We start from the raw sequence: 44,511 nt of genomic DNA, 5'->3' as shown, positions 1-44,511 counted from the left end.
ATGCGGGGGTAGGGGACGGAGGTGGGTCCGATTCACTCGCCCGGTACACGCCCGTTCGCGTGGCCTCCACCGCGACACCGGAGGACGGAGGCGGCGGAGGCACAGGCTCCGGCGCGCGGCGCGAAGGCTCCGCCGCAGCGGAGGACTCCGACGCGCGGTAGCCGTCCCGCCGGCCCGAGGGCTTCTCATCCCCGAACGGGTCCTCCTCGCGGCTGTTGCGCTTGCGCGTGGGCTGCGCATCCCCGTCGCCGAACGGGTCCTCCTCGCGAGTCAGCTTCTTTCCCTTCCGCCGCTTCGGCGGATCCGCCACCACCCCGGCGGGCAGCCCCTTCAGCGACGAGTGCCGGTCCGCACACAGGCCCACGTTCTCCTGACACTCGGCCAGACAGTGGGTGAGCTGCTTGATGGTGCGCCCGCTGCCTCCGTATTGGATGGAGCAGTCCTCCTTGCAGGTCGCGTAGTCCTCCTGGCAGCCAGAAGGGACGGCGGCCGCGGCGGGGCCGGCGGCGAGGGTCAGGCCAAGAATCAGAAGGGCTCGCATGGCGATTACGAAAACTACCAGTCTTCTGGGGTTCCGGCGCGAGGGGGGCGCGTTATGGTCCCCTGGCGCGATGGTCGCGCCACGAGGAGGCACATGGCTGTCAGGGTGGGCATCATCGGGAGCCCCGGGTTGGCCCAGGCACTGGGCATCCCCGGCAAGGGCGAGTCCCACATCTTGGAGACGCCCTTCGGTCCTCACGCGGGCCCCATCGTCACCACCGAGCTCGACGGCGTCTCCGTCGCCTACGTCGCCCGCCACGGCACCGGCCACGTCTACAACGCCACCCGCGCGCCCTACCGCGCCAACATGTACGCGCTGAAGGTCCTGGGCGTCACCCACGTCCTCGCCACCGGCACCGTGGGCAGCCTGCGTGAGCACATCCATCCGCTCCACCTCGCCCTGCCGGACCAGGTCATCGACCGCACCTACCGCCGTCCCTGCACCTTCTACGACGACGTCGCCGTCCACGTGGACCTGGGCAACCCCTTCTGCGGCACCCTGCGTCAGGTGCTGGAGCACGCCAGGGACCCGCTGGGGCCGACCGTGCACGCCGAGGCCACCTACGTCTGCATCGAAGGCCCGTCCCTCAGCACCCGCGCGGAGAGCATGCTCTACCGCACCTGGGGCGGGGACCTGGTGGGAATGACGGGCATGCCCGAGGCCCGGCTCGCCCGGGAGGCGGAGCTCCACTACGCGATGGTGGCCCTGCCCACCGACTACGATTCGTGGCAGCCGCGCGCGCCGGGGCAGGAGCATGACGACCTGCTGGCGCAGGTCTCCCACAACCGGAAGGCCGTCACCGCCAGCGGCGCCGCGCTCATCCGCCGCGCGCTGCCTCGCATCGGTGAAGCCCGCGCCATCTGCCGCTGCGACACCGCGCTGGCCCTGGCCATCGGCACCGAGCGCAGCCGCATCCCCGACGAGGTGCGCGGCCGCCTCCGTCCACTGCTGGGCAGATACCTCCCGCCCAACGTCGCCTGACGACACCGCACCAGGTCATTCGACCGGGCCACACGCCGTGCGCCCGCCTGGCCGTCTGCTGCCAAAGCGCGCTTCCGTTTTCACCTTCTGAGCCCCGGTACGACTCGGAGCGAGGAGGCGAGCATGCGGTTGCCCAGACTCAAGCACCTGTCCTGGCGCGAGTTCAGCCGGCGCTTCGTGAGGGAGTTCCAGGAGGACAGCGTCACCGACATCGCGGCGCAACTGTCGTACTACCTGCTGTTCTCGCTGTTCCCCTTCCTCTTCTTCCTCGTCACGCTGGTGGCGTACCTGCCGTTCGCCCCGGGCGCGGTGGACGCGATGTTGGACCGCATCCGTCCACTGGTGCCGGGGGACGCGATGGGCCTCATCACCGGCCACCTGCAGTCCCTGGTCAACCAGCCCCAGCCCAAGCTGCTGACGGCCGGTCTGGTCATCACGCTGTGGTCCGCGTCGCGCGGCGTGAATGCGCTGCGCACCGCGCTCAACCTGGCCTACGACGTCTCTGAATCCCGGCCCCTCTGGAAGACGCAGGGCCTGGCGATGCTGGTGACGCTGCTGGGCTCGCTGCTCATCCCGCTGTCCTTCGCCGCGTTCCTGCTCGGTGGGCGGCTGGGGCTGTGGCTGGCGGGCAAGCTGCAACTCGTGGACGCCTTCCACCTCGTGTGGTCCTGGTTGCGCTGGCCCTTCACCGCGTCACTGGTGATGCTGGTGCTGGCGCTCTGCTACTACCTGCTGCCCGACGTGAAGCAGCGCTTCAAGTACATCACCCCCGGCTCCGTCCTGGGCACGGGCCTGTGGCTGACGAGCACCTGGGGCTTCACGCAGTACGTGGAGCACTTCGGCAAGTACAACGTCACCTACGGCTCCATCGGTGGCGTGATGGTGCTGCTGCTGTGGCTCTACCTCTCCGGGCTCATCTTCATCGTCGGAGGTGAAGTCAACGCCATCCTCGAGCACGCCTCGGTGGAGGGGAAGTCGAAGGGCGCCCGCGGCTTCGGGGAGCCCGCGCCGCTGGAGCCGCCCCTGAAGACGCCTGGCGCGGCCAAGAGCGCCAGCAGTGCCATGCGGTCGAAGCTGGCGCGCTTCCGATGGCGGCGCCGTGTGGCCCGGGGGCAGGAGCCCGAGCCGACCGTGGAGGAGCAGGACCCTCGCTCCTCCACGCTGCACTGAGGGCTGGGGCGCTACTTGCCGCCCAGGGCCTGCTTGATGGCGGGAAGCCCACCCGGGCCGTTGTTGCTGCCCCGCAGGTTCTTCTGCGAGATGATCTTCTGGATGTTCACGATGCGATCCCTGTTGGTGGGGTGCGTGCTCAGCCACTTCATCAGCGCGGGCGTGTCGCCCTGCTCCTTCTGGAGCTTCTCGAAGAAGGTGATGAGGCCCCGCGGGTCATAGCCCGCCCCGGAGGCGTAGCGGGCGCCGTACTCGTCGGCTTCAATCTCCTCGCCGCGGCCGTGCGCCAGCAGCGTGCCGCCGCTCACCAGCGACGCGGCGATCTGCGCCACCGTGCCCGGGTTTTGCCCCAGCGCCGCCTGGGTGATGGCCTGCAGGCCCATCTGGTTGACCATGGCGCGCGCGGAGTGACGGCCCACGACGTGGCCCGCCTCGTGCGCCATGACGCCGGCCAGCTCCGCCTCCGTGTCCGCGGCCAGGATGAGGCCCGTGTAGACGTACAGGTAGCCGCCGGGCGTGGCGAACGCGTTGACCGTCTTCGGGTCGTCGATGACGTTGATCTTCCACTTCACCCCGGGCCGGTCCTTGGAGGCCTGGTTCAGGATGCTGGTGGAGATGCCGCGCACATAGTCGACGACGGCCGCGTTCTGCACGTATTTGATCTTCTCCTTCGTCTCCAGCTCCGCCTTGACCTGCTTGCCGAGCTGCTCCTCCTGCTCGTCGGAGATGAGGGTGCGGGCCACGGCCTTCTCGGCGGAGATGCGCTGCTTGGTGCAGCCCGTCGACAGGCCCAATGCCAGGGTGACTCCCAGTACCGCCACGAGGATGCGCTGCATGACGAGTGCTGCCTTTCTTTCCAGAGGTCTACGCCGCGTCGCTCCGCGGGAGGCGCGACGCTGGCCCACATCGGCACCTGCCTTCAAGGGCTACGTGGTGCAAGCATCCGGGCATCCGGCTTTCGCGCCGCCACCACCCCCGTGTTCACTGCCCGGCAGGTAGGCGGTGCGTGGGGACGCCCGCCGGTGTATGTGCCCCGCAGGATGCCAGAGCTACCCGAAGTCGAAATCGCGCGGCGCAACCTGGTGCGCTGGTTCAGCGACCGGCGCATCGTGCGCGCCGAGTCGGAGAACACCCGCATCTTCCGAGGCGCCGAGCGCCAGCAGTTCGACGCACTCACGGGCCGGTTGGAGTCGCTGGTCCGCCGGGGCAAGTACCTGCTCTTCGCTTTCGAGGGCGGTAAGGGGCTGATGGGGCACCTGGGGATGACGGGCAAGTTCGTCCGCCGCACCGAGGGGCAGGTGGCGCCCTACAGCCGCGCCCGGTTCCATCTGGACGACGGCCATGTCATCCACTTCTCCGATCCACGAATGTTCGGCCGCCTGGAGCCGGCGCCCGCCGCGCGCCTGCGGGAGCTGGACGCGGTGCGAATCCTGGGGAGGGATCCGCTGGCGGATGGCCTCACCGCGGGGCAGCTCCAGCAGGCCGTGGGCTCCTCCCGGAAGGAGCTGAAGGTGGCGCTGATGGACCAGGAGCGCATCTCTGGCCTGGGCAACATCCACGCCGCCGAGGCGCTCTTCCGCGCGGGCCTTCACCCCTCGCGCCAGCCCGGCTCCCTGACGCCGGACGAGTGGAAACGCCTGGTCCAGGCCATCCGCGCCACCATCGACTTCGGCCTCAAGGAGCAGGAGGGGGAGGAGCCGGTGTACCTGGAGGAGGGGCGCTCGGAGAATCCATTCCAGGTGTACGGCCGCGCGGGGAGCCCATGCTCCCAGTGTGGCACCCGGGTCGAGTCCTTCACCCAGGGAGGCCGTACCACCCACTTCTGTCCCCGGTGCCAGCCGGAGGACGGACGCCGAAGTGAGGCGGGGGCGCCGGCCGTTGACGGCGCGAAGGCCCGCCCTGGTAAGCGTTGACACCCCTTGGTCCCGTCGCTTGAATCGCCCGCCTTTCAGACCCGGCCGCCCCAGGTGGCCCTGGAGATCGTTGCCCATGTCTCACGCCCTGCTGGCGGCGCTACTCGTCGCTTCGTCCACGGCCACCGCTCAGACGCCGGTGCCGGAGGGTAGCCCGCCCGCGCCCGCGCCCGCGGAAGCCGCCCCCGCGGAGTCTGTTCCCGCGGAGACCGCGCCTGTGTCCTCCACTCGTGAGGGCGTCAGCCGTGACGACCTGGAAGCGCTGAAGGAGGAGCTTCGCGAGGAGATTCGCGCCGAGGCCGCCAAGCAGTCCATTGGCGCCACGGACGAGTGGGCCGAGGAGTTCCCGGAGGAGAAGCGCAAGCTCGAGGTCTTCACGCTCGACGGCTACTTCCGCGTCCGCCCCACGCTCTTCTACAAGTTCGACCTGGGCAAGGCGCCCGGCCGGGAGCTCTTCCCGCGCTCGCCTCGCAGCGCGCAGGAGAACACCCAGTCCTTCGCCACCATGCGCGTGCGCCTGGCGCCCACCTTCAACATCTCCGAGCAGGTGGCGTTGAAGATGGAGGTCCTCGGCCTGGACAACTTCATCATGGGCGCCATGCCGGACACGCTGCTGCCCGGCAACACGCGCAACATCTTCGGCATCTTCTCCGAGAGCCAGGACCCGCTGGCGGACGCGCTCCAGGACTCCATCAAGCTGCGCCGCGCCTACGGTGAGGTGAAGACGCCGGTGGGCATCCTGCGCTTCGGCCGCATGGGCAGCCAGTGGGGCCTGGGCATGCTGCGCAACGACGGCACCTGCTTCGACTGCGACTTCGGCGACACCGTGGACCGCGTCCAGTTCGTCACCAACCCCTTCGAGGGCTGGTACGTGACGCCGATGCTGGACTTCAACTCGGAGGGCGTCACCGACACGCGTGGCACCGTGGGCGAGCCCATCGACCTGACCCAGTCCGATGACGCGCACAGTTGGGTGATTGCCATCGCGCGCCGGGACACCGACCAGGTCATCCGCTCCAAGCTGGACAACAACCAGGGCGTGCTCCAGTACGGCCTGCACTTCACCTACCGCACCCAGAAGTGGGAGTACGACGGCTCCACCACGAATGGCCAGAACACCGGCTTCATCCCGCGGGACGCGACGCTGTTCGTGCCGGACCTGTGGCTGAAGTACGAGGAGAAGAACTGGCGGCTGGAGTTCGAGGCCGCCGCCCAGTTGGGGCGCATCGGCAACCGCGCGCTGGACGTGGGCGCCATCAACGACCCCACGCTCAACCAGAGCCTCACCGTGGCCCAGTTCGGCGGCGTGGCGCAGGGTGAGTTGCGGCTGCTGGACCAGAAGCTGTCGCTGAACATGGAGCTGGGCTTCGCCTCCGGCGACAAGGCGTATGGCTTCGGCAACCAGCCGGGCCGCCCGGGTTCGGGCGCCAACGGCCAGACGGCGCCGGGTGACTTCGAGGGCCCGCAGTACGACTGCGGCACGGGCGGCTGCAGGGACAACGCCATCCGCAACTTCCGCTTCAACCGCGACTACCGCATCGACCTCATCCTGTGGCGCGAGCTGCTGGTCGGGGTGACGGACGCGTTCTATGTCCGCCCCTCGGCGAAGTACACCATCACCGAGGGCTTCGACATCTACGGCCGCGTCATCTACTCGCAGGCCATGTACGCGCAGTCCACGCCGTCCACCACGCGCAAGGCGCTGGGCCTGGAGGTCAACGTGGGCGCGGACTACAAGACGGAGGACGGGTTCATCGCCGGCATCGCGTACGGCATCCTGTTCCCGATGAGCGGCTTGCAGGAGTTCGACGCGACGCTGCGCAACGACCTGGACACGCCGCAGACCATCCGCGCGTGGCTGGGGATGCAGTTCTAGTCATGTGCAAGGTCCTCGCGCGGCTGTGCGTGGCCGCCAGCGTGTCACTGATGCTGGCGGCGTGTGGCATCAAGGGGCCCCCGCGGCCACCCGGGCCTCCACCAGCGCCCGCGACGCAGACGCAGTCGCCGCCCCCTGAGTCGGAGCGAGGGCCCCTGGAGCCGTCGGGGCCCACCCTGTCTCCCACGCCGGAGACCGGGGTGGAGACGCCGCTGTCACCGACGGAGTCCGAGGACGCGGGAGTCCCGTGAATCACTTCGCTTACCACAAGGGCGTGCTCCACGCGGAGGATGTGCCGCTGGCGGCCATCGCCGAGTCCGTGGGCACGCCCACCTACGTGTACTCCACCGCCACGCTCACCCGGCACATCCGGGTGGTGACGGAGGCCTTCGGAGACCGGCCGCACCTCATCTGTTACTCGGTGAAGGCCAACTCGAACCTGGCCATCCTCCGGCTCATCGCCGAGCGGGGCGGCGGGTTCGACATCGTCTCCGGCGGCGAGCTGGCCCGGGTGCGGCATGTGGGCGGGGACGCCGGGAAGACGGTGTTCGCTGGCGTGGGAAAGACGCAGGAGGAGATGGAGGCGGCGCTGGCCGCGGGCATCCTCCTCTTCAACGTGGAGAGCGCCGAGGAGCTGGAGGCGCTGGACGCCGTGGGCCGCCGCCTGGGGCGCCGCGCGCCATTCGCCCTGCGCGTGAATCCGGACGTGGATGCGCGCACGCACCGTTACATCTCCACCGGCCTGAAGACGTCGAAGTTCGGAGTGCCGTTCGAGGAGGCGGTGGCCCTCTACGCGCGCGCGAAGAAGATGAAGGGCCTGCTGGCCGCCGGGTTGGATTGCCACATCGGCTCGCAGCTCACCCAGACGGCGCCCATTCGCGCGGCCTTGTCCAAGGTGGCGGGCCTGTATTCCGCGCTCAAGGAAAAGGGCCATCCGCTGGCGTACCTGGACGTGGGCGGCGGGCTGGGCATCACCTATCTGGACGAGACGCCGCCGTCTCCGGAGGAGTACGCCCGCACCGTGCTGGCCGCGGCGGGTGCCACCGGGGCCACGCTCATCCTGGAGCCGGGCCGGGCGCTGGTGGGCAACGCGGGCGTGTTGCTCACGCGCGTGCTGTACCGGAAGAAGACGCCAGCGCGGCACTTCGTGGTGGTGGACGCGGGCATGAATGACTTGCTGCGCCCCGCGCTCTACGAGGCGCACCACGGCCTTCAGCCCCTGGTGAAGCGGCGGGGCAAGGCGGTGGAGGTAGACGTGGTGGGGCCGGTGTGTGAATCCACCGACGTGCTGGCGAAGGCACGGCCCCTGGTGCTTCCGCAAGCAGGCGAGTTGTTCGCTTTCATGAGCGCGGGCGCGTACGGCATGAGTATGTCGTCCACTTATAACTCCCGGCCACGCCCGGCCGAGGTGCTGGTGGACGGTGCGGCGTGGCGCGTGGTCCGGGAGCGGGAGCGCGTCGAGGATCTCTGGCGCGGTGAGCGGGCCTGAACGTATAAGCGCCGGCATGAAGACCTTCGAAGGCTCCATGACGGCGCTGGCCACTCCGTTTCGCAACGGAGCGCTCGATGAGCCCGCATACCGGGCGCTGGTCCGCCAGCAGATTGAAGGGGGCACCAGCGTGCTGGTCCCCATGGGCACCACCGGCGAGGCCGTGACGATGACGGCCGACGAGCGGGCCCGTGCGGTGAAGGTGGTGGTGGAGGAGGCGAAGGGCCGCGTGACGGTGGTGGGCGGCGCCGGCTCCAACAGCACCGCGGAGACCATCGACGGCGTGCGCCGCGTGCGCGACGCGGGCGCGGACGGCACGCTCATCGTCACGCCCTACTACAACAAGCCCACGCAGGAGGGCTTGCTGGAGCACTACCGCGCGGTGGCCAAGGCGCACCCGGGCTTCCCCATCATCGCCTACAACGTGCCGGGCCGGACGGGCGTGGACCTGCTGCCCGACACCGTGCTGCGGCTGTGTGACATCCCCGAGGTGGTGGCGCTCAAGGAGGCCACTGGCAGCATGCCTCGGGCCATCGACATCCTGGAGAAGTGCGGCGACCGGATGACGCTCTTGTCCGGTGACGACTTCACCGTGCTGCCCTTCATCGCTTGCGGCGGCAAGGGCGTCATCTCCGTGTCGTCCAACGTGGCGCCGCGGATGATGGCGGACCTGGTGGCGGCGGCGCGCGCGGGGAATATCGCGGTGGCGCGCGACCTCCAGGTGCGGATGAACGAGTTGCACCGCCTGCTCTTCATCGAATCCAACCCCACGCCCGTGAAGTGGGGATTGCACGTGATGGGATTGTTCGGGCCCGAAGTGCGGTTGCCCCTGGTGCAGATGACCGAGCCCAACGCCGCGAAGCTTCGCGACACCCTGCGCCAGCTGGGCCTGCTCACGGGCTGAGCGTTCCCTCATCCCGCCGTTACCTGGAGCGCGGCAGACATGATTCGCACCGTCATCACCGGCATCACCGGCCGCATGGGCAGCACGTTGCTTCGCCTGGCGCTCGACTCGGGAGACCTGCGGGTGGTGGGAGGCACGGCGCGGCCGGGCAGTGCCTCGGTGGGCCAGGACGCCGGGGTGGCGACGCGGCTGGGCCCGGTGGACGTGACGGTGGTGGACAGCCTGGAGCGCGCGCTGGACGCCGCGCAGGCGGACGTCGTCATCGACTTCACCAGCGCGGAGCTGAGCGTGGCGCACGCGAAGGTGTGTGCCGCGCGCGGCGTGGCCCTGGTGGTGGGCTCCACCGGCTTCACGCCGGAGGCGTCCGCGGCGCTGGCGGAGAGCGCGAAGGCGGTGCCCATCGTCGCCGCGCCGAACATGTCGGTGGGCGTCAACCTGGTCATCCGCATGGCGGCGGAGCTGGCGCGGGTGCTGGGGCCGGGCTTCGACGTGGAGGTGCTGGAGGCGCACCACCGCATGAAGAAGGACGCGCCCAGCGGCACCGCGCTGCGGCTGGCGGAAGTGCTGACGGAGGCCCTGGGGCGCACCCAGGAGGACCTCACCTTCGCGAGGCATGGGCAGATTGGCGCGCGGCCCGCGCGCGAGATTGGTGTGCAGACGCTGCGGGGCGGCGACGTGGTGGGCGAGCACACCGTGTACTTCCTGGGTGAGGGCGAGCGCATCGAGCTCACGCACCGCGCCACCAACCGAGACCAGTTCGCTGCTGGCGCGCTGAGGGCCGCGCGCTGGGTGGCGGGGCGCGCGCCTGGTCTCCATGACATGGCCGACGTGCTCGGCTTCCAGAGGACTTCATGACGACCGCGCGCTACTGCCGCTTCCTGCATGAGGGCCGTGCGCACCACGGCCGGGTGGAAGGCTCCGAGGTGGTGGTCCTCACCGCCGCGCCCTGGGCTGGCGCGAAGGAGACGGGCATCCACCGCTCGCTGTCCTCGCTGACGCTGCTGGTGCCGTCGGACGCGTCCAAGGTCGTGTGTATCGGCCAGAACTACCGCAAGCACGCGGAGGAGATGGGCAAGCCGGTGCCGCCCGAGCCGCTCATCTTCACCAAGCCCTCCACGGCGCTCAATGGCACGGGCTCGCCCATCCGCATCCCCAAGGCGAGCCAGGAAGTCCACTACGAGGCGGAGCTGGCGCTCGTCATCGGCGAGAAGCTGAAGAACGCCGACGAGTCCACCGCGGCGCGCGCCATCTGGGGCCTCACCTGCTTCAACGACGTGACGGCGCGCGACGTCCAGCGCCGCGAGATTCAGCACACCCGCGCCAAGGGCTACGACACCTTCGCGTGCGCGGGGCCGTGGGCGGTGACGGGCCTGTCTCCCGCCGACCTCCGCATTGTGTGCCGGGTGAACGGGCAGGTGCGCCAGGACAGCCGCACATCCGACATGATTTTCAGTCCCGCGCGCCTGGTGTCGTTCATCTCCCACATCATGACGCTGCTGCCTGGGGACATCGTCAGCACCGGGACGCCGTCGGGTGTGGGGAAGCTGTCGGCCGGGGACACGGTGGAGGTGGAGCTGGAGGGAATCGGAACCCTGGTGAACCCTGTTGAGATGGAGCCGTGAGCGACACCGTCTACGTCGGGTTGGGTTCCAACGAGGGCGAGCGCGAGAATCACCTCGTCGCCGCCCTGTCCGCGCTGTCCCGCATCGACGCGGTGGCGGTGCTCCACTGCTCCTCGCTTTTCGACAGCGCCCCCGTGGGGCCGCCGCAGCCGCGCTTCCTCAACGCGGTGGTGGCCCTGGAGTGTGGCCTGCCGCCGCAGCGGCTGCTCTGCATCCTTCAGCAGATTGAGAAGGACCTGGGCCGCACCCGGGAGGTGCGCTGGGGCCCGCGCACCATCGACCTGGACATCCTCTTCTGGGAGGGACAGGTGGTGGCCGACCCCACACTCCAGGTGCCCCACCTGGAGCTGCACAAGCGCCGCTTCGCCCTGGAGCCGCTCGTTGAACTGGCGCCCCACCTGCGTCATCCGGTACTGGGGATGTCGGTGAAGGAGCTCCTCGGGAAACTCGCCCCGCAGGATGTCCGCAGGAGCGAGGCCACGTGGTGGCCGGAAGCGAGCTACTCGAGCAACGACACATGAACCTGTCCCTTGCCCTGGCCACCGCGGCGCTGCTGACCGCCCAGCCCTCGACGCTGCCTCCCGGCCACCCGGTCATCCCTCCGGGGACCACGGCCTCTCCCGCCACCTCTGGCATGCCGGAGGGCCACCCGCCGACGGAGGGCGCGGCTCCCAGCATCAGCCCGGAGCAACTGCCCCCAGGCCACCCGCCCATGTCGGGCACGGGCCGGGCGCCGCCGTCCGCGGAGGAGCTGCTGCGCCAGCTCGACTCCACGGAGGGGCTGGCGGACCGTGAGAAGACCTTCGAAATCGCCGCGTCGCTGGGCCGCCTGTACTACGTGAATGGCCGCAACGCGGAGGCCAGCACCTACCTTCAGCAGGCCCTGGCGCGCGCCCAGCCCACGCGGGAGCTGTTCCTGGCGCAGCGCAAGAAGCTGGGCAAGGCCACGGTGCCCACCGCGGAGGCGGCGGGCTGCGGCTTCACCCCGAACATGCCGGTGGAGGACATGGGCGCCGCCGCGCAGGCGCGCGCGAAGAAGGGTGACACCGCGGGCGCGGCGGCCTGCGCGCGCGCGGCGCTGGCGCCGGTGCTGGACGTGGCGGTGATGCAGGCCAATGCGCTCTACCTGTCCAACGACAGCGGCAAGGCGCTGGTGGCCTACGACGCCGTGCTGGAGGTGGAGCCCCTGCATGAGGAGGCCCTCTACGCGCGCGCGGCGCTGCTCTTCGAGACGAAGGGCGACGACGTGGCGGCGCTGAAGAAGGCGGGCGAGGGCTTCGAGGCGGTCGCGACCACGTACCCCGATTCGTTCCGCGCGCCCATGGCGAAGCGGATGGTGGCGCTGGTGGAGGAGACGGTGAAAGCGGGGGGCCGCAAGCAGCTGCTCGCCTCGCGCGCGGAGGACCGCCGCATCCGCCTGTCGCAGGCGCCCGCTGCCGCCGCGCCGGATGCGCCGCGGCCGCTGTCGCAGGAGATGGTGGACGCGGTGAAGGGCACCGAGCGCACGCCGGAGCTGGAGCAGGGCCTGGCGAAGCTGGTGGACGAGGGCGAGGAACTCCTGGCGAAGGGCCAGTACCAGGAAGCGCTCGCCAACTACACGCGCGTGGTTCCCTTCCAGCCGGAGAACGGGCGCGCGAAGGCGGGCATGGCCTGGGCCCTGGTGTCCCTGGAGCGTCCCATGGCGGTGCGCGTGTGGGGCGTGGCCGTGCAGACCGACCCGCTCTCCGTGGAGACGCTGGGCGACACGCTCAAGGCCAAGGGCGACGACAAGGGCGCGAAGGCGCTCTGGGAGAAGCTCGCCACCGACGCGCCGGATTACCCCAACAAGGCGAGCCTCCAGGCGAAGCTGGGCAAGTAGCGCCCGCGCGCTAGAAGTGCTTCGCGGCCGGCGGGTCCTGCGCGTTCAGCAGGACCGCGCGGCGGCCCTCCGCGGCCCACGCCTCAGACGAACTTCGCGGCCAGCAGGTCCTGCACGTCGAGCAGGCCCACGGCGCGGCCCTCCACGTCCACCACGGGGAGCTGGTCCACCCGCAGCTCGCGCATCTGCGTGGCGGCGGCCAGCACCAGCGTCTCCGGCGTCACGCAGCGCGGGTTCTTCCCCATCAGCTCGCGCACGGGCACGGTGAAGTCGGTGAGGCCCGCCTCCACGCGGCGGCGCAAGTCGCCGTCGGTGAAGATGCCCACCAGCTTCCCTGCCTTGTCCACCACGCACGCGGCGCCCGGACGGCCCGGCGTCTTCGTCATCACCCCCACCACCGCGGACAGGGGCGAGGTGTCGCGCACCAGCGGGTTGGCGTTGCCGGTGCGCATCAGCTCGAAGACGCGCTGCACGGAGCGCCCCAGCTTCCCGCCCGGGTGCAGCAGCGCGTAGTCCTCCGTGCCGAAGGGGCGCGAGCGCAGCACCGTCATCGCCAGCGCGTCGCCAATCGCGTGCAGCGCGGCGGTGGAGGCCGTGGGCACGAGGCCCATGGGGCAGGCCTCCGCGATGGCGCCGATGTCCAGCACCACGTCCGCGCCGCGGCCCAGCGGGCTCTTCGCGTCGCCGGTGAGGGCGATGACGGGCGTCTCCATCCGCTTGAAGGAGGGGAGCAGGCGAATCAGCTCTTCCGTGGAGCCGCTGTTGGACAGCGCGAGGATGACGTCGCCCCGGCCCACGCGGCCCAGGTCTCCGTGCACGGCCTCGGCGGGGTGGAGGTACACGGAGCGGATGCCCGTGGAGGCCAGCGTGGCGGACAGCTTCTGGCCGATGTGGCCCGCCTTGCCCATGCCAGTGACGATGACCTGGCCCCGGCAGTCGCGCACCAACTGCACGGCGCGCAGGAAGTCGTCTCCCAGACGTTCCGTCACGCCGAGAATGGCGCGGGCCTCGGCCTCCAGCACGCTCCGCGCGTAGGCGAGCGTGGCCTCCGCGTCGGGGAGGACGGCAGGTGGCTGTGCGGGACGGCCGGGGAGGGCGCGCAGGCGGGGCTTCTTGGCGGCGGAGCGGGAAGGGCGGGCCATGTTCAGTGTCCGGCCTTCTACCTCCGCCCCTCCGCGGTGGCCACCCTTGACGCATGGGGGGGCATCGGTTACGCGCCTGCTCGCCCGGCCTCCATTGGCCGGGGCACATTCCACCTTCAAGAGAGGGACGAGATGAAGTTCTTCATCGACAGCGCCGACGTGGAGGAGATTCGCAAGGCCCACGCCATGGGCTGCGTGGACGGAGTGACGACCAACCCGTCCTTGCTCGCCAAGGTGGGCCGGGGCCTGGAGGAGACCATCCGCGAAATCTGCTCCATCGTGGATGGCCCCATCAGCGCCGAATGTGTGTCCATGGAAGCGGACGAGCTCATCAAGGAGGGCCGCTCCCTGGCGAAGATCCACGACAACGTCGTGGTGAAGATTCCCATGGGCGTGGAGGGCATGAAGGCCACCAAGGCGCTGACCGCCGAGGGCATCCGCACCAACGTCACGCTGTGTTTCTCCGCCAACCAGGCCCTGCTGTGCGCCAAGGCCGGCGCCACCTACGTGTCGCCCTTCGTGGGCCGGTTGGATGACATCTCCCAGGACGGCATGGAGCTCATCTCCCACATCCTGGAAATCTACCGGAACTACGAGCACTTCAACACGCAGGTGCTGGTGGCCAGCGTGCGCAACCCCGTGCACGTGCTCCAGGCCGCCCGCCTGGGCGCGGACGTGGCCACGCTGCCCTACAACGTCATCACCCAGCTGGCGAACCACCCGCTCACCGACGCCGGCATCAAGAAGTTCCTGGCCGACTGGGAGAAGGTCCCCAAGGCCGCCAAGCCGCCCGCGGCCAAATAACCCTCGGGAAATACAGGCTAACGGCGGTTTCCATGGCTCCAATCCCTCTGCGGGGTTGGGGCCTGTTTTTTTGAGAAAAATGGAGCCCGTCCTCCTCCGGTTCCCGGCGGGTTGCACTGGCGATTTCGCGCCGCGGCATGTATTCGTTGACTCCCGAGTCAACGAGCCGAACCCGTCACGAGGTCCCCATGGAATTCCAGCTCACCGACGCCCAGCGCGCGCTGCAGGACGCGGCACGCAAGTTCGCCCGCGAAGTGGTGCGTCCGAAGGCCGCCCACTACGACGAGACGGCCACCTTCCCACTCGATTTGCTGACGACCGCGTGGGAGCTGGGGCTGCTCAACATGGCGATACCCGCCGAGTACGGCGGCGTGGGCCTGTCCCATCTGGACCAGACCATCGTCGCCGAGGAGCTGAGCTGGGGCTGTGCGGGCGTGGCGACGTCCATCATCGCCAACGACCTAGCCAACCTCCCCATCATCCTCCACGCGACCGAGGAGCAGAAGAAGCGGCTGCTCACGCCCTTCACGGAGAAGCTGAAGTTCTCCTCGTTCTGTCTCACGGAGCCCGAGGCCGGCAGTGACGTGGCCAACATGCAGACCACGGCGCGGCTGGACGGAGACCACTACGTCCTCAACGGCGCCAAGTGCTTCATCACCAACGGTGGCCAGGCGAGCCAGTACACGGTGTTCGCCACGGTGGATAAGGGCAAGAAGCACAAGGGCATCACCTGCTTCGTGGTGGAGGGCCGCCCCGAAGGGCTCTCCGTCAGCAAGCACGAGAACAAGATGGGCCAGCGCGCCAGCGAGACAGTGTCGCTGACGTTCGAGGACGTGCGCGTTCCGGTGGCCAACCGCATTGGCGAAGAGGGTCAGGGTTTCGCCATCGCCATGGCCACGCTGGACAACAGCCGCCCGCTGACGGCCATGTTCTCCGTGGGCATCGCCCGCGCCGCGCTGGAGCACTCCATGGAGTACTCCACGCAGCGCCGCACCTTCGGCAAGCCCATCATCGAGCACCAGGCCATCCAGTTCATGATTGCCGACATGGCCATGAACACCCACGCGGCGCGCATGCTCACCTACGAGAGCGCGTGGCTCTTGGATGAGGGCAAGCGCAACTCCCTCCAGTCCAGCTACGCCAAGTGCTTCGCCGCGGACATGGCCATGAAGGTCGCCACCGACGCCGTCCAGGTGTACGGCGGCTACGGCTACATCAAGGAGTACCCCGTGGAGAAGCTGATGCGCGACGCCAAGCTCATCCAGGTCTACGAGGGCACCAGCCAGGTCCAGCGGCTCGTCATCGCGCGGGAACTGTTCAAGTAGCGCCGCGGCACCGCGTCCGGCGGCCGTTTCCCATTGCCGCTGCGACGCGCCAATGCCTATTAACCCAGACAGTTTTTTCCAGATTCCAAACTCCTCCCCGTAAGGAGAAGCACCGCCGTGAAGATCCTCGTCACCGCCAAGCGCGTGGAAGACCCCGAGTCGAAGATCAAGGTCAAGCCGGATGGCTCGGGCATCGTTCAGGAGGGGCTGAAGTACAAGATCAACCCCTTCGATGAAATCGGCGTCGAAGAAGGACTTCGGCTCGTCGCGAAGCACCAGGGCGAGGTCGTCGTGGTGTCCATCGGTGGCAAGGAAGTGCAGGAGCAGCTCCGGCACGCGCTGGCCATGGGTGCGCACCGCGCCGTGTGGGTGAACCACACCGGTCCGGTGGACCAGCTCGGCATCGCGGCCCTGCTCCAGAAGGTCGTGGAGAAGGAGCAGCCGGACCTCGTCATCCTCGGCAAGCAGTCCATCGACGATGACCAGAACCAGGTGGGCCAGTACCTCGCCGAGTTCCTCGGCTGGGGCCAGGCCACGTTCGCTTCCAAGGTGGAGTCCATGGAGAGCGAGCAGGAGAAGAACAAGGTTCCCGCCATCGTCGTCTCCGCCGACAAGAAGAGCGTGCAGGTGATTCGCGAGGTCGACAACGGGCTGGCCACGGTGGAGTGCCAGCTACCCGCCGTCGTCACCACGGACCTGCGCCTCAACCAGCCGCGCTACGCCAGCCTCCCGGGCATCATGAAGGCGAAGAGCAAGCCCATCGAGGAGCTGACGCCGGCCAAGCTGAGCGTGGATGTCACCCCCGCCATCCAGGTCCTGAAGATGTCCGCGCCCCCGGCGCGCAAGGCCGGCATCAAGGTCGCGGACGTTCCTGCCCTGGTCGAGAAGCTGCACAACGAGGCGAAGGTCGTCTGAGCGGCCCTTCCGCACACTCTCTACGGAGTCATCCAAATGCCTATCGTTCTCATTGTCGCCGAGCAGCAGCCGGACGGGAACCTCCGCAAGGCCACCCTTAACGCCATCTCCGCCGGTAAGCAGCTCGCGGAGAAGGCCGGTGGTGAGCTTCACATCGCCCTGGTGGGGAAGGACCCCTCGAAGGTCGCTGACGAGCTCAAGGGTTACGGCGCGAAGGCCGTCCACCTGGGCGCCGCCGCCGAGCTGGAGCACTACCTGGCGGAGACCTACGCGCCCGCCATCGCCGCCCTGGCCCAGGAGCTGAAGGCGGACTACATCGGCATGGCGTCCACCGCGCAGGGCAAGGACCTGCTGCCCCGCGTGGCCGGCCGTCTGCGCGCCGCCATGGCCACCGACGTCATGGCCATCAACGGCAGCGGCGCGGACATCACCTTCACCCGTCCCATGTGGGCCGGCAACGTCTTCGCCGACGTGAAGCTCACCACGCCGGTGAAGGTGCTCACCCTGCGCGCCACCGAGTTCCCCGCCGCCGCTGGCGGTCAGGGCGCCGCCGAGGTGAAGACCTTCAGCCCGAAGGTCGAGGCCTCCAAGACGAAGTTCGTCGACTTCAAGGAAGTGAAGAGCGCGCGTCCCGAGCTGACCGAGGCTCGCGTCGTCATCTCCGGTGGTCGCGGCACCAAGGGCGACTTCAAGGAGATTGAAGGCCTGGCGGACGACCTGGGCGCCGCAGTGGGCGCGTCCCGCGCGGTGTGCGACGCGGGTTGGGTTCCCAACGACCTGCAGGTCGGCCAGACGGGCAAGGTGGTGGCTCCGGCGCTCTACATCGCGGCGGGCATCAGCGGCGCCATCCAGCACCTGGCGGGCATGAAGAGCTCGAAGACCATCGTCGCCATCAACAAGGACCCCGAGGCCCCCATCTTCCAGGTGGCGGACTACGGCATGGTGGCGGACCTCTTCAAGGTGCTGCCCGAGCTGCGCGCGGAGCTGGCGAAGCTGAAGTAGTACCGGAGGGCACGGACGTGCCCTGACGCAAGGGGCGACGTGGGGACCTCCCCGCGCCGCCCCTTCGCATTTTCACCTCACAGCTCGATGTCGCGGCCCGCGTCGCGCGGCGCCACTTCTCCGGGCTCCGGGGCCTCGTCCGCGTAAGGCGGCTCGGCGGGCAGTGGCAGCTCGGGGCGCTTGGGCGGTTCGGCTCGGAGCAGATCGATGAGCGTGCCGTCGCTCAGGGCGACGATGAGGTGGCTGAACTGCCAGGGGCCGTCTCCGCGCTTCTCACCCTGCGCATGCAGTGTGCCCTTGCCGTCGGGTCCCTCGAGCGGGAGGGAGAACTGCGCGCGAGAGACACCGTTGCGGCTCTGCACGGAGCTGCGCCGGGGCAGGCCGCTTTCGATGGGCGTCCCCAGCGCGCGCTGCACCAGCGCGTCGCCGCTGGCGATGGCCACGGCTTCCTGGTGCGCGTCGGACTGCCCCAGGGAGGAGAAGCCCAGGTACGTGGCAAGCACTCCCAGGCCGATACACGAGGCGAGCAGCCCCAGGCATCCCAGCGGAAGGACCCAGCGCCAGTGGCGGCTCCACCAGCCAGGCCGAGGCGCCATTGAACCTTCTTGTGCTGCGTCCATGGCCGCCTCCTCCCACTTCACGCGCGGCCTCCTCTTATTCGCTCCGGAGGCTCGCGGGGAACGCGCGGAGGCCGTCCGGCACCGCCAGCGGTTGGTGTGTGTACCGGGCAACAGGTAGATTTCGCGAGTGCTCCCAAGGGCCGGGGAGCACGTGAGGCTGGGTGCATGCCTTCGCGCAGATCCTCCTCCGCAGAGGTGTTGTTGGACGTGCTGGAGGCACTGCCTCCGGGGCATCGGCTGTGGGTGCGTGGCGCGGGGCGAAGCCTGTTTCCGCTGCTGCGGGCTGGGGACTCGGTGCGAGTGATGCGCTGTGGCCCGGGCTCGCTGGCGACCGGGGACGTCGCGCTGATGCGGCAGGGGCGCGAGCTGGTGGCGCACGTGGTGGTGTCCACGCGGCCGTGGCGGACGGCCTCGCTGCTGGGGCCCCAGGACGCCCCGGGAGGCGTGACGCTGGGCCGGGTGGTGGCCATCCGCAGGGGCCGCTGGGTGGTTCCACTGCCCAGACCGCTGCGTCCGGCGCTGCGGCTGGCGCAGCAGGCCGCATCCACGGCGTGGGCCTGGCCTCGGACCCGGCTAGTGTCTCGGGGTGTGTGGGACTTCCTCTTCGCCGGATGGTCGCTGCCGCTTCGTCGCCGTCTGGTGGGGCCGTTGGAGGTGCGGCTCCTGACGGCCGGTGACCTGGACGCGCTCCTGGCCTTCGCCAGTGAGCGGCTGGTGGTGTCTCCGGGCTTCCTGCGCCGTCAACTGCGCGAGCGTTGGGGCTTGCAGGACGCGGAGCGCCGGGGCGCAGCGGCGGGCGCCTTCGACGCCCAGGGACGGATTCACGGCTTCGCCTGGGTGGACTCCTACCGGCAGGAGGGCTTGCAGTTGGAGGGGGTCTGGGTGCGCTCCCTGGTGGTGGCGCCCCGCGTGCGGCGAATGGGCGTGGCCACGGAGCTGCTGGAGTGCCTGATGGAGGAGGCCCGACGCCAGGGGCAGTCGCACGTCTTCGCGGACGTGGACGATGACAACACGGCGTCGCTGCGCACGTTCGAGCGGCTGGCGTTCCGGCGAGCGGACGCCACGCTGACCCAGCAGGCCAACGAGGCCTGGGATGCCACGGGCCGCTCCAAGCGGCTGGTCGTCGTCGAGCGCACCCTGTAGGTGCGCCGCCGGAGGTTGCGCGGCCGCCCTGGCTGCGTCAAAAAGCCCGCGGCCGTGGCCGCCGTGACGTCACCTGGCGAGCCCGGCGTCATCCTCTCCGGTGGACCGCGCGATATGAGCACCTCGACGTCCGACATGCTGGGGGGAGGCACGGAGCCCTCGTCGCGGTCGCAGCGACTTCGCGCGGATGGGGCGCTGGCGCTCATCACTTCGTTCTGGGGCATCACCTTCGTGGTGGTGAAGGACGCGCTCGGGCACGGCGACCCGTTCAGCTTCCTCACGCTGCGCTTTATCGTGGGCGCGGTGGTGTTGAGCGTCCTGGCGGGGAGGCAGGTGCTGATCGCGCGCAACCTGCGCATCGGCTCGATGCTAGGCACCTTCCTCTTCCTGGGGTTCTCGCTTCAGACGGTGGGGCTCACCACCACCACGCCTTCGCGCTCGGCGTTCATCACCGGGTTGTGCGTGCTGCTGGTGCCGCTGCTGTCGATGGTGCTCTATCGGAAGGCGCCGAAGTTCACCTCGCTGCTGGGGGTGGGCGTGGCGGCGGTGGGGCTCTACTTCTTCACGCAGCCGGACGGGGGGCTTGGCAGTGGTGGCCTGTCGTCCGGAGATGTGCTGTCGCTGGGCGGCGCGGTGGCCTACGCGTGCCACATCCTCATGACGGAGCGGCATGCGCCGAAGCAGGGGGTGATGGGGCTGGTGGCGGTGCAGCTCTGGACGGTGGCGCTGCTGTCCGCGCTGTGCCTGCCCTTCGTGGAGCGGCGCGTGGCGTGGCATCCGTCCTTCGTGGGGGCGGTGCTCGTCTGCGGTGTGTTCGCCAGCGCGGTGGCCATCAGCCTCCAGACATGGGGGCAGGCGCGCACCACGGCGGTGCGCGCGGCGCTCATCTACTCGTTGGAGTCGGTGTTCGCCGCGCTGTACTCGGTGCTGCTGGGCTACGAGACGCTCGGGCCTCGGGAGTGGCTGGGCGGCGCGCTCATCCTGTCGGGCGTGTTGATGTCGGAAGTGGGTGCGGCGGCCTGGGTGTGGTGGCGTGCGAGGGCGCCGGCGCGGTAGCGGCCCTGCCGCGGGGCATGCGTGCAGCCATCTGGGGCCTGTCCACCAGCCGGGCGGGCAGGGTGGTGAAGTGAAGGCGGCCACCGACGAGTGGACGCGCTATACCCGGGGCCCTTCCCATGAGTGTGGAGCTGCGGCGAAACGGGATGCACCTGACGGGCACCCCCCTGTCCCTGGATGCGAAGCGCAAGTCGCCGCTGTGCTTCGTGAGTCATGGGCATTCGGACCACATTGCCCGGCACGAGAGCACCATCGCCACGGCGGCGACGCTGCGTTTCATGACGCATCGCCTGGGGCCGGTGCGTGAGCCGCGCGAGGTGCCTTTCCGGCAACCCTTCGAGCTGGGGCCGCTGGTGCTGGAGCTGCTGCCGGCGGGGCACATCCTGGGCAGCGCGCAGCTCCGCGTGACGCGGCCGGATGGGCGCCGCATCGTCTACACCGGGGACCTCAACGTGGCGCCGTCGCTCACCGCCGAGGCGACGGAGGTGGCGGAGTGCGACACGCTCGTCATCGAGTCCACCTTCGGCCATCCGCGCTACCGCTTCCCGCCGCGTCCGGAGGTGCTGGGGCAGGTGGAGACGTGGCTGCGGATGCAGCTTGAGCGCGGCGCGGTGCCGGTGCTGCTGGGCTATCCGCTGGGCAAGAGCCAGGAGGCGATGAAGCACCTGGCGGGGCGCGGCTTCCCGCTGGTGGCGCATTCCTCCATCTACGAGGTGGCGCAGCTCTACGCGGAGCTGGGCGTGCCGATTGAGAACCTGCGCTGCTACGACGGGAAGGTGGAGCCGGGCGAGGTGCTCTTTTTCCCGCCGCACCACGCGCGGGGCGGGGCGCTGGCGCCGCTGTGGCCTCGGGCGACGGCGGTGCTGACGGGCTGGGCGGTGGACCGGGGCGCGGTGCGACGGTACGGCGCGGACGTGGCCTTCCCGCTGTCGGACCATGCGGACTTCCCCGGGCTGGTGTCCTACGCGAAGTCCACGGGGGCGCGGGAGGTGCTGACGTGCCACGGCTTCGCGGAGGAACTGGCGCAGGCGCTGCGCGACGCGGGGATGGATGCGCGCCCGCTGGGCGGGAAGCCGCAGCAGCTCGGACTGTTCTGACGCGCGGTGGAAGGCTGGGTTCGGTAGAAGGGGAGCGATGGCACGCAAGACGCCGCAGTGGGAAGGACGCATCGTGCGCGTCCTCGTGTGTACCGAGCGCAAGAGCTTCGTCACGAAGGAGCTGCCCGAGGCGCGGGTGTCCTTCGAGGGCTTGGAGGGTGACCGCCACGCGGGCCTGACGCGGGCGGCGGACGTGCGCACGCCGTGGTTCCCCAAGGGGACGCCCATCCGCAACACGCGGCAGTTCTCACTGGTGTCGAGCGAGGAGTTGGCCCAGGTCGCGGAGACGCTCGGCATTCCGCGCGTGCTGGCGTCATGGCTGGGGGCGAACCTGGAAGTGGCGGGGGTGCCGCGGCTGACGCACCTGCCACCGGGCACGCGGCTGTTCTTCCCGGAGGACACGACGCTGGTGGTGGAAGGGGAGAACGAGCCCTGTATCGGCCCCGGGCGCGTCATCGAGGCCCATCATCCGGACGTGCAGAAGCTGGCGAGCCGCTTCGTGAAGGCCGCATGGCAGCGCCGGGGCCTGGTGGCCTGGGTGGAGCGCCCCGGCATCATCCGCGCGGGAGACACCGTGAAGGTGGTGCTGCCCAGGCCGGTGACGTACGTGCTGCCTTCGTCCGGCGTGTAGCACCGCGAACCCGTGCTTCAGAAACACCACGGGGCCGCCAGGTCCGGGAGCGTATCCCGGACCCCGCGGCCCCGCGGGCCTCGGCCTCTACCGGACGGTTACTCCTCCGGTGATTGGACGATGAGCTTCTCCTTGCCACACACGTCACAGCGCAGGTGGACGAAAAGGTCGCCGTCGCTTTCCTCGGGAACTTCACCCTCGGGCACGCCCAGCTCTTCCTTCGCCAGCGCCGCCACCTTGGCGGGAATCTCCTCCGCCTTCAGCGACTGGACGTACGTCATCTCCCGCTCGTGGCACTCGCGCGTCTCGGGGCCCGTGAGCCATGACGGCTCCATGCCCTCCGGCAGCCGGCTCACCAGCTCCAGGTTGGTGACGGACTCGGCCAGGTAGGCCAGCCGCCGCAGCCGGGCCTCGTCCGGCAGCGCCGCGAAGACCTGGAAGCCCTCCAGCAGGGCATTGCGGTCCTCACCCGTGGCCAGCTGCGCCAGCTCCATCGACGCGTCGCTCGACTCCAGCGCCTCGTCCCAGTTGTTCTCCGGGTTGAAGCCCGCCTCCAGCAGCGACGTGTAGAGCTGCGTGGCCGCCAGCCGGCGCCGCGCCTCCTGCAGGTGCTCCACGACTTCGTGCGTCAAGCGCAGCTCCAGGAGCGCGCCCGTGGTGCGCGGGTCGATGGAGCCCGTCAGGTCATCCACCTCCACCTCTTCCCGCAGCGCACCCTTCAGCACCTGCGCCGCGGAGAAGCGGAACAGGGGCAGCACGCCCACCTCGCGCAGGTACATGGCCGCCACCGGGGCGTCCTTGGCGCCCATGCGGAGCGCCTTCTGCGCGCGGTCCACCACCGCCGGATCCGCCGCGGGCTTCTTGTTCTCCAGCCGCGTCTTCACCGCCTCACGGTAGAGCGTCTCCATCGAGCTGCCCGGGGGCAGCCGCTGCGGCAGGAGCGGGCGCAGGCCCGGCACGTCCAGCACCCACAGCGGGGGCACGCCCATCCGCTTCAGCGCCCGAAAGAAGAGCGAGCCAGGAGGGTCCTGGGGCCGGAAGGGGGGCAGCTCGTCGCCAACGGGCTCACCCTGGAGCGCCGCGGCGGCCTGTACGCCCAGCGCCTTCTCCCGTTGCTCACGGGTGAAGGCGGTGATGCCCTGGGCGGGGGGCGGAGGAGGCGGCGGGGCCTCCTCGCCGTCCAGACCGACGACGCGGTCCATGTCCACGTCGTCCATCTCGATGTCGTCGAGCCCCTTGGCGCCCGTGAAGTCGCACCGCAGCAGCTTCAGCTTCTCGAACGTCGCGCCTTCGAGGTTCGCACCCCGAAAGTCGCAGTCCTGGAGCCGGCCGCCGTGGAAGTAGGCATTGGAAAGGTCCGCGTCCCGGAAGTTGACCTTGGACAGGTCGCACCGGTCCCATTCCGAGCCGATGAGGCCCAGCCCGGACAGGTCGGTGTTGGCGGAGAACAGTTGAGTGAAGGTGGCGCCGGTATGGTCGGTGGCGACCTGGCCGGACTTCCGCATCCGGTTCCATTCCGCCGAGCCACTCTGAAGAAGCTTCTCGATACTGGGGGCTTTCGCCATGGACCCGGGATTATTCGTATGGTCTGGTCCATGCGCCAGCACAAATGATCGAGTATCGAATCGAAGCCGACACCGCCGGGATGCGGCTGGACAAGCACCTGCGCAAACGGCTCCCCAATGTTCCGGTGAGCCACCTCTTCAAGATGATTCGCACCAAGAAGGTGCGGGTGAACGGGAAGCGTGCGCAACCCGAGCAGTTGCTGTCAGAAGGAGACGTGCTCACCATCCGCGGCGACGAGCAGCAGCTCGTGGGGGCGGAACGTCCGAAAGTGGACCCGCCTCCGCCGCCGGTGGACCCCAGCCGGTTGGTCATCCTTCGAGAGGACGACTGGCTCATGGCCGTGGACAAGCCCAGCGGAATGGCCGTCCATACCGGCAGCGGCATCACCGGCGGAACGCTGGTGGACTACGTGCGCGCCTACCTGGGGCCCAAGGCCGTCCGCAACGACTTCGCGGCCTCGCCCGCACACCGGCTGGACCGGGAGACCTCCGGCGTCATCCTGGTGGCCAAGCGGCGCCCGGCCATGGTGCATTTCACCGAGGTCTTCACCCACGGCCTGTCCCGCAAGCGCTATCTCACCCTGGTGAAGGGGAAGATGCCCCGGGACTCCGGGGTCATCGACCTGCCGCTGTCAGAACACCAACAGACGGCCGAGTCCAAGGCCCGTCGAGGGGTGAACATGCAGGCGGCCGTCACCCGGTGGAAGGTCGTGAAGCAGTCGAGCGAGGCGGCGCTCCTGTCCTGCGCCATCGAGACCGGGCGCACGCATCAGATAAGAAGGCATCTGGCGGCCATCGGACATCCGGTGGCTGGGGACAAGAAGTACGGTGACTTCGCCTTCAACCGCGACGTGCGGGCGCGCTGGGGGCTCAAAAGGTTGTTCCTGCACGCCGAGCGCATCGAATTCCCGCATCCCGAAGGCGGCGCGAAGGTGGCTGTCGAGGCTCCCCTCGCCGTCGAGCTCCGAGATGTGCTCAAGCGGGCCGCATTGGTGCCCTGACGCCCGCGAGGCACAAAAGAAACGCGTATGTCCGACCCTAAATCCGCTGACCGCAGCCGCTCGAAGCTGGTGCTCGACGGCGTCCCCTCCAAGCGCTGGTGGAAGTTCCTCCTGAAGACCGCGGGATGGCTTTCGCTGACCGGGGCCACGGGCGCCGTGATTGCCGTGACGGCCGTGTACTACGTGTACGCGGATGGGTTGCCCGCCATCCCCAAGGTGGACGAGTACTGGCCGCCCATCGTCACCGAGGTCTACACGGATGACGCGGTGCTGGCCGGCGAGTTCTACGAAGAGCGCCGCAAGGTGGTGCCCTACGAGCGGATTCCGAAGCGCCTGGTGCAGGCCTTCATCGCGTCGGAGGACTCCAGCTTCTTCGACCACTTCGGCGTGGACGTGCTGGGCACCGCGCGCGCCGGCTTCAAGACGGTGAGCTCCAAGCTGGGGCTGCGCTCGGGCGGCATCCAGGGTGGCTCCACGCTGACGCAGCAGACCGCGAAGGCGGTGCTCATCTCCGCGGAGGGCTACAAGTCCGCCACCGCGAAGACGCTCACCCGCAAGATTCGCGAGGCCATCCTCGCCCGGCGCCTGGAGGAGTCGCTGACGAAGGAGGAGATTCTCTACCTCTACCTCAACAACGTCTTCCTCGGGCACCACAGCTACGGCGTGCAGAGCGCGGCGGAGAACTACTACCGCAAGGACGTGCGCGACCTGACGCTGGGCGAGATGACGCTCATCGCGGGCCTTCCGCAGGCGCCCAGCCGGTACTCGCCCTTCCTGCGCCCGGAGGCGGCCCGCAAGCGCCGCTCCTACGTGCTGCGCCGCATGTTGGTGGAGGGCATGATTTCGCAGGAGGAGCACGACACCGCCAACGCCGAAGAGGTGAAGGTGTACCCGGTGGAGGACGTGTTCCACGAGTTCGCGCCGTACTTCGTGGAGCAGGTGCGCAAGGACGTGGTGGACCGGTACGGCAACCCCGTGCTGCTCAAGGCCGGCCTCAAGGTCTTCACCACCATGGACAGCGAGCGCCAGCGCGCCGCGCAGGACGCGGTGCTCCACGGCCTGCTGTCGGTGGACAAGCGCCAGGGCTGGCGCGGCCCGGTGGAGCAGCTCGCGTCGAAGGAGGCCATCCGCGCCTTCGTCGACCGCTCGAAGAAGCTCATGGGCGCGAAGGAGCTGGTGGAGAACCGGCTCTACGTCGCCGTCGTCACGTCCATTGACGGGGACGGCAAGGGCGCGGACGTGCAGGTGGGCGGTCACACCGGGCGGCTGCCGCTCCTGGGCATGCGCTGGGCGCGCAAGGTGAACCCGGAGGGCTACTACCCGGCGATGATGATTACCTCGGTGAAGAAGGCCATCTCCGAGGGCGACGTCGTCGTGGTGCGCCACGTCACGAAGAGGGACCTGACGGACGACAAGGAGCAGTGGGACAAGAAGCTCGCGGACGAAATCCCCAGCGAGGGGGTGAAGCTCTTCCGCCTGGAGCAGACGCCCGAAGCGCAGAGCGCGCTCGTCTCCATCGACCCCCACCGCCAGTACCTCACCGCGATGGTGGGCGGCTACGACTTCGACGACAACGAGTTCAACCGCGCCTTCCAGGCGTGCCGTCAGCCGGGCAGCTCCTTCAAGCCCTTCGTGTACTCGGCGGCGCTGGAGCAGTTGAACTGGACGCAGGCCACCGTGCTGGTGGACTCGCCGATTGTGGAGCACGACCCGGACACCAAGGTGTCGTGGAAGCCGGCCAACTACAGCGACAAGTTCGAAGGCGAGGTGCTGCTGCGCACGTCGCTGGTCAACTCGCTGAACGTGCCCGCGGTGAAGACGTTCGGCGCGGTGGGCGTGAAGAACATGGCCGCGTGGACCACGAAGCTCGGCATCACCACGCCCATGAACATGGACTTCTCCGCGGCGCTGGGCTCCTCGTGCGTGTACCCGGTGGACCTGGCCAACGCCTACGCCACCTTCAACCGCTACGGCCGCAAGAAGCCCACGTACTTCATCCGCAAGATTGAGGACCGCTGGGGCCGCACGTTGGAGGACCACACGGCCTTCGACGACGCGTGGGCGCCCCTGCAGGACCGCGTGGCCGCCGGCTACGCGCGCCTCTTCGAGCCGGGCGAGCAGGTGATGAGCCCGGAGGCCGGCTTCATCCTCACGCACCTGCTGCGCGGCGTGGTGCTCCAGGGCACCGGTGGCCCCGCGCAGCGCCTGGGCAAGCCGGCGGCGGGAAAGACGGGCACCACCAACGACTCCTTCGACGCGTGGTTCGCCGGCTACACCCGCGACCTGGTGACGGTGGCGTGGGTGGGCTACGACCTGAACCCGCATCCGCTGGGCCGCTACGAGACGGGCGGCCGCGCCGCGCTCCCCATCTGGCTCAACTACATGAAGAGCGCGCTGGAGGGCCGGCCGCAGTCCGAGTTCTACCCGTGGCAGTCCATGGACCTGGTGCGGCTCCACATCGACAAGAAGACGGGGAAGATTGCCCCCGCGGGCTCCAGGGATTCGGAGCTGATGTTCTTCAAGAAGGGCACCGAGCCGAAGGACGCGGTGCCCGACAAGAACACGGTCGACGTCGATCAGTTCATGATGGGCGCGCAGTAGCGCGGAAGGCGCGCGCCGGCGCCAGGTGCCGCTCCAGCGCCTGGCGCAGGGCGGCGGTGTCCGGCCCCGCCTCCAGCACCGAGCGCGTGGCGGTGGGGATGACCTGCGCCTCGCGCCCGGCGAACAGGCGCTTCAAGTCGTCGAAGCCGGCGCCCTGCGCGCCGATGCCGGGCGTGAGCAGCAGCGCGCCGCCGAGCCGCTCGATGACGCCGCGGTCCGAGTCGGGGAGGGTGGCGCCCATGACGGCGCCCGCCACTGGCGCCGCGTCCTGGCCGGGCTTCTCGTTGAAGGCGCGCAGGCCGTCCGCCAGGGCCTCCGCCACGGTGCGGCCGTCCTCGCCGCGCGACATCTGGAGTGACGTGCCCTCCGGGTTGGAGGAGCGCACCACCAGGAAGGCGGCGGCGCCGGAGGCGCGCGCCCGCTCCAGCGTCTTCAGCAGCGCGCCCAGGCCCAGGTAGGCGGTGAAGGTGGCCGCGTCCGCTTCGTAGGCGCTGCCCTCGCCGAAGACTGTCTCGGCGTAGGCCTCCATCGTGGAGCCGATGTCTCCGCGCTTCACGTCCAGCAGCGTGAGGGTGCCCACGGACTTGAAGCGCCGCATCAGCTCCTGGAGGACCTGGAGGCCCTCGGGGCCGTGGCGCTCGAAGAAGGCGCTCTGCGGCTTCACCACCGCGACGGAGCTCCCCGCCGCGTCGGCCACGCGCTCGCAGAAGTCGCGCAGGCCCCGCGCGTTGTCGGGCAGGCCCCAACGTGTCAGCAGGTCTCTCGACGGGTCGATGCCAAGGCAGAACGGCGAGCGCTGCTCGGCCAGTTGGCTGAAACGGTGGGCGAAGGGCTGTGGCGTCGTCACAGGGCGTCTCCGGGAAAGGGGAAGAGGGAAGGTCAGCGCAGCCGCCGCGCGGCCGCGTCGAAGAGCGGATTGGGCAGCACCTTCGCCATGCGCGTGGGCACCGCGAGCTGCCAGGGGAAGGACACCTCCGCGTCGCCCCGGACGATGCCCTTGCCCATCAGCTCCACCGCGTCATGCGTCTCCATGAGGAAGGGCATGGGGAAGTTGTTGGTGGCGGTCAGCTCGCTCTTCACGAAGCCGGGATAGATGCAGGTGACGCGCACGCCGGTGCCGCGCAGGTCCACGCGCAGGCTCTCCATGAAGGTGGACAGGAAGGCCTTGGACGCGGAGTAGGCCGCGTGGCCGGCCAGCCCGCGGAAGCCCGCGAGGCTGGAGACGCCCACCAGGTGCCCGCGCTTGCGCTCCACCATCTGGGGCAGCACGGCGCTCAGCGTGGCGGCGGCGCCGGTGACGTTGGTGTCGATGATGCCGCGCACGCGCTCCCACGGGAGGCGCTTCGCATTCGTCGTGCCGCCGACGCCCGCGTTGGCCACCACCAGGTCCAGCCCGCCCGCTTCTGCGTCCAGCGCGCGGATGCGCTCCAGGGTGGCGTCCGCCTTCGTGACGTCCAGCTCCACGGGCTCCACGGTGACGCCGGCCGCCTGGGCCTCATCCCGCAGGGCCTGGAGCTGCGGCAGGCGGCGTCCGGCGGCGAACACGCGGACGCCCCGCCTGGCGAGCCACAGCGCCAGCCCGCGTCCCAGGCCGCTGGAGGCACCCGTCACCAACGCCGTCCGGTAGCTCATCTCCGCCATGCAGTCCTCCCGTGTGCTGCCGGGCTTCTTGCACGGTTGCCAGGGGATGAACAGCGGCGCGAGCCGCGGTGCGCCATCCAGCCAACGTCTAGACGCGAGGCCAGTACGGCCGCATCGCCTCGCGGCTCGCCCGCAGCGCGTCCTTCGCGTCCGCGTGCGTGTCACCCGTGGGGAAGCTGTCCTTGCGCCCGGCGAGCACCTCCACGCAGGCATGCACGGATTGGGACAAGCCCTCCAGCGAATAGCCGCCCTCCAGCAGCAGCACCAGCCGGCCCTGGCACACGCTGTCGGCCAGGGACTTCATCGCCGAGCACATGGCCGCGAAGCCGCGCTCGCTGACGTCCATGCCGCCAATCGGGTCGTGCTGGTGCGAGTCGAAGCCCGCGGAGACGAGGATGAGCTGGGGCCGGTACGCCTCCGCCACGGGCAGCAGCAGCTCCTCGAAAATCATCCCGTAGTCCGCGTCCGAGTTGCCGCCCGGCAGGCCCACGTTGATGGTGTAGCCCTCGCCCGCGCCGACGCCCACCTCCGGCGCGGCGCCAGTGCCCGGGAAGTAGGGGAACTGGTGCACCGACTGGTACATGACGTCCCGGCGCGACCAGAACGCCGCTTGCGTGCCGTTGCCGTGGTGCACGTCCCAGTCGAGGACCAGCACGCGCTCGGCGCCCAGCTTCCGGCCCGCCTCCGCGGCGATGGCCGCGTTGTTGTACAGGCAGAAGCCCATGGCCTTGTCGGGCTCGGCATGGTGCCCGGGCGGGCGCACCAGCGCGAAGCCGTTGCGGGCCTCGCCCTTCATCACCGCCTCCACCGCTTGCACGGAGGCGCCCGCGGCCAGCCGCGCCGCGTCCACGCTGTCGGGGGACACCTGGGTGTCCGGGTCGATTTGCGCGCGGTGCCCGTTGATGCGCTGGAGGTACGCCAGCAGCTCCGGCGTGTGGACCGAGGCCAGCTCCGCCTCCGTGGCGGAGCGCGGCGCGGTCATCACCGTGCCCTTCACCGGCGTGCTGGCCAGCACCCCGAGGATGCGGCGCAGCCGGGAGGGCGACTCGGGGTGGCCCTGCCCAGGGTCGTGCTGGAAGAAGAGCGGGTCCGTCAGTAGCAGGGTGGAGGACATCGGGATGACCTTACGCATCCGCCAGGCGGGAAGTCAGCGCCCCCCGGGGGACAGGCCGCGTTGGCGCCCTGTTCTTGCCCTGCCGGTGTTTCCCTCCCTACAGTGCCTCGTCTTGGCTCTCCGGTTCAAGAAACCCGGCCTGCGCAGCCTGCTGCTGGGCTCCTTCGCGCTCGTCCTCACCCTCATCCTGGGGACGCTCTTCTTCGTCGTCCCCTCGCGCGTGGAAGCCCACCTGGAGCAGCGCCTGCAGAAGCGGGGCGAGGCCCGTGCCAGTCAGGCCGTCAGCATGCTGATGGCCCAGCCCGCCGCGGCCCTGCCCGACAGCTTGGGGCGGCTGCGCGCGGGCGACGACGACTTCAAGGTGCTGGCCGTCCTCTCCAGCGAGGGTCAGGTGCTGGCCACCCACCCGGCCGAGCCGCCCGCGTGGTTCCAGGCGGAGCTGAAGGCCCGGCAGGGCCAGCCGCTGGATGGCTTCCGCTTCGCCAACGGTGATCGCTCCGTGGCGCGCTCGGTGACGCTGTCGGGCGGCGTGGTGGGGCAGGCGCTGCTGGTGCTCGACAACTCCGGGCTGGACGCGGTCGTCACCGAACTCCAGCGCGTCGTGATGCTCGCATTCGGCATCGGCCTGACGCTGTTCCTGCTGGTGGCCTTCTTCATCTCCCGCGCCTTCATCCTGGTGCCGCTGGACGCGATGATGGGCATGGCCCGGCGGCTGGCGGAGGCGGACCTCACCGGCCGCGTGGACGTGGGGACGCGGGACGAGCTGGGCCAGCTCGCCGAGGCGCTCAACCGCATCGCCCAGAGCTGGCGTGACACGCTGGGCCGGGTGCGCGGCGTGTCGGACGTGGTGGCGGGCGTGGTGGAGCAGATTCACCGCACCGGCACCACGGTGTCGTCCGGCGCGGGCACGGTGCAGGCGCGCGTGGAGGAGACGTCCTCCTCCATGGTGGAGATGATGGCCTCGCTGCGAGGCATCGCGGAGAACGTGGAGGTCCTCTACCAGAGCGCCGAGGAGAGCAGCTCCTCCATCATGGAGATGGCCGCCACCAACGACGAGGTGGCGGAGAACGTCCAGGCCATGGCCGCCAGCGTGGAGGAGACGACCAGCGCCATCGAGGAGATGACGTTCTCCATCAAGGAGGTGGCCACCAACATCCAGGAGCTGTCCGCCTCCACGGAGGAGACGTCCTCGGCCATCAGCCAGATGGACGCCGCCATCGGTCAGGTGGAGGCCAACGCGAAGGAGACGGCCCGCCTGTCCGAGCAGGTCTTCGACGACGCGCAGACGGGCGTGGAGTCGCTGCGCAAGACGCTCACCGGCATCGACCGCATCAAGGAGACAAGCCGCAGCGCGGCCCATGTCATCGAAAGCCTGGGCCGGCGCATCTCCGAGATTGGCAACATCCTCAACGTCATCGACGACGTGGCGGAGCAGACGAACCTGCTGGCGCTCAACGCGGCCATCATCGCCGCGCAGGCGGGTGAGCACGGCAAGGGCTTCGCGGTGGTGGCGGAGGAAATCAAGGACCTGGCCGAGCGCACCGGCGCGTCCACGAAGGAGATTGCCGAGCTCATCCGCAGCATCCAGGAAGAGAGCCGCAACGCCGTGGTGGTGATGAACCAGGGCGTGCGCAGCGTGGAGGAGGGCGTGCAACTGGGCCGGGAGGCGGAAGGGGCGCTGCGCAAAATCAACGACAGCACCCAGAAGTCCACGCAGATGGTGAAGGCCATTGCCCGGGCCACCGTGGAGCAGGCGCGCGGCAGCAAGCAGGTGACGGCCTCCATCCACCGCATCAGTGAGACGGTGCAGCAGATTTCCAAGGCCTCCAACGAGCAGGCCCGCGGCGGCGAGCAGATCATGAAGAGCGCGGAGAAGATGAAGGCGCTCACCGCCCACGTGCAGCGCAGCAGCCAGGAGCAGGCGCACGGCAGCAAGCAGATTACCCGCTCCATCGAGAGCATCAACGAGATGGTCACCCACCTGAACCGCGCCCAGAAGGAGCAGACGAAGGGCAGCGAGCAGGTGCTCAAGGCGGTGGAGACCATCAAGGGCGTGTCCGAGCACCAGACACGCTCCGTGAAGCAGTTGGAGGAGGCCATCGACAACCTCCAGCGTCAGGCGGAAATCCTCCGTGCGGAGGTTCGCCGCTTCCGGGTGTAGACACGTCTTCATGCCGAATCAACGACAGGTCTCCGAGCGCGCCGTGGTGGCCCTCATCGGCGCGGTCCAGTTCGTGAACATCCTGGACTTCGTGATGGTGATGCCGCTGGGCCCGGACTTCGCGAAGGAGCTGGGCATCGCGTCGTCGCACATCGGCATCATCGGCGGCGCGTACACGGCCGCCGCCAGCGTGGCGGGGCTGGCCGGTGGCTACTTCCTGGACCGCTTCGACCGCCGCAAGGCGCTGGCGGTGTCCATGCTGGGCCTGGTGGTGGCCACCGCGGCGGGTGGCTTCGCCACGGGCATGTCCACGCTGATGCTGGCGCGCGTGGTGGCGGGCATCTTCGGCGGGCCGGCCACGTCGCTGTCGCTGTCCATCATCGCGGACCTGGTCCCCGTGGAGCGGCGCGGACGTGCGCTGGGTGCGGTGATGGGCGCCTTCTCCGTGGCCTCGGTGGCGGGCGTGCCCATGGCGCTGAAGCTGGCCGAGTTCGGCGGCTGGCGCGTGCCCTTCTTCGCGGTGGCCGCCATGGGCCTGCTGGTGGTGCTGGGCGCCATCTTCTACCTGCCACCCGTGCGCGGCCATCTGGACGCGGGGCCCCGCAAACAGGCCGGCGTGCTCGAGCTGCTGGCCAACCGGGACATCCAACTGTCGTACGTGATGACGGCGTTGGTGATGATGGCGGGCTTCGTCCTCATCCCCAACCTGTCCGCCTATCTGCAGCAGAACGTGGGCTACCCGCGCGACCTGCTCTGGCTGCCGTACTTCATCGGCGGCATCGCCAGCTTCGCGACGCTCCGGGTGGCGGGGCCCATGGTGGACCGGTACGGCTCCTTCAAGGTGGGCACGGTGGGCTCCGCGCTGGTGCTGCTGTCCACCTACGTGGGCTTCGTCCACCTGCCTCGGTGGATGCCCGTCCCCGTCATCTTCACGCTCTTCATGGTGGCCATGGGGACGCGCAACGTCGCGTACAACACGCTGACGTCACGGGTGCCGGACACCCCGGTACGTGCGCGCTTCATGTCCCTCCAGTCCGCCGTCCAGCACATGGCCGCCGCCGTGGGGGCCTTCCTCAGCGCCCGGCTGCTGACGGACCTGCCAGACGGGACCCTGGGCGGCATTCCCCGGATGGCCGGAGTGTCCATGGTCCTGACGCTGTTGCTTCCCGCCTTGCTGTGGGTGGTGGAGCGGCGGGTGCACAGCAGGGAGCAGGCACGGGCGCTGGCGGTGGCTCCCTCGCAAGGAATGGCGGTTCCGCTCTCGCCCGGGGCGGATTCTCACGCGTAGTATGAAAGGGCGCCTTCGGGTTGCCTGCCGCCCATTCCGGGTGGCGGGCGGATGCTTTGGCGAGACGAACGGTTGCGCCTGTCTCCCCGGGGCGCGATAAACCGGGCTGCTCCGGGGAGCGCGTCAGGAAAAATGTTCAACATCGGCGCAGGCGAAATGGTGTTCATCCTGGTGGCCGCGCTGCTCATTCTCGGGCCGCAGCGGTTGCCCGAGCTCGCGCGCGGCATCGGCAAGTTCCTGCGCGAGTTCCGCCGCCAGACGGATGAGGTCCGCAACGTCGTGGAGCGTGAGTTCTACGCCATGGACCAGGAAATCGGAGAACCTCCCACCGCGCCCTTGCGGCCCGGGACGCGCTTCGCGCCCCAGCCGCCGCAGGCCGTGGGTGGGCCCGAGGCCACCCTGCCTCCCGCCACGGATGGCGCGTCACCTCCGGCCGATGCGGCGTCTCCTCAGCCCTCGTCGCCCGCGCAGGTGCTGGAAATGGACGCGCAGGGGCCTCGTGAGGTGGCCACCTCCGACGTGCATGCCGGGGAGACGCCCGCGCAGGACGCTGCGACGGCGGAGCCGGGCGCGGAGCCCACCGCCGAGGCGCCGCCCGAGCCCGCTGCTTCCACCGCCACCTCGCCCACGCTGTCGCCCATCCCGGGGACGGTGGCGCGCAACGCCCCGAAACGGAGCTGAGTCCTGAGCCCCCCGCCCATCAACCCCGGTGCCGACTCCGAGCTGCGCATGAGTCTGGCGGATCACCTGACGGAGCTCCGCTCGCGCCTCATGCGGTGCACCATCGCCGTGCTCATCCTGGGGACGATTTCGCTCGTCTTCGCCAAGCCGATTTTCGGCCTGCTGATGCAGCCGGTGCTGGATGCGCTGCCGCCCGAGAATCGCTCGCTCATCTACACGTCCGGCATCGAAGAGCTGAACGTCCTGATGAAGGTGGGCGTGTACTGCGGCATCTTCCTCACCACGCCCGTCATCCTGATGCAGATCTGGGGCTTCGTCTCGCCCGGCCTGTATCCGGAGGAGCGCCGCTTCGCCGCGCCCTTCGTGGCGTTCGGTTCCATCGCCTTCCTCCTCGGCGCCGCCTTCTGCTACTTCGCGGTGCTGCCCTCCATGTTCACCTTCCTCCTCAACGAGGAGGAGACGCTCGCGCTGGAGCAGCGCCTGGACACGGCCCGGCTGCGCGCGGATGACGCCTTGCGCTTCCTTCGCCTGGGCGAAGCGGAGGAGGCGGGGCGCATCGCGAAGGAGACGAGCACCCAACTGCGCGCGGAGGGCCAGGGCCAGGCACCCGCGCCCGAGGTCGCGCCCGCCGCCAGCGTGGAGATGACGGGGCGGCTGGATGGCCTGGGGCGGCTCTTGGACGCGGCGTCGGTGGGCTACGGCGCGCAGTCCCGCGGCGTGCTGCGGCAGGCGGTGGAGAAGCGCGTGGAGGCCGTGACGGCCTACGAGAAGAAGGACTTCGCGGCGGCGGCGGCGGCCATGGACGGTTCGGCGAGCCTGCTGGCGGGCATCGCCCCCACGCGCACCGAGGAACTGGCGGGGCTGTGGCGGCTGGAGAAGGAGCTGGCCACGGCGCACGCGGCGCATGAGGCGGCGCGGTGGACGCGGCCCATGTTGTCCATGCACGAGCAGCTCTCGCTGGTGCTGCTGCTCATCCTCGCCTTCGGCATCATCTTCGAGCTGCCGCTCGTCATGGCCCTGCTGGGCGTGGTGGGCGTGGTGAAGTCGTCCTGGCTCTTCAGGTACCAGCGCCACGCCTTCGTGGTGTGCCTCATCGCGGCGGCCATCATCACCCCCACGGGAGACGTGGTGAACCTGTCGCTGATGGCCGGCCCCATGCTGCTCTGCTACGAGCTGGGCGTGTTGTTGGTGTGGATGGTGGAGCGGCGTCGCGCGCGGAACTCGGCGGAAACGGGCATCACCCCGGCGTCGTAGTCGAGGAGCCACCATGAAGCAGTCCCGCAGGCACTTCCGGGCCAATCTGCGCTACCTGCGGGCGCTGGTGCGGCGATTTCGCACCACGCTGGTGCTGTCCGCCGTGCTGTTCCTGGGAGGGCCGCTGCTCTTCCATTGGCGCTTCCGCGGGCCGGGCGGCGACCGCATCGACTTCGGCGAGGCGCTGCACCACACCTACTTCCTGCTCTACGGCCAGCCGTCGCTGCCCTATGTGGACGACTGGATGGTGGAGCTGCTCAACCTGGTGATTCCGCCTGCTGGTATTGCGCTGGTCGCGGATGGTGTGGTGCGCTTCGCGTACCTCTTCTTCGCCCGGCACAAGAACGACAAGGAGTGGATCGAAGTGGTCTCCGAGACGATGAAGGGCCACGTCGTGGTGTGTGGAGCGGGGCGGGTGGGCTACCGCGTGGTGACGCAACTGCGGGAGATGGGCAAGGACGTGGTGGTGGTGGAGAAGCGCGAGGACGCGGCCTTCGTGTCCGCGCTGCGTGACGAGCTGGTGCCGCTGCTCATCGACGACACGCGCAGCCCGCTGTGCCTGCCTCGCACCAACGTGAAGGACGCGTCCGCCATCGTCTGCGCGACGGACGACGACCTGGCGAACCTCAACATCGCCCTGGACGCGCGCAAGCTCAACCCGGACATTCGCGTGGTCATCCGCCTCTTCGATGACGACTTGAGCGGCAAGGTGCGCGAGACGTTCAAGGCGGAAGCGCTCTCCAGCTCGTCGCTGGCGGCCCCGGCCATGGCGCTGGCGGCCATGGACCCGCGCATCGTCCACTCGTTCCACCTGGCGAAGCACCTGATGGTCGTCTCGCTGTTCGAGGCGCGCTTGGGTCTGCCGGGGCTCACCATCTCCGATGTGCGGGACCGGTTCGGCTGCCTGGCGCTGTCACTGCAACGCAATGGCGAGGAGCGGCTCCACCCGCAGGGGGAAGAGGTCATCCGGCCTGGAGACGTGCTGTCGCTCCAGGCGTCCTATCCGGAGTACCGGCGGCTGCGCGCCTTCACCCACGAGGCCGAGCCGCCCCTGTGGTCCCACCACGCGCCGGTGGCGGTGGTCACGCCTTCGTCCCGCAAGGTGGGTTGAGGGCGGGGCGCACTTCCGGCCAGCGCGGGAAGGCGTGCTCCGGGCCCCTGGCCGTGGGCAGGGCGAGCGCCCGCGCGAGCAGGACGGCCATGGCGTCCCACTCCAGCAGGAAGCCGTCGTGCCCGTGTTGACTGGACAGCGTGGCGTGCTCGGCGTGGAGGCCGTGCTCGCGCAGCCGCCGCGTCAGCGTCGCCATGTGGCTGGGGAAGAAGAGCTGGTCGGTGTCGATGCCCACGCACAGCGCGCTCGCGCGGATGCGGGCCAGGCCGCCTCCCGGGAAGCGTGACAGGTCGTGGTGGTCCATGGCGCCCAACTGCGCCAGGTACGCGCGCGCGTCGAAGCGGCTCTCCAGCTTCTGGCCCTGGTATTCCAGATAGCTGTGCATGGGGTGCAGCGCGCGTGAGGACCACTCGGCGGGGCGGCCCTGGAGCGCTTCCAGGCCGGGCTCCGCGCGGTAGGTGAGCATCGCGAGCTGGCGGGCCAATTCCAGGCCCCGGTGGGGGGACTCGGGGAAGCCCGGGTCCATCAGCAGGGCCTGCCGCGCCACGTGGTTGAGGCCCACCACCCACGCGGTGGCGGACTCCGTGGTGGCGATGGGGAAGAGGCGCGCGAAGCGCTCCGGCGCCAACGCCGCGAGGCAGAGCACCACCATGCCGCCCAGTGAGCCGCCGGTGACGAGCTCCACGTCGTCCAGCCCCAGCGCGTCCATGGCCAGCAGAATGCTCCGGGCCTGGTCCCACGGTGTGACGGTGGCGGGCAGGCGCTGTTCGTCCTGGCGCAGGTCGCCCTTGGGCAGCGGCAACGGCGGACCGAAGCGCGCGTCATCCGTCCGCAGCGGGAAGCCCTCGTCGGCCGGGCCGCTGGTGCCGTAGCAGGAGCCCAGGTTGTTGAAGCACAGGAGCCGCACGCGGGACGGGTCCAGCGCGCGCCGCGGGCCGATGAGTGGCTCCCACCAGCCGCCCTTGCTGCCCGCGCGCATGTCGCCGGTGAGCGCGTGGACCAGCAGCACCGTGGGGACGGGCGCGGGGGCTCGGGCCGGGCCTCGATGACGGGCTTCCGCCGCGAGCGCCTGCTGTTCGGCCACGGTGCGGCGGACGACGCGCAGCGCGCTCGCCCGGGCTTCGTCCTCGGAGAGGACGCGCGCGCGTGACTCGAGCCAGGCGACGTCCTCCGCGGGACCCCACCACCAGCCGCGGACGAGGTGGTTCGTGATGCGGGCGCCTGCCTCCAGCGTCAAATCGGGCAGGGAGACGTCGAAGACACGCGGGGCGGGAAGGTGGGTGGTGGGCACGGAGATTCTCCGGGAGCGATGCGGGAGCGGCCCTCCTGGATGCGGAGGGCTGGGAGAGGACGGCGTGCCGTCAGGTGGCGGCGCGCGGAGAGAGCAGGGGGCGCGCGCGTCCAGAAACGACGGAGCCCACCAACCCTCGCGGGTGGATGGGCTCGATGGCTCACCAGGGTCGGACGGACATCAGCCGAACCTGGAGGGCGAGAGCCCACCCGGCATCGACATTCGACACATGGCGTTTAGCGACGTCATTGGCGCCAACGGATAAGCGCTCGTCTTGCCGGAGTCAAGTCAACCCACCGCCGTGCACTGCGCCGCGACGACCTGGGGCGCGTTGTCCACAACCTGCCACACGCGCGTGTAACGGAAGTTCCCTTCGAAGCGGGTTCCCTGGAACTCACCGGATAGCGCGGCATGGACGACGACCACGGCGCCCGCGGAGAGGTAGCGGAAATGTGTGTCGGTGAAGTCCACCCGTGTGAGGCGCAGGGCTCCCGAGCGATGCGATTCCAGGTCGGATTCCTTGTCGAGGACGCGGCCGGTGTGGCTGACAAAGAGGAGGTCGTCGGAGAGGAGGGCGTCGAGCGCGGCGACATCGCTCGAGAGCATGGCCCGTCTCAGCGCCTCCTCCGCGGCCAGGAAGTCTTCCTCTGGAAGCATGGCGCTCCTTGTTTGAGGCGACGTGCGGGGTGGAGCTTCCGGTTGTTGCACAATGACAACCTCATGTCATCGCACGCCCGGCGCGCGAGGACAGCGCAAGAACCGGGTTGCTCCACCATGTGTTGGCGGACATACGTTTTCGCGAAGCGCATCCCAGGAGCATTGGCATGGCATCCAGCGACTACGCCCGCATCGAACAAGCCATCCTCTATCTCGACGCACATGCGCGCGAGCAGCCGTCCCTGGACGACGTGGCCGCGCACGTGGGGCTGAGCACCTTCCACTTCCAGCGGCTCTTCTCGCGCTGGGCGGGCATCAGCCCCAAGCGCTTCATCCAGGTGCACACGCTGAGCTCGGCCCGGCGCCTGCTCGACGAGCGTCGCAGCGTGCTGGAGACGTCGCTGGAGGTGGGCCTGTCGGGCAGCGGCCGGCTGCATGAGCTCTTCGTGACGCTGACGTCGATGACACCGGGGGAATACAAGCTGGGCGGCGAAGGGCTCACCGTGCGCCACGGCGTCCACCTGTCACCGTTCGGCGCGTGTCTGCTCGCCGTCTGCGAGCGTGGCATCTGCAGCCTGCACTTCCTCGCGGGTGAGTCAGAGGAGGAGGCGCTCGCCTCGCTGCGCAAGCAGTGGCCGCGCGCCACGTTCGAGGCGTCCGCCGAGGACACGGCGCCATGGATGGAGCGCATCTTCCAGGCGGGGCACGGTGGCTCGGAGTCGAGCCCCTTGTCGGTGCTGGTACGGGGCACGCCCTTCCAGGTGCAGGTGTGGCAGGCGCTGCTGCGGGTGCCGTCGGGCGAGGTGACGACGTACGAGGACCTCGCACGCGCCATTGGCAAGCCCAAGGCGATGCGCGCGGTGGGCTCGGCGGTCGGCGAGAATCCCGTGGGGCTCTTGATTCCCTGTCACCGCGTGCTGCGCAAGACGGGTGTCTTCGGGGAGTACCGCTGGGGCGCCTCACGCAAGCGGGCGATGCTGGCGTGGGAGGACTTGCGGTACGACGGCGCGCCGCTCAGCGGTATGTGAGCAGCGCGCGCTGGGCGCCTTCGAAGTGGCTGTGCTCGTTGAGCGTGGACAGATAACGGCCGCGCTCGCTGTAGATGACCTTGGTGAGGCCGCAGTTCGCCAGCGTCAGGTTGAGGCGGAAGGCGTGCTCGTCGAGGATGTGGAGCAGCTCCTGGCAGATGGCGGTGATGGTGCCCCCGGAGGTGAAGACGAGCGCGTTCTTCGACGCGCCCATCTCCTGGATGAGGGCATCCATCGCGCGGCGGCACCGCTCGCCGAAGGCGGACCAGGGCTCGGTGTACTCCGCGTCGTGCTGGCCGGCCACCCAGCGGGCCACGGCGTCGGCGAAGAGCGCCTGGTAGGCGCGCCGGGGTGACTCCGTCTGTGACAACTCCGCTCGGAGCACCTCCGGGTCTGCGTAGCGTGGCGTGTGCCGGGCGACGATTTCCTCGTGGTCGAACTCGTTGAAGCCCGCCGTCTGCACGGCCACGGTGCCGCAACCGAGCGCGGCGAGGCACGCCTCCGCCGTCTGCCGGTGCCGCGCCATGGTGCCGGTGACGACGGCGTCCACACGGGGGAGCCGCTCGCGCAGGGACTCACCGAGCACCCGGGCCTGTACGAGGCCCGTCTCCGACAGTTGGTCGTAGTTCGCCGCGCCGAACGAGGCCTGGCCGTGCCGGACCAGATACACCACGCCCATCAGCGTGCCCCCTTGCGGATGAGCCGGTGGCAGCGCCAGCCCAGGTAGTTGACCAGCACCCAGAAGTTCTTGAACGCGGGGTTGCGCGTCTGCTTGTGGTGGTAGCGGTAGTAGATTTGCTGGGCGATGACGGCGAGCCGGAAGAGGCCGAACACTTCGTAGAAGGTCCAGTTGGCGGGCTTCAGCTTCGTCTGGTCCAGGTAGTACGCCACGACCTCTTCGCGCCGGAGCATGCCGGGCAGGTGCGTGGGCTGGCGCCGCGTGGAGCGCATCAGGAAGTCGTCGTCGGCATGGACCCAGTAGGCCAGCGCGCTGCCCAGGTCCATCAGTGGGTCACCCAGGGTGGCCATCTCCCAGTCGAGCACGCCGATGATGCGCGTGGGCTCCTCCGGGGCGAGCACCACGTTGTCGAAGCGCCAGTCGTTGTGGATGACGCACGTGGCGATGTCCGCGGGCGTGTTCGCCTTGAGCCAGTCGCGCACGTAGCGGAAGCTGGCGACGTTCCACGTCCGTGCTTTCTCGTAGCGCGCCGACCAGCCCTCCACCTGCCGCGTGGGATAGCCCGGCCCCTTGCCCAGTGATGTCAGGCCCACCGCCACCGGGTCCACGGCGTGCAGCTCCACGAGCTTGGCGATGACGTTGAGGCACAGCGTCCGCGTCTGCTTCGCGTCCAGGGCCAGCCCCCGGGGCAGGTGCTTGCGCGGGATGAGCCCCTCGATGCGCTCCATGACGTAGAAGTCGGAGCCCAGCACGGCCGGGTCCTGGCACAGGCCCACCATGGTGGGCACGACGGGATAGGCCGGCTTCAGTGCCTGCTGCACCGTGTACTCACGGGCCATGTCGTGCGCCGACTTCGCCTTCGTCCCCGCGGGAGGGCGGCGCAGGATGAGGTCCCGGTTGGCGTACTTCAGCCGGTACGTCCAGTTGGAGGCACCGCCCGCGTACTGCGTGACTTCCGGCGTGCCTTCCAGCGTAGGGACCTGGGCCTTGAGCCAGGCATCCACGGCGGGGAGGTCCAGCTCTTCGCCCGGGCGCACGGCGCCAGCGGGGTCGATGGTCGCGGTCGGTGGCATCGGTGGGCTCTCTCCTGGCTCAGCTCGCCTTCGGCTGCGAACCGGGGCGCATGCCTCGCGTATTCCGGCGCAGCATCCACGAATAAAGCTCACGCGGCAGCAGGCGCTTCAGCGCCCAGGTCCTGCGGCCATCCGCATGGGGCAGGACGTAGAAGCCGCGCTCAGCCACCGCGTCGAACACGTCGTTGGCGATGTCATCCGCGGTGATGGCGGAGCGCTCCAGCAGCCGCGCCATGGTGGCCCCCAGCCTCGGGTCCGTGGTGCGCAGCGAGTCACCCAGGTTCGTCTTGAAGAAGGACGGGCACACGACGCTGACGCCGATGCCGTACTCCGCCAGCTCGTTGTGCAGCGTCTCGGACAGCGACACGACGGCGGCCTTGGTCGCGTTGTAGCTGCTCATCAGCGGCACATCGAGCAGGCCCGCCATGGACGCCACGTTGACGATGTGGCCGTGGCCCTGCTTCTTGAAGGCAGGCGTGAACACCTTGCATCCACGCACGACGCCCAGCAGGTTGATGTCGATGATCCACTGCCAGTCATCAATCGACACGTCCTCGATGGCGCCCGCCTGCGCGACACCGGCGTTGTTGATGACCACGTCCACGCCGCCCCACTGGGCCGTGAGCCAGTCCAGGGCCTCGCGCAGGTCCTCCTCGCGCCGCACGTCACAGCGCAGGTAATGGGCCTGGGGCGCCAGCGCGGAGAGCTCCTTCAAGGCCTCCTCGCCGCGGGTGTCGTTGACGTCGCCGATGCAGACCTTCCAGCCGGCGCGAGCGAAGCGCACGGCGATGGCCTTGCCAAGTCCGCTGGCACCACCGGTGATGAAGATGCGTTGAGTTGCCATGGCCGTCAGCTCCGGGAGAAGCCCCGCTTCGACAGCTCGATGCGGGCGATGAGACCCTTGTGCACTTCGTCCGGGCCATCCGCGAGGCGCAGACTGCGCGCCTGGGCGAAGAAGCCCGCCAGCGGCGTATCTTGGGATACGCCCGCGCCGCCGTGAAGCTGGATGGCGTCATCCACCACCTTCTGGAGGACACTTGGCGCGACGACCTTGATGGCGGAAATCTCCGTCATGGCTCCGAGCGCCCCCACCTGGTCCATCTTCCAGGCCGCGTAGAGCGTCAAGAGCCGCGCCTGGTCGATGGCGATGCGCGCCTCCGCCACCTTCTCGCGGTTTCCACCCAGGTTGAGGAGCGGTTTCCCGAAGGCCGTGCGCTTCATGCCCCGGTCAATCATCAGCTCCAGGGACCGCTCCGCCGCGCCGATGCAGCGCATGCAGTGGTGGATGCGCCCCGGTCCGAGCCGGCCCTGGGCAATCTCGAAGCCCATCCCCGGTCCGGCGATGACGTTGTCTCGCGGCACGCGCACGTTGTCGAAGTGGACCTCACCGTGGCCGTGGGGCGCGTCGTAGTCGCCGTACACGGGAAGCATTCGGCGGATGCTCACGCCCGGCGCGTCCAGTGGCACCAGCACCATGGAGTGCTGGTGATGGCGGTCCCCTCCGGTGTCGGGCGTGCGGGCCATGAAGATGACCACCTTCGCGTTGGGGTGCCCCAGCCCGCTGGACCACCACTTGCTGCCATTGAGGACGACCTCGTCGCCGTCGACGATGGCGGTGGCCGCCATGTTGGTGGCATCCGACGAGGCCACATCCGGCTCCGTCATGCAGAACACCGAGCGGATGTCTCCGGCCAGCAGCGGCTTCAGCCAGCGCTCCTGCTGCGCCTCGGAGCCGTACTTCCAGAGCACCTCCATGTTGCCGGTGTCCGGGGCGCTGCAGTTGAAGACCTCGGGGGCGATGAAGCTGCGACCGGTCTCCTCGGCGATGGGGGCGTACTCCAGCGTGCTGAGCCCGGCGCCGAGCTTCTCGTCGGGGAGGAACAGGTTCCACAGACCCTGGGTCTTCGCCAGGGCCTTCAGTTCCTCCATGACGGGGGGCACGCGCCACGTCTTCCAGTCGCCGCCCTGGGCGGTGGCTCGGAGCTCTTCGTGATAGCGGGCCTCCGCCGGCAGGATGTGCTCGCTCATGAAGCGCTTCACGCGCTCCAGGTAGTCCTTGGCTCGCTCACTGGGCTCGAAGTCCATGGCCTTCATCCTGCGCATGGGGGCTTGATGCATCCAGTGAATGTTGGTCATGTGTCACCATGAACCCTGTTCAGGATTCGGCGCGGCTCGCCCGGCTGGACCTCAACCTCTTCCGGGTCTTCGACGTGGTGCTCCGGGAGCGGAACCTGACGCGCGCGGCGGAGGTCCTGTTCCTCAGTCAGTCGGCCGTGAGCCATGCGCTGGCCCGCTTGCGCGAGCAGTTGGGAGAGCCGCTGTTCGTCCGGGAGGGGCGCGGTGTGGCGCCCACGGCGTTCGCGGAGCGGCTGGCGCCGGAGATTCGGGAGGCGCTGGCGCTGTTCGAACAGGCGGTTCATCGCGGACGCGGCTTCGACCCGCGCCGGGACGTGGGCCAGTTCACGGTGGCGATGAACGACGTGCTGGAGCCGTCGATTCTCCCGCTGCTCGTGGCTCGGTTACGGGCGCACGCGCCGGAGGTCCGTATCTCCAGCGTCCGACTCGACCGGGCGCGGCTGGAGCGGGACCTCGCGTCGGGGCGGCTGGACCTCTCCATCGACGTGGAGCAGCAGACCGGAGCGGAGCTGAAGCGCACGGCCCTGTTGCAAGACACGTTCTGCGTGGTGAGCCGAAGCAGGCGCAAGCTGGACGTGGCGAAGTACATGGCGGCCCGGCACGTCACCGTGTCCTCGCGCCGCACCGGGCTGGCCGTGGAGGACCTGGTGCTCAGCCGCCTGGGCTACCAGCGTGACGTCGTCGTCCGGTGTCAGCACTACGAGGCCGCGTTCAAGCTCGTCGGGGACTCTAACTTGCTGCTGACGATGCCGAGGCGGCGCGCGGCGGAGTTGCACGCGCTGCTGGGCAACCACCTCCTGCCGATGCCGCTGTCCCTGCCCCCGCTGGAGCTTCACGTCTATTGGCACCGGCAGACGGATGCGGACCCGCGCAACCGCTGGCTGCGAGGCGAATTGCTCGCGCTGACGGGGTAGAGGGCCAGGAGCCCGCTGTTCGAAAACTTCATCGGGGTCGGGCCCCAGGCCCGGGAGGAGGCTGGGAGGTCGCTGTTCGGAAATGTCGGGGGTTTTGCGCAGCGGCGGCGGTTTCAGCCGGTCATCGCAACGCTTTGAGCGAATACCTCGGCGGGGGTGCGCCAGTCGAGCGTCTGGCGGGGGCGGGTGTTGAGTTGGAGGGCGACGGTGTCGAGCTGGGCGCGCGA

The 44,511-nt window shown here is 69.5% G+C and carries 42 protein-coding genes and 1 pseudogene; 28 read left to right on the top strand and 15 right to left on the bottom strand.

Annotation, left to right across the window (positions count from 1 at the left end; all coding sequences use genetic code 11):
• Positions 1-541 (bottom strand): hypothetical protein (locus FMQ63_RS27365; protein WP_141276779.1); only part of this gene is annotated, 541 nt, incomplete at its 3' end.
• A gap of 93 nt (positions 542-634) precedes the next feature.
• On the opposite strand from FMQ63_RS27365, the gene FMQ63_RS27360 reads away from it, so the two are divergent.
• Entirely contained in the window at positions 635-1,522 is an 888-nt protein-coding gene (locus FMQ63_RS27360; RefSeq protein WP_011555886.1) for an MTAP family purine nucleoside phosphorylase, read from the top strand.
• Between the two features lie 123 nt (positions 1,523-1,645).
• A complete protein-coding gene (locus FMQ63_RS27355; RefSeq protein WP_011555885.1) occupies positions 1,646-2,692 on the top strand; it encodes a YihY/virulence factor BrkB family protein in 1,047 nt (348 codons plus the stop codon).
• 11 nt (positions 2,693-2,703) lie between these two features.
• Here FMQ63_RS27355 and FMQ63_RS27350 read toward each other — a convergent pair whose 3' ends face one another.
• Positions 2,704-3,528: a M48 family metallopeptidase gene (locus tag FMQ63_RS27350; protein ID WP_011555884.1), complete on the bottom strand. Its 825-nt coding sequence runs from the start codon at positions 3,526-3,528 to the stop codon at positions 2,704-2,706.
• A gap of 204 nt (positions 3,529-3,732) precedes the next feature.
• On the opposite strand from FMQ63_RS27350, the gene mutM reads away from it, so the two are divergent.
• The 9 genes from mutM (at position 3,733) to FMQ63_RS27305 (ending at position 12,354) form a co-directional block, all read left to right on the top strand.
• Positions 3,733-4,605, top strand: coding sequence for a bifunctional DNA-formamidopyrimidine glycosylase/DNA-(apurinic or apyrimidinic site) lyase (gene mutM, locus FMQ63_RS27345; RefSeq protein ID WP_011555883.1), 873 nt, complete (start codon positions 3,733-3,735; stop codon positions 4,603-4,605).
• Between the two features lie 76 nt (positions 4,606-4,681).
• The gene (locus FMQ63_RS27340) at positions 4,682-6,481 is read left to right on the top strand and encodes a TIGR04551 family protein (protein ID WP_026114251.1); all 1,800 of its coding nucleotides are present in this window, start codon (positions 4,682-4,684) and stop codon (positions 6,479-6,481) included.
• Positions 6,482-6,483: 2 nt separating this feature from the next.
• The gene (locus tag FMQ63_RS27335) at positions 6,484-6,732 is read left to right on the top strand and encodes a lipoprotein (protein WP_216608986.1); all 249 of its coding nucleotides are present in this window, start codon (positions 6,484-6,486) and stop codon (positions 6,730-6,732) included.
• Positions 6,729-7,970, top strand: a complete 1,242-nt coding sequence (gene lysA / locus FMQ63_RS27330; RefSeq protein WP_011555880.1) for a diaminopimelate decarboxylase — start codon at positions 6,729-6,731, stop codon at positions 7,968-7,970. The genes FMQ63_RS27335 and lysA overlap by 4 nt, the downstream gene beginning before the upstream one ends.
• 16 nt (positions 7,971-7,986) lie before the next feature.
• On the top strand, positions 7,987-8,874 hold the full coding sequence (gene dapA / locus FMQ63_RS27325) for a 4-hydroxy-tetrahydrodipicolinate synthase (RefSeq protein ID WP_011555879.1): 888 nt from the start codon (positions 7,987-7,989) through the stop codon (positions 8,872-8,874).
• 39 nt (positions 8,875-8,913) lie between these two features.
• The gene (dapB, locus tag FMQ63_RS27320) at positions 8,914-9,729 is read left to right on the top strand and encodes a 4-hydroxy-tetrahydrodipicolinate reductase (RefSeq protein WP_011555878.1); all 816 of its coding nucleotides are present in this window, start codon (positions 8,914-8,916) and stop codon (positions 9,727-9,729) included.
• Positions 9,726-10,496: a fumarylacetoacetate hydrolase family protein gene (locus FMQ63_RS27315; protein ID WP_011555877.1), complete on the top strand. Its 771-nt coding sequence runs from the start codon at positions 9,726-9,728 to the stop codon at positions 10,494-10,496. Before dapB ends, FMQ63_RS27315 begins: the two co-directional genes overlap by 4 nt.
• Entirely contained in the window at positions 10,493-11,017 is a 525-nt protein-coding gene (gene folK / locus FMQ63_RS27310) for a 2-amino-4-hydroxy-6-hydroxymethyldihydropteridine diphosphokinase (protein ID WP_011555876.1), read from the top strand. Before FMQ63_RS27315 ends, folK begins: the two co-directional genes overlap by 4 nt.
• Positions 11,014-12,354: a lipopolysaccharide assembly protein LapB gene (locus FMQ63_RS27305; protein ID WP_011555875.1), complete on the top strand. Its 1,341-nt coding sequence runs from the start codon at positions 11,014-11,016 to the stop codon at positions 12,352-12,354. Before folK ends, FMQ63_RS27305 begins: the two co-directional genes overlap by 4 nt.
• Before the next feature lie 83 nt (positions 12,355-12,437).
• Here FMQ63_RS27305 and FMQ63_RS27300 read toward each other — a convergent pair whose 3' ends face one another.
• Positions 12,438-13,496 (bottom strand): SIS domain-containing protein, encoded by a 1,059-nt coding sequence (locus FMQ63_RS27300; RefSeq protein WP_011555874.1) that lies wholly within the window; start codon positions 13,494-13,496, stop codon positions 12,438-12,440.
• A gap of 132 nt (positions 13,497-13,628) precedes the next feature.
• Between FMQ63_RS27300 and fsa the strand changes: the two genes are divergently transcribed.
• From fsa to FMQ63_RS27280, 4 genes are all read left to right on the top strand, one after another.
• Positions 13,629-14,300, top strand: coding sequence for a fructose-6-phosphate aldolase (gene fsa, locus FMQ63_RS27295; protein ID WP_011555873.1), 672 nt, complete (start codon positions 13,629-13,631; stop codon positions 14,298-14,300).
• 188 nt (positions 14,301-14,488) lie between these two features.
• Entirely contained in the window at positions 14,489-15,625 is a 1,137-nt protein-coding gene (locus tag FMQ63_RS27290) for an acyl-CoA dehydrogenase family protein (RefSeq protein ID WP_026114250.1), read from the top strand.
• 117 nt (positions 15,626-15,742) lie between these two features.
• The gene (locus tag FMQ63_RS27285; RefSeq protein ID WP_011555871.1) at positions 15,743-16,540 is read left to right on the top strand and encodes an electron transfer flavoprotein subunit beta/FixA family protein; all 798 of its coding nucleotides are present in this window, start codon (positions 15,743-15,745) and stop codon (positions 16,538-16,540) included.
• 36 nt (positions 16,541-16,576) lie between these two features.
• Positions 16,577-17,542 carry an electron transfer flavoprotein subunit alpha/FixB family protein gene (locus FMQ63_RS27280; protein ID WP_011555870.1) on the top strand — a complete coding sequence of 322 codons (966 nt, stop codon included), beginning with the start codon at positions 16,577-16,579 and terminating at the stop codon, positions 17,540-17,542.
• Positions 17,543-17,619: 77 nt separating this feature from the next.
• Here the strand turns inward: FMQ63_RS27280 and FMQ63_RS27275 are convergent, their stop codons facing one another.
• Complete coding sequence (locus tag FMQ63_RS27275) at positions 17,620-18,162, bottom strand: cytochrome c oxidase assembly factor Coa1 family protein (RefSeq protein ID WP_043613114.1); 543 nt, start codon at positions 18,160-18,162, stop codon at positions 17,620-17,622.
• Between the two features lie 165 nt (positions 18,163-18,327).
• Between FMQ63_RS27275 and FMQ63_RS27270 the strand changes: the two genes are divergently transcribed.
• From FMQ63_RS27270 to FMQ63_RS27255, 4 genes are all read left to right on the top strand, one after another.
• Positions 18,328-19,305: a GNAT family N-acetyltransferase gene (locus FMQ63_RS27270; RefSeq protein ID WP_020478833.1), complete on the top strand. Its 978-nt coding sequence runs from the start codon at positions 18,328-18,330 to the stop codon at positions 19,303-19,305.
• On the top strand, positions 19,306-20,361 hold the full coding sequence (locus FMQ63_RS27265) for a DMT family transporter (protein WP_011555867.1): 1,056 nt from the start codon (positions 19,306-19,308) through the stop codon (positions 20,359-20,361).
• Between the two features lie 119 nt (positions 20,362-20,480).
• Positions 20,481-21,458 (top strand): MBL fold metallo-hydrolase, encoded by a 978-nt coding sequence (locus FMQ63_RS27260; protein WP_011555866.1) that lies wholly within the window; start codon positions 20,481-20,483, stop codon positions 21,456-21,458.
• A gap of 37 nt (positions 21,459-21,495) precedes the next feature.
• Positions 21,496-22,089, top strand: a complete 594-nt coding sequence (locus tag FMQ63_RS27255) for an MOSC domain-containing protein (RefSeq protein WP_011555865.1) — start codon at positions 21,496-21,498, stop codon at positions 22,087-22,089.
• 98 nt (positions 22,090-22,187) lie between these two features.
• Here the strand turns inward: FMQ63_RS27255 and FMQ63_RS27250 are convergent, their stop codons facing one another.
• The gene (locus FMQ63_RS27250; protein WP_026114249.1) at positions 22,188-23,654 is read right to left on the bottom strand and encodes a pentapeptide repeat-containing protein; all 1,467 of its coding nucleotides are present in this window, start codon (positions 23,652-23,654) and stop codon (positions 22,188-22,190) included.
• 44 nt (positions 23,655-23,698) lie between these two features.
• Between FMQ63_RS27250 and FMQ63_RS27245 the strand changes: the two genes are divergently transcribed.
• Both FMQ63_RS27245 and FMQ63_RS27240 read left to right on the top strand, forming a co-directional pair.
• Positions 23,699-24,655: an RluA family pseudouridine synthase gene (locus FMQ63_RS27245; protein WP_011555863.1), complete on the top strand. Its 957-nt coding sequence runs from the start codon at positions 23,699-23,701 to the stop codon at positions 24,653-24,655.
• Between the two features lie 27 nt (positions 24,656-24,682).
• Positions 24,683-27,256 (top strand): penicillin-binding protein 1A, encoded by a 2,574-nt coding sequence (locus FMQ63_RS27240; protein ID WP_020478834.1) that lies wholly within the window; start codon positions 24,683-24,685, stop codon positions 27,254-27,256.
• Here FMQ63_RS27240 and pyrF read toward each other — a convergent pair.
• The 3 genes from pyrF to FMQ63_RS27225 all read right to left on the bottom strand — a co-directional run bounded on the left by pyrF (position 27,237) and on the right by FMQ63_RS27225 (position 30,029).
• Positions 27,237-28,103: an orotidine-5'-phosphate decarboxylase gene (gene pyrF / locus FMQ63_RS27235; protein WP_011555861.1), complete on the bottom strand. Its 867-nt coding sequence runs from the start codon at positions 28,101-28,103 to the stop codon at positions 27,237-27,239. The two genes, FMQ63_RS27240 and pyrF, sit on opposite strands and share 20 nt — an antisense overlap.
• A gap of 32 nt (positions 28,104-28,135) precedes the next feature.
• Positions 28,136-28,897: an SDR family oxidoreductase gene (locus FMQ63_RS27230; protein WP_011555860.1), complete on the bottom strand. Its 762-nt coding sequence runs from the start codon at positions 28,895-28,897 to the stop codon at positions 28,136-28,138.
• Positions 28,898-28,985: 88 nt separating this feature from the next.
• Positions 28,986-30,029 carry a histone deacetylase gene (locus FMQ63_RS27225; protein ID WP_011555859.1) on the bottom strand — a complete coding sequence of 348 codons (1,044 nt, stop codon included), beginning with the start codon at positions 30,027-30,029 and terminating at the stop codon, positions 28,986-28,988.
• A gap of 94 nt (positions 30,030-30,123) precedes the next feature.
• On the opposite strand from FMQ63_RS27225, the gene FMQ63_RS27220 reads away from it, so the two are divergent.
• The 5 genes from FMQ63_RS27220 to FMQ63_RS27200 all read left to right on the top strand — a co-directional run bounded on the left by FMQ63_RS27220 (position 30,124) and on the right by FMQ63_RS27200 (position 36,506).
• Positions 30,124-32,172: a HAMP domain-containing methyl-accepting chemotaxis protein gene (locus tag FMQ63_RS27220; protein WP_171452280.1), complete on the top strand. Its 2,049-nt coding sequence runs from the start codon at positions 30,124-30,126 to the stop codon at positions 32,170-32,172.
• A gap of 10 nt (positions 32,173-32,182) precedes the next feature.
• Entirely contained in the window at positions 32,183-33,460 is a 1,278-nt protein-coding gene (locus tag FMQ63_RS27215; protein ID WP_011555857.1) for an MFS transporter, read from the top strand.
• Between the two features lie 132 nt (positions 33,461-33,592).
• Positions 33,593-34,141, top strand: coding sequence for a twin-arginine translocase TatA/TatE family subunit (locus FMQ63_RS27210; RefSeq protein WP_011555856.1), 549 nt, complete (start codon positions 33,593-33,595; stop codon positions 34,139-34,141).
• 48 nt (positions 34,142-34,189) lie between these two features.
• Entirely contained in the window at positions 34,190-35,395 is a 1,206-nt protein-coding gene (locus FMQ63_RS27205; protein ID WP_011555855.1) for a twin-arginine translocase subunit TatC, read from the top strand.
• A 13-nt stretch (positions 35,396-35,408) separates the two neighbouring features.
• Positions 35,409-36,506 carry a TrkA family potassium uptake protein gene (locus FMQ63_RS27200; RefSeq protein WP_011555854.1) on the top strand — a complete coding sequence of 366 codons (1,098 nt, stop codon included), beginning with the start codon at positions 35,409-35,411 and terminating at the stop codon, positions 36,504-36,506.
• On the opposite strand, the gene FMQ63_RS27195 is transcribed toward FMQ63_RS27200, so the two are convergent.
• Complete coding sequence (locus tag FMQ63_RS27195; protein WP_011555853.1) at positions 36,478-37,797, bottom strand: alpha/beta fold hydrolase; 1,320 nt, start codon at positions 37,795-37,797, stop codon at positions 36,478-36,480. The two genes, FMQ63_RS27200 and FMQ63_RS27195, sit on opposite strands and share 29 nt — an antisense overlap.
• A gap of 288 nt (positions 37,798-38,085) precedes the next feature.
• Complete coding sequence (locus FMQ63_RS27190) at positions 38,086-38,454, bottom strand: nuclear transport factor 2 family protein (RefSeq protein ID WP_026114248.1); 369 nt, start codon at positions 38,452-38,454, stop codon at positions 38,086-38,088.
• Positions 38,455-38,621: 167 nt separating this feature from the next.
• Here FMQ63_RS27190 and FMQ63_RS27185 point away from each other — a divergent pair, with 167 nt between their 5' ends.
• Positions 38,622-39,482 carry a methylated-DNA--[protein]-cysteine S-methyltransferase gene (locus FMQ63_RS27185; RefSeq protein ID WP_171452281.1) on the top strand — a complete coding sequence of 287 codons (861 nt, stop codon included), beginning with the start codon at positions 38,622-38,624 and terminating at the stop codon, positions 39,480-39,482.
• On the opposite strand, the gene FMQ63_RS27180 is transcribed toward FMQ63_RS27185, so the two are convergent.
• Genes FMQ63_RS27180 through FMQ63_RS27165 form a run of 4 tightly spaced genes read right to left on the bottom strand, consistent with a single transcriptional unit; the run spans position 39,469 to position 43,319 of the window.
• Positions 39,469-40,161: a histidine phosphatase family protein gene (locus tag FMQ63_RS27180; RefSeq protein ID WP_011555849.1), complete on the bottom strand. Its 693-nt coding sequence runs from the start codon at positions 40,159-40,161 to the stop codon at positions 39,469-39,471. The genes FMQ63_RS27185 and FMQ63_RS27180 overlap by 14 nt on opposite strands.
• On the bottom strand, positions 40,161-41,234 hold the full coding sequence (locus FMQ63_RS27175) for a phosphotransferase family protein (RefSeq protein ID WP_011555848.1): 1,074 nt from the start codon (positions 41,232-41,234) through the stop codon (positions 40,161-40,163). Before FMQ63_RS27175 ends, FMQ63_RS27180 begins: the two co-directional genes overlap by 1 nt.
• Before the next feature lie 19 nt (positions 41,235-41,253).
• Positions 41,254-42,078 carry an SDR family oxidoreductase gene (locus FMQ63_RS27170; protein ID WP_011555847.1) on the bottom strand — a complete coding sequence of 275 codons (825 nt, stop codon included), beginning with the start codon at positions 42,076-42,078 and terminating at the stop codon, positions 41,254-41,256.
• 5 nt (positions 42,079-42,083) lie between these two features.
• Positions 42,084-43,319 (bottom strand): acyl-CoA dehydrogenase family protein, encoded by a 1,236-nt coding sequence (locus tag FMQ63_RS27165; protein ID WP_011555846.1) that lies wholly within the window; start codon positions 43,317-43,319, stop codon positions 42,084-42,086.
• A 59-nt stretch (positions 43,320-43,378) separates the two neighbouring features.
• Between FMQ63_RS27165 and FMQ63_RS27160 the strand changes: the two genes are divergently transcribed.
• On the top strand, positions 43,379-44,284 hold the full coding sequence (locus FMQ63_RS27160) for a LysR family transcriptional regulator (protein WP_011555845.1): 906 nt from the start codon (positions 43,379-43,381) through the stop codon (positions 44,282-44,284).
• A gap of 113 nt (positions 44,285-44,397) precedes the next feature.
• On the opposite strand, the pseudogene FMQ63_RS38600 reads toward FMQ63_RS27160, so the two are convergent.
• Positions 44,398-44,511: pseudogene (locus FMQ63_RS38600) on the bottom strand (IS30 family transposase); the annotation flags it as partial.

It is taken from the genome of Myxococcus sp. CA005 (assembly GCF_006518205.1).
Taxonomy (GTDB): domain Bacteria; phylum Myxococcota; class Myxococcia; order Myxococcales; family Myxococcaceae; genus Myxococcus; species Myxococcus xanthus.
Note: the sequence above shows the minus strand (reverse complement) of the source record. Positions and strands in the feature narration are given on the sequence as shown.

Coding starts and splice junctions, on each gene's coding strand:
- FMQ63_RS27360 (WP_011555886.1), top strand. CDS start 635: ATGGCTGTCAGGGTGGGCATCATCGGGAGCCCCGGGTTGGCCCAGGCA.
- FMQ63_RS27355 (WP_011555885.1), top strand. CDS start 1,646: ATGCGGTTGCCCAGACTCAAGCACCTGTCCTGGCGCGAGTTCAGCCGG.
- FMQ63_RS27350 (WP_011555884.1), bottom strand. CDS start 3,528: ATGCAGCGCATCCTCGTGGCGGTACTGGGAGTCACCCTGGCATTGGGC.
- mutM (WP_011555883.1), top strand. CDS start 3,733: ATGCCAGAGCTACCCGAAGTCGAAATCGCGCGGCGCAACCTGGTGCGC.
- FMQ63_RS27340 (WP_026114251.1), top strand. CDS start 4,682: ATGTCTCACGCCCTGCTGGCGGCGCTACTCGTCGCTTCGTCCACGGCC.
- FMQ63_RS27335 (WP_216608986.1), top strand. CDS start 6,484: ATGTGCAAGGTCCTCGCGCGGCTGTGCGTGGCCGCCAGCGTGTCACTG.
- dapA (WP_011555879.1), top strand. CDS start 7,987: ATGAAGACCTTCGAAGGCTCCATGACGGCGCTGGCCACTCCGTTTCGC.
- dapB (WP_011555878.1), top strand. CDS start 8,914: ATGATTCGCACCGTCATCACCGGCATCACCGGCCGCATGGGCAGCACG.
- FMQ63_RS27315 (WP_011555877.1), top strand. CDS start 9,726: ATGACGACCGCGCGCTACTGCCGCTTCCTGCATGAGGGCCGTGCGCAC.
- FMQ63_RS27305 (WP_011555875.1), top strand. CDS start 11,014: ATGAACCTGTCCCTTGCCCTGGCCACCGCGGCGCTGCTGACCGCCCAG.
- FMQ63_RS27300 (WP_011555874.1), bottom strand. CDS start 13,496: ATGGCCCGCCCTTCCCGCTCCGCCGCCAAGAAGCCCCGCCTGCGCGCC.
- fsa (WP_011555873.1), top strand. CDS start 13,629: ATGAAGTTCTTCATCGACAGCGCCGACGTGGAGGAGATTCGCAAGGCC.
- FMQ63_RS27290 (WP_026114250.1), top strand. CDS start 14,489: ATGGAATTCCAGCTCACCGACGCCCAGCGCGCGCTGCAGGACGCGGCA.
- FMQ63_RS27280 (WP_011555870.1), top strand. CDS start 16,577: ATGCCTATCGTTCTCATTGTCGCCGAGCAGCAGCCGGACGGGAACCTC.
- FMQ63_RS27275 (WP_043613114.1), bottom strand. CDS start 18,162: ATGGACGCAGCACAAGAAGGTTCAATGGCGCCTCGGCCTGGCTGGTGG.
- FMQ63_RS27270 (WP_020478833.1), top strand. CDS start 18,328: ATGCCTTCGCGCAGATCCTCCTCCGCAGAGGTGTTGTTGGACGTGCTG.
- FMQ63_RS27260 (WP_011555866.1), top strand. CDS start 20,481: ATGAGTGTGGAGCTGCGGCGAAACGGGATGCACCTGACGGGCACCCCC.
- FMQ63_RS27255 (WP_011555865.1), top strand. CDS start 21,496: ATGGCACGCAAGACGCCGCAGTGGGAAGGACGCATCGTGCGCGTCCTC.
- FMQ63_RS27250 (WP_026114249.1), bottom strand. CDS start 23,654: ATGGCGAAAGCCCCCAGTATCGAGAAGCTTCTTCAGAGTGGCTCGGCG.
- FMQ63_RS27245 (WP_011555863.1), top strand. CDS start 23,699: ATGATCGAGTATCGAATCGAAGCCGACACCGCCGGGATGCGGCTGGAC.
- FMQ63_RS27240 (WP_020478834.1), top strand. CDS start 24,683: ATGTCCGACCCTAAATCCGCTGACCGCAGCCGCTCGAAGCTGGTGCTC.
- FMQ63_RS27230 (WP_011555860.1), bottom strand. CDS start 28,897: ATGGCGGAGATGAGCTACCGGACGGCGTTGGTGACGGGTGCCTCCAGC.
- FMQ63_RS27225 (WP_011555859.1), bottom strand. CDS start 30,029: ATGCGTAAGGTCATCCCGATGTCCTCCACCCTGCTACTGACGGACCCG.
- FMQ63_RS27215 (WP_011555857.1), top strand. CDS start 32,183: ATGCCGAATCAACGACAGGTCTCCGAGCGCGCCGTGGTGGCCCTCATC.
- FMQ63_RS27210 (WP_011555856.1), top strand. CDS start 33,593: ATGTTCAACATCGGCGCAGGCGAAATGGTGTTCATCCTGGTGGCCGCG.
- FMQ63_RS27205 (WP_011555855.1), top strand. CDS start 34,190: ATGAGTCTGGCGGATCACCTGACGGAGCTCCGCTCGCGCCTCATGCGG.
- FMQ63_RS27200 (WP_011555854.1), top strand. CDS start 35,409: ATGAAGCAGTCCCGCAGGCACTTCCGGGCCAATCTGCGCTACCTGCGG.
- FMQ63_RS27190 (WP_026114248.1), bottom strand. CDS start 38,454: ATGCTTCCAGAGGAAGACTTCCTGGCCGCGGAGGAGGCGCTGAGACGG.
- FMQ63_RS27185 (WP_171452281.1), top strand. CDS start 38,622: ATGGCATCCAGCGACTACGCCCGCATCGAACAAGCCATCCTCTATCTC.
- FMQ63_RS27180 (WP_011555849.1), bottom strand. CDS start 40,161: ATGGGCGTGGTGTATCTGGTCCGGCACGGCCAGGCCTCGTTCGGCGCG.
- FMQ63_RS27175 (WP_011555848.1), bottom strand. CDS start 41,234: ATGCCACCGACCGCGACCATCGACCCCGCTGGCGCCGTGCGCCCGGGC.
- FMQ63_RS27170 (WP_011555847.1), bottom strand. CDS start 42,078: ATGGCAACTCAACGCATCTTCATCACCGGTGGTGCCAGCGGACTTGGC.
- FMQ63_RS27165 (WP_011555846.1), bottom strand. CDS start 43,319: ATGGACTTCGAGCCCAGTGAGCGAGCCAAGGACTACCTGGAGCGCGTG.
- FMQ63_RS27160 (WP_011555845.1), top strand. CDS start 43,379: ATGAACCCTGTTCAGGATTCGGCGCGGCTCGCCCGGCTGGACCTCAAC.